The organism is Bacillus sp. AFS029637, assembly GCF_002584985.1.
Lineage (GTDB): Bacteria > Bacillota > Bacilli > Bacillales > Bacillaceae_G > Bacillus_A.
This window is the reverse complement of sequence record NZ_NUPZ01000041.1, coordinates 57,672-114,439: the sequence shown is the minus strand read 5'-3', so window position 1 is coordinate 114,439 and position 56,768 is coordinate 57,672. Positions and strand designations below refer to the sequence as shown.

General features: G+C 33.0%; 66 protein-coding genes and 5 pseudogenes (2 of these 71 cut by a window edge). 57 read left to right on the top strand and 14 right to left on the bottom strand.

Annotated features, from left to right (window positions below):
• Both COE49_RS23150 and COE49_RS23145 read left to right on the top strand, forming a co-directional pair.
• A protein-coding gene (locus tag COE49_RS23150) for a DUF4181 domain-containing protein (RefSeq protein WP_088229275.1) crosses the window boundary here: on the top strand, positions 1-159 show its 3' end. Its footprint begins 225 nt before the window's first position; the window shows 159 of its 384 coding nt (coding positions 226-384); its start codon lies beyond the left edge, outside the window; its stop codon occupies positions 157-159.
• 33 nt (positions 160-192) lie between these two features.
• Positions 193-330, top strand: a pseudogene (locus tag COE49_RS23145) (uridine kinase); the annotation flags it as partial.
• Positions 331-373: 43 nt separating this feature from the next.
• Here COE49_RS23145 and COE49_RS23140 read toward each other — a convergent pair.
• Positions 374-883: a GrpB family protein gene (locus COE49_RS23140; RefSeq protein WP_088229276.1), complete on the bottom strand. Its 510-nt coding sequence runs from the start codon at positions 881-883 to the stop codon at positions 374-376.
• 38 nt (positions 884-921) lie between these two features.
• On the bottom strand, positions 922-1,767 hold the full coding sequence (locus tag COE49_RS23135) for an oxidoreductase (protein WP_212590126.1): 846 nt from the start codon (positions 1,765-1,767) through the stop codon (positions 922-924).
• Positions 1,768-2,009: 242 nt separating this feature from the next.
• On the opposite strand from COE49_RS23135, the gene COE49_RS23130 reads away from it, so the two are divergent.
• The 6 genes and pseudogenes from COE49_RS23130 (at position 2,010) to COE49_RS23105 (ending at position 8,224) form a co-directional block, all read left to right on the top strand.
• Positions 2,010-2,489: a DinB family protein gene (locus tag COE49_RS23130; protein ID WP_088229278.1), complete on the top strand. Its 480-nt coding sequence runs from the start codon at positions 2,010-2,012 to the stop codon at positions 2,487-2,489.
• Between the two features lie 169 nt (positions 2,490-2,658).
• Positions 2,659-3,657: an acetoin:2,6-dichlorophenolindophenol oxidoreductase subunit alpha gene (acoA, locus tag COE49_RS23125; RefSeq protein ID WP_088229279.1), complete on the top strand. Its 999-nt coding sequence runs from the start codon at positions 2,659-2,661 to the stop codon at positions 3,655-3,657.
• Between the two features lie 17 nt (positions 3,658-3,674).
• Entirely contained in the window at positions 3,675-4,709 is a 1,035-nt protein-coding gene (acoB, locus tag COE49_RS23120; RefSeq protein WP_088229280.1) for an acetoin:2,6-dichlorophenolindophenol oxidoreductase subunit beta, read from the top strand.
• A 26-nt stretch (positions 4,710-4,735) separates the two neighbouring features.
• The gene (locus tag COE49_RS23115; protein ID WP_098946117.1) at positions 4,736-5,941 is read left to right on the top strand and encodes a dihydrolipoamide acetyltransferase family protein; all 1,206 of its coding nucleotides are present in this window, start codon (positions 4,736-4,738) and stop codon (positions 5,939-5,941) included.
• A gap of 15 nt (positions 5,942-5,956) precedes the next feature.
• Complete coding sequence (gene lpdA / locus COE49_RS23110) at positions 5,957-7,336, top strand: dihydrolipoyl dehydrogenase (RefSeq protein ID WP_098946116.1); 1,380 nt, start codon at positions 5,957-5,959, stop codon at positions 7,334-7,336.
• A 231-nt stretch (positions 7,337-7,567) separates the two neighbouring features.
• Positions 7,568-8,224: pseudogene (locus tag COE49_RS23105) on the top strand (DUF4085 family protein).
• 49 nt (positions 8,225-8,273) lie between these two features.
• On the opposite strand, the gene COE49_RS23100 reads toward COE49_RS23105, so the two are convergent.
• Positions 8,274-8,765: a hypothetical protein gene (locus tag COE49_RS23100; protein WP_088229284.1), complete on the bottom strand. Its 492-nt coding sequence runs from the start codon at positions 8,763-8,765 to the stop codon at positions 8,274-8,276.
• Between the two features lie 401 nt (positions 8,766-9,166).
• Between COE49_RS23100 and COE49_RS23090 the strand changes: the two genes are divergently transcribed.
• The 8 genes from COE49_RS23090 (at position 9,167) to COE49_RS23050 (ending at position 14,533) form a co-directional block, all read left to right on the top strand.
• Positions 9,167-9,937 carry a DeoR/GlpR family DNA-binding transcription regulator gene (locus COE49_RS23090; RefSeq protein WP_088229285.1) on the top strand — a complete coding sequence of 257 codons (771 nt, stop codon included), beginning with the start codon at positions 9,167-9,169 and terminating at the stop codon, positions 9,935-9,937.
• A 12-nt stretch (positions 9,938-9,949) separates the two neighbouring features.
• The gene (locus tag COE49_RS23085) at positions 9,950-10,492 is read left to right on the top strand and encodes a GNAT family N-acetyltransferase (RefSeq protein ID WP_098840964.1); all 543 of its coding nucleotides are present in this window, start codon (positions 9,950-9,952) and stop codon (positions 10,490-10,492) included.
• 27 nt (positions 10,493-10,519) lie between these two features.
• Entirely contained in the window at positions 10,520-10,858 is a 339-nt protein-coding gene (locus tag COE49_RS23080) for an NIPSNAP family protein (RefSeq protein WP_098946115.1), read from the top strand.
• 17 nt (positions 10,859-10,875) lie between these two features.
• Complete coding sequence (locus tag COE49_RS27715; RefSeq protein ID WP_088229288.1) at positions 10,876-11,049, top strand: hypothetical protein; 174 nt, start codon at positions 10,876-10,878, stop codon at positions 11,047-11,049.
• A gap of 123 nt (positions 11,050-11,172) precedes the next feature.
• Positions 11,173-13,023: a sigma-54-dependent Fis family transcriptional regulator gene (locus COE49_RS23070; RefSeq protein WP_088229289.1), complete on the top strand. Its 1,851-nt coding sequence runs from the start codon at positions 11,173-11,175 to the stop codon at positions 13,021-13,023.
• Positions 13,024-13,135: 112 nt separating this feature from the next.
• Positions 13,136-13,393, top strand: coding sequence for a DUF3977 family protein (locus COE49_RS23065; RefSeq protein ID WP_088229290.1), 258 nt, complete (start codon positions 13,136-13,138; stop codon positions 13,391-13,393).
• A 288-nt stretch (positions 13,394-13,681) separates the two neighbouring features.
• Complete coding sequence (locus COE49_RS23055; RefSeq protein WP_140417258.1) at positions 13,682-13,921, top strand: DUF3953 domain-containing protein; 240 nt, start codon at positions 13,682-13,684, stop codon at positions 13,919-13,921.
• Positions 13,922-14,074: 153 nt separating this feature from the next.
• Positions 14,075-14,533 carry an SRPBCC domain-containing protein gene (locus COE49_RS23050; RefSeq protein WP_088229291.1) on the top strand — a complete coding sequence of 153 codons (459 nt, stop codon included), beginning with the start codon at positions 14,075-14,077 and terminating at the stop codon, positions 14,531-14,533.
• Between the two features lie 192 nt (positions 14,534-14,725).
• Here COE49_RS23050 and COE49_RS23045 read toward each other — a convergent pair whose 3' ends face one another.
• Complete coding sequence (locus tag COE49_RS23045; protein WP_088229292.1) at positions 14,726-15,337, bottom strand: TetR/AcrR family transcriptional regulator; 612 nt, start codon at positions 15,335-15,337, stop codon at positions 14,726-14,728.
• A 159-nt stretch (positions 15,338-15,496) separates the two neighbouring features.
• On the opposite strand from COE49_RS23045, the gene kynU reads away from it, so the two are divergent.
• The 5 genes from kynU (at position 15,497) to COE49_RS23020 (ending at position 19,961) form a co-directional block, all read left to right on the top strand.
• On the top strand, positions 15,497-16,783 hold the full coding sequence (kynU, locus tag COE49_RS23040) for a kynureninase (RefSeq protein ID WP_098840966.1): 1,287 nt from the start codon (positions 15,497-15,499) through the stop codon (positions 16,781-16,783).
• Positions 16,784-16,785: 2 nt separating this feature from the next.
• Positions 16,786-17,415 carry an arylformamidase gene (kynB, locus tag COE49_RS23035; RefSeq protein WP_088229294.1) on the top strand — a complete coding sequence of 210 codons (630 nt, stop codon included), beginning with the start codon at positions 16,786-16,788 and terminating at the stop codon, positions 17,413-17,415.
• Positions 17,416-17,447: 32 nt separating this feature from the next.
• Positions 17,448-18,287, top strand: coding sequence for a tryptophan 2,3-dioxygenase (gene kynA, locus COE49_RS23030; RefSeq protein ID WP_088229295.1), 840 nt, complete (start codon positions 17,448-17,450; stop codon positions 18,285-18,287).
• 116 nt (positions 18,288-18,403) lie between these two features.
• Positions 18,404-19,321, top strand: coding sequence for a serine hydrolase domain-containing protein (locus COE49_RS23025; RefSeq protein ID WP_088229296.1), 918 nt, complete (start codon positions 18,404-18,406; stop codon positions 19,319-19,321).
• A gap of 16 nt (positions 19,322-19,337) precedes the next feature.
• Complete coding sequence (locus COE49_RS23020) at positions 19,338-19,961, top strand: Pr6Pr family membrane protein (protein ID WP_088229297.1); 624 nt, start codon at positions 19,338-19,340, stop codon at positions 19,959-19,961.
• Between the two features lie 41 nt (positions 19,962-20,002).
• On the opposite strand, the gene COE49_RS23015 is transcribed toward COE49_RS23020, so the two are convergent.
• Positions 20,003-20,335 carry a DUF3889 domain-containing protein gene (locus COE49_RS23015; RefSeq protein WP_098252076.1) on the bottom strand — a complete coding sequence of 111 codons (333 nt, stop codon included), beginning with the start codon at positions 20,333-20,335 and terminating at the stop codon, positions 20,003-20,005.
• 145 nt (positions 20,336-20,480) lie between these two features.
• Here COE49_RS23015 and sleB point away from each other — a divergent pair, with 145 nt between their 5' ends.
• The 8 genes and pseudogenes from sleB (at position 20,481) to COE49_RS22975 (ending at position 26,156) form a co-directional block, all read left to right on the top strand.
• On the top strand, positions 20,481-21,260 hold the full coding sequence (gene sleB, locus COE49_RS23010) for a spore cortex-lytic enzyme (RefSeq protein ID WP_098252075.1): 780 nt from the start codon (positions 20,481-20,483) through the stop codon (positions 21,258-21,260).
• 15 nt (positions 21,261-21,275) lie between these two features.
• A complete protein-coding gene (gene ypeB, locus COE49_RS23005; protein ID WP_088229300.1) occupies positions 21,276-22,616 on the top strand; it encodes a germination protein YpeB in 1,341 nt (446 codons plus the stop codon).
• Positions 22,617-22,642: 26 nt separating this feature from the next.
• The gene (locus tag COE49_RS23000; RefSeq protein ID WP_088229301.1) at positions 22,643-23,239 is read left to right on the top strand and encodes a YhcN/YlaJ family sporulation lipoprotein; all 597 of its coding nucleotides are present in this window, start codon (positions 22,643-22,645) and stop codon (positions 23,237-23,239) included.
• Positions 23,240-23,348: 109 nt separating this feature from the next.
• Positions 23,349-23,705, top strand: coding sequence for a hypothetical protein (locus COE49_RS22995; RefSeq protein ID WP_088229302.1), 357 nt, complete (start codon positions 23,349-23,351; stop codon positions 23,703-23,705).
• 26 nt (positions 23,706-23,731) lie between these two features.
• Positions 23,732-23,845: pseudogene (locus tag COE49_RS22990) on the top strand (GNAT family N-acetyltransferase); the annotation flags it as partial.
• A gap of 74 nt (positions 23,846-23,919) precedes the next feature.
• Positions 23,920-24,456 carry a DUF1697 domain-containing protein gene (locus COE49_RS22985; RefSeq protein WP_088229303.1) on the top strand — a complete coding sequence of 179 codons (537 nt, stop codon included), beginning with the start codon at positions 23,920-23,922 and terminating at the stop codon, positions 24,454-24,456.
• A 183-nt stretch (positions 24,457-24,639) separates the two neighbouring features.
• Entirely contained in the window at positions 24,640-25,809 is a 1,170-nt protein-coding gene (locus COE49_RS22980; protein WP_088229304.1) for a ParM/StbA family protein, read from the top strand.
• A gap of 11 nt (positions 25,810-25,820) precedes the next feature.
• Positions 25,821-26,156 carry a hypothetical protein gene (locus COE49_RS22975; RefSeq protein WP_088229305.1) on the top strand — a complete coding sequence of 112 codons (336 nt, stop codon included), beginning with the start codon at positions 25,821-25,823 and terminating at the stop codon, positions 26,154-26,156.
• A 124-nt stretch (positions 26,157-26,280) separates the two neighbouring features.
• On the opposite strand, the gene mleBCA is transcribed toward COE49_RS22975, so the two are convergent.
• Positions 26,281-27,135, bottom strand: a complete 855-nt coding sequence (mleBCA, locus tag COE49_RS22970; protein WP_098840994.1) for a BCA family alpha/beta fold macrolide esterase — start codon at positions 27,133-27,135, stop codon at positions 26,281-26,283.
• A gap of 181 nt (positions 27,136-27,316) precedes the next feature.
• Between mleBCA and COE49_RS22965 the strand changes: the two are divergent.
• Together COE49_RS22965 and COE49_RS22960 are read left to right on the top strand one after the other, a co-directional pair.
• Positions 27,317-27,427: pseudogene (locus COE49_RS22965) on the top strand (DMT family transporter); the annotation flags it as partial.
• A 144-nt stretch (positions 27,428-27,571) separates the two neighbouring features.
• Complete coding sequence (locus COE49_RS22960; protein WP_098840967.1) at positions 27,572-28,609, top strand: DnaA N-terminal domain-containing protein; 1,038 nt, start codon at positions 27,572-27,574, stop codon at positions 28,607-28,609.
• A gap of 18 nt (positions 28,610-28,627) precedes the next feature.
• Here the strand turns inward: COE49_RS22960 and secY are convergent, their stop codons facing one another.
• Positions 28,628-29,932: a preprotein translocase subunit SecY gene (gene secY, locus COE49_RS22955; RefSeq protein WP_088229307.1), complete on the bottom strand. Its 1,305-nt coding sequence runs from the start codon at positions 29,930-29,932 to the stop codon at positions 28,628-28,630.
• Between the two features lie 896 nt (positions 29,933-30,828).
• On the opposite strand from secY, the gene pulA reads away from it, so the two are divergent.
• Positions 30,829-33,399 (top strand): type I pullulanase, encoded by a 2,571-nt coding sequence (gene pulA / locus COE49_RS22950; RefSeq protein ID WP_098252072.1) that lies wholly within the window; start codon positions 30,829-30,831, stop codon positions 33,397-33,399.
• A gap of 423 nt (positions 33,400-33,822) precedes the next feature.
• Entirely contained in the window at positions 33,823-34,422 is a 600-nt protein-coding gene (locus tag COE49_RS22945) for an undecaprenyl-diphosphatase (protein ID WP_088229309.1), read from the top strand.
• Positions 34,423-34,601: 179 nt separating this feature from the next.
• Here COE49_RS22945 and COE49_RS22940 read toward each other — a convergent pair whose 3' ends face one another.
• Both COE49_RS22940 and COE49_RS22935 read right to left on the bottom strand, forming a co-directional pair.
• The gene (locus COE49_RS22940) at positions 34,602-34,784 is read right to left on the bottom strand and encodes a hypothetical protein (RefSeq protein WP_088059000.1); all 183 of its coding nucleotides are present in this window, start codon (positions 34,782-34,784) and stop codon (positions 34,602-34,604) included.
• A gap of 201 nt (positions 34,785-34,985) precedes the next feature.
• Positions 34,986-35,522: a DinB family protein gene (locus COE49_RS22935; protein WP_088229310.1), complete on the bottom strand. Its 537-nt coding sequence runs from the start codon at positions 35,520-35,522 to the stop codon at positions 34,986-34,988.
• Positions 35,523-35,783: 261 nt separating this feature from the next.
• On the opposite strand from COE49_RS22935, the gene COE49_RS22930 reads away from it, so the two are divergent.
• The 4 genes from COE49_RS22930 (at position 35,784) to COE49_RS22915 (ending at position 38,604) form a co-directional block, all read left to right on the top strand.
• On the top strand, positions 35,784-36,476 hold the full coding sequence (locus tag COE49_RS22930; protein WP_140417295.1) for an HAD family hydrolase: 693 nt from the start codon (positions 35,784-35,786) through the stop codon (positions 36,474-36,476).
• A gap of 174 nt (positions 36,477-36,650) precedes the next feature.
• On the top strand, positions 36,651-37,019 hold the full coding sequence (locus COE49_RS22925; protein ID WP_098356783.1) for a DUF4180 domain-containing protein: 369 nt from the start codon (positions 36,651-36,653) through the stop codon (positions 37,017-37,019).
• 87 nt (positions 37,020-37,106) lie between these two features.
• On the top strand, positions 37,107-37,631 hold the full coding sequence (locus tag COE49_RS22920; RefSeq protein ID WP_098840968.1) for a MepB family protein: 525 nt from the start codon (positions 37,107-37,109) through the stop codon (positions 37,629-37,631).
• Positions 37,632-37,836: 205 nt separating this feature from the next.
• Positions 37,837-38,604: an arylamine N-acetyltransferase family protein gene (locus tag COE49_RS22915; RefSeq protein WP_098840969.1), complete on the top strand. Its 768-nt coding sequence runs from the start codon at positions 37,837-37,839 to the stop codon at positions 38,602-38,604.
• Positions 38,605-38,623: 19 nt separating this feature from the next.
• Here the strand turns inward: COE49_RS22915 and COE49_RS22910 are convergent, their stop codons facing one another.
• On the bottom strand, positions 38,624-38,806 hold the full coding sequence (locus COE49_RS22910; RefSeq protein WP_088229314.1) for a hypothetical protein: 183 nt from the start codon (positions 38,804-38,806) through the stop codon (positions 38,624-38,626).
• Between the two features lie 144 nt (positions 38,807-38,950).
• Here COE49_RS22910 and COE49_RS22905 point away from each other — a divergent pair, with 144 nt between their 5' ends.
• From COE49_RS22905 to COE49_RS22865, 8 genes are all read left to right on the top strand, one after another.
• Positions 38,951-39,604, top strand: coding sequence for a YdeI/OmpD-associated family protein (locus COE49_RS22905; RefSeq protein WP_098946114.1), 654 nt, complete (start codon positions 38,951-38,953; stop codon positions 39,602-39,604).
• A gap of 126 nt (positions 39,605-39,730) precedes the next feature.
• Entirely contained in the window at positions 39,731-40,846 is a 1,116-nt protein-coding gene (locus COE49_RS22900) for an NAD(P)/FAD-dependent oxidoreductase (RefSeq protein WP_088229316.1), read from the top strand.
• A gap of 191 nt (positions 40,847-41,037) precedes the next feature.
• A complete protein-coding gene (locus tag COE49_RS22895) occupies positions 41,038-41,487 on the top strand; it encodes an NUDIX hydrolase (RefSeq protein ID WP_098356779.1) in 450 nt (149 codons plus the stop codon).
• 180 nt (positions 41,488-41,667) lie between these two features.
• Positions 41,668-42,630 carry a helix-turn-helix transcriptional regulator gene (locus COE49_RS22890; protein ID WP_098252067.1) on the top strand — a complete coding sequence of 321 codons (963 nt, stop codon included), beginning with the start codon at positions 41,668-41,670 and terminating at the stop codon, positions 42,628-42,630.
• 74 nt (positions 42,631-42,704) lie between these two features.
• The gene (locus COE49_RS22885) at positions 42,705-43,337 is read left to right on the top strand and encodes a type 1 glutamine amidotransferase family protein (RefSeq protein WP_088229319.1); all 633 of its coding nucleotides are present in this window, start codon (positions 42,705-42,707) and stop codon (positions 43,335-43,337) included.
• Between the two features lie 416 nt (positions 43,338-43,753).
• Positions 43,754-44,326 (top strand): histidine phosphatase family protein, encoded by a 573-nt coding sequence (locus COE49_RS22880; RefSeq protein ID WP_088229924.1) that lies wholly within the window; start codon positions 43,754-43,756, stop codon positions 44,324-44,326.
• A gap of 184 nt (positions 44,327-44,510) precedes the next feature.
• Complete coding sequence (locus COE49_RS22875) at positions 44,511-44,894, top strand: hypothetical protein (RefSeq protein ID WP_140417261.1); 384 nt, start codon at positions 44,511-44,513, stop codon at positions 44,892-44,894.
• A gap of 670 nt (positions 44,895-45,564) precedes the next feature.
• Entirely contained in the window at positions 45,565-46,224 is a 660-nt protein-coding gene (locus COE49_RS22865; RefSeq protein WP_088229321.1) for a protein kinase family protein, read from the top strand.
• Between the two features lie 134 nt (positions 46,225-46,358).
• Here the strand turns inward: COE49_RS22865 and COE49_RS22860 are convergent, their stop codons facing one another.
• Both COE49_RS22860 and COE49_RS22855 read right to left on the bottom strand, forming a co-directional pair.
• The gene (locus COE49_RS22860; RefSeq protein ID WP_141524717.1) at positions 46,359-46,538 is read right to left on the bottom strand and encodes a hypothetical protein; all 180 of its coding nucleotides are present in this window, start codon (positions 46,536-46,538) and stop codon (positions 46,359-46,361) included.
• Positions 46,539-46,629: 91 nt separating this feature from the next.
• Positions 46,630-46,869, bottom strand: coding sequence for a hypothetical protein (locus COE49_RS22855; protein WP_098946113.1), 240 nt, complete (start codon positions 46,867-46,869; stop codon positions 46,630-46,632).
• Positions 46,870-47,006: 137 nt separating this feature from the next.
• Here COE49_RS22855 and COE49_RS22850 point away from each other — a divergent pair, with 137 nt between their 5' ends.
• The 4 genes from COE49_RS22850 (at position 47,007) to COE49_RS22835 (ending at position 50,160) form a co-directional block, all read left to right on the top strand.
• The gene (locus tag COE49_RS22850) at positions 47,007-48,437 is read left to right on the top strand and encodes a PQQ-dependent sugar dehydrogenase (protein WP_088229324.1); all 1,431 of its coding nucleotides are present in this window, start codon (positions 47,007-47,009) and stop codon (positions 48,435-48,437) included.
• 101 nt (positions 48,438-48,538) lie between these two features.
• Positions 48,539-49,111 (top strand): hypothetical protein, encoded by a 573-nt coding sequence (locus COE49_RS22845; RefSeq protein ID WP_088229325.1) that lies wholly within the window; start codon positions 48,539-48,541, stop codon positions 49,109-49,111.
• Between the two features lie 27 nt (positions 49,112-49,138).
• Positions 49,139-49,702 carry a GNAT family N-acetyltransferase gene (locus COE49_RS22840; RefSeq protein WP_088229326.1) on the top strand — a complete coding sequence of 188 codons (564 nt, stop codon included), beginning with the start codon at positions 49,139-49,141 and terminating at the stop codon, positions 49,700-49,702.
• A 77-nt stretch (positions 49,703-49,779) separates the two neighbouring features.
• A complete protein-coding gene (locus COE49_RS22835) occupies positions 49,780-50,160 on the top strand; it encodes a nucleotide excision repair endonuclease (RefSeq protein ID WP_001048941.1) in 381 nt (126 codons plus the stop codon).
• Between the two features lie 51 nt (positions 50,161-50,211).
• Here the strand turns inward: COE49_RS22835 and COE49_RS22830 are convergent.
• Positions 50,212-50,407 (bottom strand): annotated as a pseudogene (locus COE49_RS22830) (hypothetical protein).
• Positions 50,408-50,539: 132 nt separating this feature from the next.
• Here COE49_RS22830 and COE49_RS22825 point away from each other — a divergent pair.
• The 5 genes from COE49_RS22825 (at position 50,540) to COE49_RS22805 (ending at position 54,308) form a co-directional block, all read left to right on the top strand.
• Positions 50,540-51,319, top strand: a complete 780-nt coding sequence (locus tag COE49_RS22825) for an undecaprenyl-diphosphate phosphatase (protein WP_088033764.1) — start codon at positions 50,540-50,542, stop codon at positions 51,317-51,319.
• Positions 51,320-51,381: 62 nt separating this feature from the next.
• Complete coding sequence (locus COE49_RS22820; RefSeq protein WP_088229327.1) at positions 51,382-52,704, top strand: FAD-dependent oxidoreductase; 1,323 nt, start codon at positions 51,382-51,384, stop codon at positions 52,702-52,704.
• Between the two features lie 63 nt (positions 52,705-52,767).
• Positions 52,768-53,295, top strand: a complete 528-nt coding sequence (locus tag COE49_RS22815; RefSeq protein ID WP_088229328.1) for a GNAT family N-acetyltransferase — start codon at positions 52,768-52,770, stop codon at positions 53,293-53,295.
• 16 nt (positions 53,296-53,311) lie between these two features.
• Positions 53,312-53,833, top strand: a complete 522-nt coding sequence (locus tag COE49_RS22810) for a YfiT family bacillithiol transferase (protein ID WP_088229329.1) — start codon at positions 53,312-53,314, stop codon at positions 53,831-53,833.
• A gap of 1 nt (position 53,834) precedes the next feature.
• Positions 53,835-54,308, top strand: a complete 474-nt coding sequence (locus COE49_RS22805) for a GNAT family N-acetyltransferase (protein WP_098946112.1) — start codon at positions 53,835-53,837, stop codon at positions 54,306-54,308.
• Between the two features lie 121 nt (positions 54,309-54,429).
• On the opposite strand, the gene COE49_RS22800 is transcribed toward COE49_RS22805, so the two are convergent.
• Positions 54,430-54,807 (bottom strand): PH domain-containing protein, encoded by a 378-nt coding sequence (locus COE49_RS22800; protein ID WP_088229331.1) that lies wholly within the window; start codon positions 54,805-54,807, stop codon positions 54,430-54,432.
• Positions 54,808-54,986: 179 nt separating this feature from the next.
• On the opposite strand from COE49_RS22800, the gene COE49_RS22795 reads away from it, so the two are divergent.
• From COE49_RS22795 to COE49_RS22785, 3 genes are all read left to right on the top strand, one after another.
• Positions 54,987-55,838, top strand: coding sequence for a patatin-like phospholipase family protein (locus COE49_RS22795; protein ID WP_088229332.1), 852 nt, complete (start codon positions 54,987-54,989; stop codon positions 55,836-55,838).
• Positions 55,839-55,850: 12 nt separating this feature from the next.
• Positions 55,851-56,222, top strand: a complete 372-nt coding sequence (locus COE49_RS22790) for a YxiJ-like family protein (protein WP_088229333.1) — start codon at positions 55,851-55,853, stop codon at positions 56,220-56,222.
• 136 nt (positions 56,223-56,358) lie between these two features.
• A protein-coding gene (locus COE49_RS22785) for an alpha/beta hydrolase (protein WP_088229334.1) crosses the window boundary here: on the top strand, positions 56,359-56,768 show its start. Its footprint extends 787 nt past the window's final position; the window shows 410 of its 1,197 coding nt (coding positions 1-410); the start codon lies at positions 56,359-56,361; its stop codon lies off the right edge, out of view.

Genomic DNA, 56,768 nt, shown 5'->3' with positions numbered 1-56,768 from the left:
GTCATTTTCACTTATTTAGGGGGTACGTTGATCTTAAGAGCATGGATGGAATGGAAGTATGCTAGAGAATCGAAAGATTATATATTTTCACTAATTGGAGTATTTACATTTGTTTTTATGACTTCGATGCTATTTTACTTCGTTCCACCTGCTGCATAAAAAATGAAAGGGATATAAGGGGGATGAATTAAGTTGGATTTAGATGTGATTTTAAAACAGATTCACGAAAAATATAAAGAGCAATCATTTATAATAATAGGCATTGATGGTTGTGGCGGTGCTGGAAAAAGTGCGCTAGCCAATAAAATAAAAAGTAACCATTTATCTGTTAGGTGATAAATGGTTACTTTTCGTGTGAAAAATTACTATGTTATTAATCCTTAACTGTATTTAATATGCATTTAATGAAATTTGTTTTATCCTCTGCGTACTTATGTTTATCATTAGGATTAGCTTGTGAAAGCTGAATTTTTAACTGTTCATACTGTATACGAGAGGTTTTATTGTGTATTAAGTAATCTCTGAATTGTAGTTGTTCTATTAAATATTTGTTCCCTCGTTCATACATATGAATTTGATGAGTTCTTGGCTCACCTTTATTAAAATAATATCTTTCAGGCAATACATCTTTTCTGTACTTATAGTTTAATAGTTCTAACTTTTTAATACATTTCAAACCATCCGTATAATCTTCTAATTCAATTGCAATATCAATAATCGGCTTTGCACTTAAATGTGGAATGGAAGTACTGCCAATATGGTGTATTGCTAAAATATATTCGCCAATTTGTTCCTCAATGAATTGTTTCTCTTTTAAAAACTCAATTCCCCATTCTTCGTTCCATGGAACTAAAAACACTTTGCCATGTGGTAAACCTAACATTTAATTAGCACCCCTTACATAATTTTTCAATAATGTAATTACATCTTCTTCAAACTCCTCAAAACAAGGTACTCCCACAATCTCCAAGTAAGAATCTTCTTCACAAAAACCATAAATTTGACACCTTTTCCGATTGGATATCGTAAATTCGTACGCTTAGATTCAGCAATTTCTACGATTTTTTTAGCAACATCTATCGGATTACCCAATGTACCACTGCCGCTATTAATATGTTTTTGAATTTTATCCATATATTCCTTGTACGGAGAAGAAGTAGCAGATTGGTTTTCAGCTAGTTGTTTACCAACTTCCCAAATGTTCGTGTTATAAGAACCTGGTTCGATTAAAGCAACGTCTATTCCGAAAGGTTTTACTTCTAAACGAAGTGATTCACTCCAGCCTTCTAATGCATATTTGGAAGATACGTAAGGAGATAAACCAGGAAATCCAACTTGGCCGCTAATACTGCTTATATTAATGATTTTCCCGCTTTTTTGTTCTCTCATATATGGTAAGACAAGCTGGGTGATTGATATTGTACCAAAAAAATTCGTTTCAAATTGTTTACGGTATTCCTCCACTGGGATTTCCTCTACAAAGCCCCCAGTTGCATATCCTGCATTATTAATGAGAAGGTCTACTCTATTGATTTCTTTTAAAAATAATTGAAAGTTATATATAGAATTTTGATCTGTTACATCTAATTGTTGAACTTTTATATTTTGTTGTAAATTGAGTTTAGTAGCTTGAGATAGTAAGTTTGCTTGTTTTTCAAGGTTTCGCATTGTAGCAATGACTATATAGTCTTTTTTCGCAAGTTCAAGTGTAGTTAATAGTCCGAATCCACTTGATGCCCCTGTAATAACCGCGATTTTTTTATTCATTTGTCGCTCGCTTTCTTTTTCTTTTATCATAACGAGTTGTAAGCAGAAAATCTATTAATCTTACATATTGTTTCTATATATTCATTTTATTTCTAAACTACAGGCACTGATGTATGGTTCAAGTGCTTATTGATTCTTAATTTGCATATGTATGGAATGGTTTTAAAGCAGGGAATTGTGTGGAATCACCGTATATAGAGTAGAGAGTATGATATAAAAGTTGATGAAATGGAGGAAGAAAAATGACCCATGTGAAAGATGTATTAGCAGATCAGTTATTAGCAAATGCCAATGATCCTAGTTGGTATATTCCATTTTCAGATGCAGTTAAGGATTTATCAGAGAGAGAAGCTTTTTGGAAACCGAATGAAGAGAGTAATAGTATAGCAGAAATTGTACAACATCTACTGTACTGGAATTCAACGTGGCAAACTAGGTACAAAGAATCAAATGTTAATGCCGTACCTGCTATTGGAGATAATAACAAAAGTTTCATGCTTTCCGATAATCAAACCTTTGATGAGTTAAGAGAAAAACTACTAGAGAAACTGTTACAATGGCAAAAGCTTATAAATGAAGAGAAGGTTGAAAGTGATGTAGTAGGATTTCCTGTTTCTGCAAAGTGGTGGGAAGTGCTAGCGAATGTAACGACTCATAATGCGTATCATATAGGTCAAATTATTTACATCCGAAAATTACAGAAGAGTTTTGATAATGAATAAAGTAATGATTCTTTTATTAAGGGAACAAAAGTGGACAAAATGAGACATTAGTCTCGTTTTGTCCACTTTTTTATTTTTAAAAGAAAGAGAAAACCTATTAAATCAAGGATTAGAATTTGGCACAGTATTTGCAATATAAAAGATGAACAAGAAAATAGGAGGGCTGGACATGTTAAAAACAACTGAAAGTAAAGGGAATGAAATTACGAAAGAACAAGCTCGTTGGATGTATGAAAAAATGTTAGAGATTCGTAAGTTTGAAGATAAGGTACATGAATTATTCGCGCAAGGTGTTCTACCAGGTTTCGTTCATTTATACGCAGGTGAGGAAGCGGTAGCAGTTGGTGTATGTGCCCACTTAACAGATAGCGACAGTATTACAAGTACGCATAGAGGACATGGACATTGTATCGCAAAAGGCTGTGATTTAAACGGTATGATGGCTGAACTTTTTGGGAAAGCGACAGGATTATGTAAAGGAAAAGGCGGCTCAATGCATATTGCCGATTTAGATAAAGGAATGCTTGGTGCGAATGGAATTGTAGGCGGTGGTTTCCCGCTTGCTTGTGGTTCAGCATTAACAGCTAAATATAAAGGGACTAAAGATGTGAGTGTGTGTTTCTTCGGTGACGGAGCAAATAATGAAGGAACATTCCATGAAGGGGTTAATTTAGCGGCGATTTGGAAGTTACCAGTTATTTTTATTGCAGAAAATAACGGTTACGGTGAAGCAACGACATTTGAATATGCTTCAAGTTGTGATTCCATTGCGGATCGTGCGAAGGCTTATAACATTCCAGGTGTTCAAGTGGATGGAAAAGATCTTCTAGCTGTATATAAAGCTGCTGAAGAAGCAGTAGAACGTGCGCGTAATGGTGGTGGTCCGACCATAATTGAATGTATGACATATCGTAATTACGGTCATTTCGAAGGTGAAGCACAAACATATAAAACTTCAGAAGAAAAAGAAGAGCATTTAAATGAAAAAGATGCGATTGTGCATTTCCGTAAGCATTTAATTCATGAAGGATTATTAACAGAAACTGAACTTGTAGATATGGAAAAGGCAGTTGATGAAGCAGTACAAAAATCAATTGAATTTAGTGAAAATAGTCCATATCCAGAGGATGCAGAATTATTAAAAGATGTATACGTTTCTTACAAATAAGAGGAGGGTGAAAAATAATGACTAGAACAGTAAGTATGTCAACTGCAATTAATGAAGCGATGAAAATATCAATGCGTCGTGATGAAAATGTAATTTTAATAGGGGAAGACGTTGCAGGCGGTGCGCAAGTTGATCATTTACAAGATGATGAAGCTTGGGGCGGTGTACTTGGCGTAACGAAAGGGCTAGTACAAGAATTTGGCCGAAATCGTATTTTAGATACACCAATTTCAGAAGCTGGTTACATGGGAGCGGCAATGGCTGCTGCTGCAACTGGTTTACGTCCGATAGCTGAATTAATGTTTAATGACTTTATCGGTAGTTGTCTTGATCAAGTATTAAACCAAGGCGCAAAGTTCCGCTATATGTTCGGTGGTAAAGCGAAAGTGCCAGTTACAGTACGTACGATGCATGGTGCTGGTTTTAGCGCAGCAGCTCAGCATTCACAAAGTTTATACGCATTATTTACGAGCATTCCAGGTATAAAAGTTGTCGTTCCTTCTACTCCGTATGACGCAAAAGGCTTATTGTTAGCGGCAATTGAAGATGACGACCCAGTAATATTCTTTGAAGATAAAACACTCTACAACATGAAAGGTAAAGTGCCAGAAGGGTATTATACAATTCCTTTAGGTAAAGCAGATATTAAACGTGAAGGTTCTGATGTAACAATTGTCGCAATTGGAAAACAGGTTCATACCGCTCTTGCAGCTGCTGAACAATTATCAAAAAAGGGACTTGAAGTAGAAGTTATTGATCCGCGTTCTTTATCACCACTAGATGAAGATACAATTTTATCATCTGTTGAGAAAACAAATCGTCTTATCGTTATTGATGAAGCAAACCCAAGATGTAGCATAGCAACTGATATCGCAGCAATCGTAGCGGATAAAGGATTTGATTTATTAGATGCACCTATTAAACGAATAACAGCACCACATACACCAGTTCCGTTCTCACCACCGCTTGAAAAGTTGTATTTACCAACGCCAGAGAAAGTAATTGAAACGGTATCAGAAATGATCGGAGACCAATCTTTATTGCATGTGTAATGAACGATGAGAAGGGAGAGAGAAATATGGCTGTAGAAGTTGTAATGCCGAAGTTAGGGATGGCGATGAAAGAAGGTATTATTACAAACTGGAATATTAAAACAGGCGATAATGTAGCAAAAGGAGAACTAATTGCTAGTATTAACTCAGAAAAAATCGAAACTGAAATAGAAGCACCCGCTGATGGAACTGTACTTGATATAGCTGTAAGTGAAGATGAAGGAGTTCCACCTGGCACTGTAATTTGCTACATCGGTAAACCAAATGAAAAAGTAGAAGTTCATGAAAGTACACATGTTATAGAAGAAAAAACATCTAATATAGAAGTACAAAATGTACAACATCCAGAACCCTATGTGAAAGAAGTGGCGAAGCAAAGAATTAAAATTTCACCTGTAGCGAAGAAAATTGCCAAAACTGAAAATCTTGATATCAAGGCATTAGTTGGTACAGGTCCTGGTGGAAGAATTACCAAGGCGGATGTATTTAAAGCGCTTGAAATAAGAGTGAACGTTCCAGAAGTACTTGAACAAGAAAAAGAAAACAGTAAAGTAATTCCTGTTACCGGTATGCGGAAAGCAATCGCAAACCGTATGCATGCTAGCTTACAAAATAGTGCGCAATTAACATTAACGATGAAAGTAGATGTTACTGACTTAGTAGATTTACATAAAAATATGGCTGATACTGTACAAAAACGATATGGCAATAAATTAACAATTACAGATTTTGTTTCTCGTGCTGTTATATTAGCACTTGGGGAGCATAAAGAAATGAACAGCGCTTATATAAATGATGAAATCCATCAATTTGAACATGTTCATTTAGGCATGGCAGTCGCATTAGAAAAAGGGTTAGTCGTTCCAGCTATTCGCTTTGCTAATAATCTATCTTTAGTAGAGTTGTCTAAAGAAATTAAGAATGCGGCACAAAAGGCACGAACAGGCAGTTTAAATAGTGATGATATGCAAGGGACAACATTTACAATTAGTAATTTAGGTAGCTTCGGTATTGAATATTTTACGCCAGTATTAAATACACCTGAAACTGGTATTTTAGGTGTAGGTGCTATTGAACATGTTCCTGTATATAAAGGGAAAAAATTAAGAAAAGGAAGTATGTTACCTTTAAGTTTAACATTTGATCATCGTGTATTAGATGGTGCACCAGCAGCTGCATTTTTACGTACAATTAAAGATTATTTAGAAGAACCTGTAACAATTCTTTTATAAAGAGAAGGTGAGAGAATGAATAAATTAGTTGTTATTGGAGGCGGACCTGCTGGCTATGTAGCGGCAATTATCGCGGCTCAAAATGGAAAAAATGTCACTCTTATTGATGAAGCTAATCTTGGCGGGACTTGTTTAAATGTTGGTTGCATGCCTACGAAATCATTGTTAGAAAGTGCAGAAGTGCATGATATTGTGAGAAAAGCGAATCATTATGGAGTTACGCTTAGCGAAGGAAGTATTTCAATTGATTGGAATCAAATACAGACGAGAAAATCACAAATTGTTATGCAGCTCGTTCAAGGAATTCAATATTTAATGAAGAAAAACAAAATTAAAGTAATAAAGGGGAAAGCGAAATTCGAAACAGATCACCGTGTACGAGTGACACAAGGTGATAAAGAAGATGTAGTAGATGGAGAACAGTTCATTATAGCGGCAGGTTCAGAACCAACTGCATTACCTTTTGCTCCATTTGATGGGAAGTGGATTTTAAATAGTAGCCATGTGATGTCTCTAGAAGAAATACCAAAATCATTATTAATCGTTGGCGGTGGTGTAATAGGTTGCGAGTTTGCAAGTATTTATAGTCGACTTGGAACAAAAGTTATGATTGTTGAAATGGCACTGCAATTACTACCTGGTGAAGACGAAGATATCGCACATATTTTAAGAGAGAAACTAGAAAAAGATGGTGTAGAAATATTTACAGGAGCAGCTTTAAAAGGATTAAATAATTATAAAAAGCAAGCTTCATTTGAATATGAAGGAAGTATCCAAGAAGTTAATCCGGAATTTGTTCTCGTTTCTGTCGGCCGAAAACCTCGTGTACAACAATTAGATTTAGAAAAAGCAGGAATTCAATTTTCAAATAAAGGAATTTCTGTGAATGAACATATGCAAACAAATGTATCACATATTTACGCAGCAGGTGATGTAATTGGTGGAATACAGCTTGCTCACGTTGCCTTCCATGAAGGAACGACAGCAGCATTGCACGCGAGCGGAGAAGATGTGAAAGTAAACTATCATGCTGTACCTCGCTGTATTTATACGGCTCCAGAAATTGCAAGCGTCGGTTTAACAGAAAAAGGAGCAAGAGAACAATATGGTGATATACTTATTGGAGAATTTCCTTTTACAGCGAACGGAAAAGCACTTATTATTGGAGAACAAACGGGTAAAGTAAAAGTCATTGTGGAACCTAAATATCAAGAAATTGTAGGGATTTCTATTATCGGTCCTCGTGCAACCGAACTAATCGGACAAGGAACTGTAATGATTCATACAGAAGTTACCGCTGATATAATGAGAGATTTTATTGCAGCGCATCCCACTTTAACAGAAGCGATTCATGAAGCGTTATTGCAAGCTGTAGGACATGCTGTACATGCTTAAATGAAAATATAATAAACCACTATTCTCTAAATGAATGAGAGAATAGTGGTTTGCATTTTTATAGAAGAAATTAAATACCCTATTACTTTTTAACGTCAATAGCTGAAGTTTTAGAAATAAAAGGCGGAATATTTACAGTTTTACATTTTTTCTTTAAAAAAATAGTTATTGGAATGATATAATAAATATATCGCTTTTATTGGATGTTAAAATGTTTTAGGAGAAAAGCCTTTGAAGTATTTCAATAAAGATTGGTACAAAGAAATGCAAGTGTTTGGATTTTTAATTTTCCCAGAAACGTTGGAGGAATGGGAAGATATTTTGCGAGAGAGTAAAAAAATAGGCATGGATTATAAGCAAAGTTTAAGAGAAGACCTGGAAGAAAAGAAGGAAGATTTATTAAAGTTTCTACCTAAGTCATTACATCCATACATTCATGACAATACAATTAATTCAGAATACCCATCGGAAAAATTAAAGAAACTTATGCTTGAGTGAACAATAGATTATGAGAAAAGAATGAACGATTTGGAACAAGCGTATATAGATAATTATAATACTATAAAAGATAAGCTTGCGCAGAATGTCGTTCAACTACATGGATACTCACTACATGACAGTGTAATCAAATCAGTAGAGCGAAAATCTGAAGATACGCTAATTATAACTTTAGATTGCAGTGGTACTTTCAGTGAATTTGATAAACTGCAAGTAACTTTTACAGGAGTAACGAAATGTTCTATTCCGGAAAATTTTGAAGGTGCTTGGTGGTTATGTCATGAAATAGATCTTGCTGGAGATGATTTTGAACTGGGGGTTTTATGTGATTGTCCATTTGAAGAAGTGATGATTTGTGCAAATAATGTATTGCTGGAGATAGGTAACTAGTATACTTTATAACTTTGCAAATAAAAAAACAGTCTTATATGACTGTTTTTTATTTAGATGCTAAATTATCAAGTTTCCAATATGTATCTGTTAACGGCGCAGCTTTGCTATCTATATATAAATACATATTATTTAAATCTTTTGGTGAAGTTTTCATATTAAATTCAATGTCGGTAGTTAAAGAGAATTCGGATGGAACCTTTTTAGCATTTTCATTTTGTATAACTTCACCTTCGTATTTTTCACCCGTTTTGTCATCTTTTATGAAATATTTTATTTCTGAAAGATCTATCGTTTGTCCGTCAACACGAGCGTTATTTATAGTAACGCGAGCTGTGAGGCGCCACTCTTTGTCTATTTTTTCGAATTTAGCATTTTCAACAGTTGCTCTATAGTATTCGTTTTTATATATTTCCCCATAGTGCATTGCATTCTTTTCAAGAGCGCTCTTTTCTTGTTTTGGTGCAGTATTCCCATTACATCCTGCCATTAGTCCTGTAAATAATAATGCTGTACAAGTTACTTTAATTATAGATTTCATAGTAATTCCTTTCTATGTTAAAAAGTAAAACATAGGAATAATTTTACATCAATAGGAAGGTAAATGGAAGTATATTTGTGGAATATGCAAATATGCATTTATCCCGCTTTAATGGGCAGTAAGACCCCCACCTCAAAATTCAGCGAAAGCAAAGAAGTTAGGTGGGGGATCAACTGCCCATAAAAGTCCGATTGGTTCAACTAATAATCAGTGGAGGAGGAAGAAAACCCCACTGATTAAAGTTTCACTTTATTTCGTTGTCTAGTTAACGGAATAGAAAGAGGGGAAAAGCAGAATAAAACGGAGTGAATAAGAATTGAAAATATTGTAAAACGGAAGAGACATGCATATAATTAAAATAAGGATAAGATTTCAGAATCTTCAATAACGGCGGTGGGCATATGTTTACTGAAGAGCGTAGAGAGAAAATTTTAGAGTTACTTAAGAAAGATGGAAGGGTAATTGCTAAAGATCTTGCGGAAAATTTCGATATGTCTATCGATTCTATAAGAAGAGATTTGTCTATTATGGAGAAAGATGGCTTGTTAAAAAGAACCCATGGAGGTGCAATTGAACTTGCTAGAGTAAGGAATTTAGCCGCCGATCCATTTGAGCGTTATAGTAATGGTTCTATATATGAAGACGCAATTGCAAAAATCGCAGCTTCTTATATACAAGAAGGGGATTCCATTTTTATTGGTGGGGCTTCTATTCATTATGCCATGTTAAAATATTTACCGGAAACATCATTTACAGTTATTACGAATTCTATAGAAATTGCTAGTACGTTACGGGAATATAAGAACATTGATACGTACTTAATCGGTGGAAAGGTGAAACCATCAGGAAATATGACAGATACACTTGCCTCTGAATTGATAAGTAGATTTTCTATTGATCTTCATTTCTCTACAGGTGGTGGCATTTCATTGAATGGTATAAGTAATGAAACGCCGGAAGTTGCTTATTTTAGTAAAACAGTAAGTAAGATTGCTAAAATGAATATTTGTTTAGCGTCTCATTATAAACTCGGAATAAATTGCTTTATAAATGGAGAGTCACTGAAAGAAATTCACCTTATAATAACAGATGAAGAAGCTAGTAAAGAAACGATACAAGAATTTGAGAAACAAGGTAAAGAAATTGTAATAGCGTCAATAGACTGCATGTAAAGGGAGTTTGAAATGCTTATAAAAGGACAAGAGTTTCATATAAATGGATTAACTTATACAATTCGTTCTGCAGTTGAAACAGATGCTGAGCAGTTATCGGAAATTAGAGTTCAGATCGATGGCGAAACTGAAAATATGGATAGAGAAGCTGGAGAGGGATTTATAGATAAGATAGGGTTTCAAAAAATAATAAAAACAGATAGTGAAGAGACAAAGAATCTATTTTTAGTTGCAGAAGTGCACAATCGAATCGTTGGATTTTCAAGATGTGAAGGGTCAAATTTGAAGAGATTATCTCATAAAGTAGAATTTGACGTTTGTATTTTAAGAGAGTTTTGGGGATCTGGAATGGGCAAGAGTCTTTTGCAACAATGTATTCAGTGGGCTGATGAAAATGAAGTAAAAAAGATATCATTACAAGTGTTAGAGACAAACGAAAAAGCAATTCAGCTGTATCAAAAGTTAGGTTTTGAATTAGAAGGTATTTTGAAAAATGATAAAAGACTGTCGGATGGGAAGTATTATAATACGGTAGTAATGGGAAGGTGTTTTTGAGTCTGTTTATAAAAGAGGTGGAAATATATGTTTTATAGAAGGAAGTACTATATAATAAAGAATGAATTTATAGAAATATTTAATGAGCATTTTACTAACACGAACTTACCTAATCAATTAAAGCATGGTTCCAGGCTAATAGGACGCTGGATGAAAGATAATAATGATGGTACAACTGAAATATTCGCTATATGGGAATATAATAGTTATGAACAGTATAAAGAAATTGAATCGAAAATTAGAAGTGACGAGAAGCATACTAGAAGAATACATAAATGGTATGAAAAACATGACGGGAAAGAATATGTTTTAAAGGAGTACATAGTAGCGATGAAAAATGAAGAGTTAGTATGTACTATAAAGTGATAGAGGGGTGAGGGATAATGGGAATTAAAACAAAATTATATTTTAGTTTAGCATCCACTATTTTATTTGCAATAGCGGTGATAGTTTTCTTTATAAATGATACTCCGCAAAAGTGGGTTTGGTTATGTATTTTCTTTGCGTCCATTATTCAAATCATAGTGCTACTAAAAAAGAATAAAGAAGCGCATTAAGATATTCAAATTATTAACATATTTGTGTCGTCTTTCTAGTTTTATTGAAAACGCTTTTATTCAGTTTTATAATAAAAGTATGTTTTTACAAATCTCCAAAACAATGAAAAGGGAGATGATACAATGTTAGCTTCACCGTTTTACTTACATACATGGAAAAAGTTTGTTGATGAAGGAGTCCTTGATTCAAACCGTATAAACGAAAGAATTTCAGAGTCATGGCATCGATGTAAACAAGCAAATGTGAATCCTCATATGAATAAAGGTCAGAAAATTTTGTCTTCTAATATTTTTCAAGACCAAAAGAAAAAGAGTGAAATCTTCCTAGATATAGCGATACCACAAATACAAAATATGAGAAAAACCATTGATGAACTGCAAATGATGGCATTATTAATTGATCCAGACGGTTACGTTCTATCATTAAGTGGAAATCAGCAAACGCTAAAACGAGCGAAACATATTAATTTTATTGAAGGTGTAAAATGGACGGAAGCAGCTGTTGGCACAAATGCGATTGGAACAGCGTTAGAAATTGAAGAGGCTATTATGATAAGTGGTACAGAGCATTATTCTGTCGCATCTCATAGCTGGAGCTGTGCGGCCGCTCCCATTCATAATGATGATGGGAAATTAATAGGTGTTTTAGATTTTTCTTGTCCGATTGAGTTTTCGCATCCATATATGCTCGGAATGGTAACTTCGATTGCACATGCGATTGAACGTGAATGTAGTATTCGAGTGCATCAAAATGAACTTCATTTAATCCATCGTTTTTTAGATGTAATTGACAGTGATGAACAAGTTGTTATTTGTAATCATCGTGATATTATCGTTTCTGCGAGCAAGAGAATTCGTGAACGAGTATGTAATTGGTCACGAATGAAACTTGAAGATTTAATGCACAATGGATTGAAATCTAAGTTAGAAGTACCAGTATACAGTAATAACAGAATGATTGGGAAATGTATTTATTTAAAGGAAAATAAACAAGAAAATGCACTCTATACTTCCTCATTTATAAACGGAATTACTTTCCCTGGAGTTATTGGAACGAGCAGTGCATTTCAACATACTTTAGAAGAAATTAAGCTTGTATCACCAACTGACGCTAGTGTATATGTTTGTGGTGAAACAGGTGTAGGGAAAGAATATGTTGCGAGAGCGATTCATGAAAATAGTCCAAGAAAAAATGGCCCTTTTATAGCGGTTAACTGCGGTTCATTACCGAAAGAATTAATGGAAAGTGAATTATTCGGTTATGCTGAAGGTGCGTTTACAGGTGCGCGGCGCCAAGGATATAAAGGGAAATTCGAACAAGCAGACGGAGGAACAATATTTTTAGATGAAATTGGTGAAGTGTCGCCAGAGATGCAAGTAGCATTATTACGTGTTTTACAAGAGCGAACAGTAACTCCAATTGGCAGTTCAAAAGAGGTACCAGTAAATATTCGTATTATTACTGCGACACATAAAGATTTACTGCGATTAGTAGAAGAAGGGAAATTCCGTCAAGATTTATATTATCGTTTACATGTTTATCCGTTATATGTTCCATCGTTAATAGAAAGAAAAGAGGATATTCCGTACTTCATAAAACATTTTTGCGAACGAAAGAATTGGAATGTTGTATTTCCAAAGAGTATTTGTAATCAATTTTCTCAGCATACATGGCCAGGAAATATTCGAGAATTATTAAATGTATTAGAACGCATTTACATTTTGTCGCAAGGACGGGAAATATGCGAAAAACAAATCTCTTTTTTATTACAAACAATGATGGGAAATCAACATCAACTTGAATTGCAAGCAGAAAATAAAGCAGAGAACACATTAAATTTTCGTGAAAAAATACAGCGTGATAGCATGATTGAAGCGTTAGAAAAGACGAATGGAAATGTTTCGTTAGCTGCAAAACTTTTAGATGTACCTCGAAGTACATTTTATAAACGAATGCAAAAATATAAGCTATAAAGTAGATTTTTGTAATCTACTTTTTCTTTGTGGGCTCATGTTCTGTCGGAATATGCGCTTACCGGGGAAATAATAGAATAGTTAGAAATTAATTTCCGGAAGGAGGACTTATGTGAAGTATATTGAAATTGGCATCGGAAATAAGTGGTTTGTTCGAACAGAAACCGAAAATAAAGATGGAACTGAATTTGAAGAACGAGGAATTATAAAACCTATTTATTTTGAGTCTTTATATGTACGAATGTGGTTTCGGAAAACGTGTTTAATTTTTGATACGAAAGAAGGGTTTAAGAGGGTTAAGAAGAGGAGGATTGAATATAAATTTATAATTGGAATTGTAAGTAGACTGAATAAAGAAAAAGCGTGCTAACATACATAGTTATATTGGCCAGGAAATTCTTTTGACTTATATCAAATTCATAAAAAGCAATTTTACTAAATATAAATTGTTAATAAAACCACTAAGGAAACTTAGCGGTTTCTTTTTTTATCCCGCTTTAATGAGCAGTAAGACCCCCACCTCAAAATTCAGCGAAGGCAAAGAAGTTAGGTGGGGGATCAACTGCCCATAAAAGCTCGATTGGTTCAACTAATAATCAGTGGGGGATGAAGAAAATCCCCACTGATTAAAGTTTCACTTTATAGGAGGGATTTTCATATGAATAGGATTTTAACGATTGTACTTGCGATAATTATAATGGGATATTCTATTTATAGTTGGAATGACACTTCGGAACAGAGTATGCTAATTTTACAAACGCTTTTAGGGTTTATGTTAGTTAGTTTAGGGGTGCAAAATTTTAAAAATAACGAAAAAGAAAATAGAAGTATAGGGATTGCTTTACTACTTGTGGCTTTGTTTTTAATTGTTGTATCTTTAATAAAATATTTTGTATGAATAAGTATTTAAGTTACTTATTCACGATTTTCTTATTACAATAAACATTCTCGTAATAAAAGTTTAATTTCTACTTGTATTTCACTATATAAAATATGGCATAATGATTTAGTTGAAATAGAAATGGATAGGGTATTTGAGAGGGGCAGTGTAATGAGTTTTGCAATAGAAATAGTAATAAAAGCACCAATGGATGTTGTATGTGACTACATAATAGAAGATGAAAAAATAAAAGAATGGAATACGTTTATAATAGAAAATCGCTATCCTTTAAATATGGATCAAAAGAATCCATGTGTAGGAGATAAATATATTTCTGTTCAAAAAGTCGGTAAGAAAATATTCGAGGCAGAAGTAGAGATCCTTGAATACGATGCACCGCATATTATTTCACTAGGTAGTGAAATGAAGCAAGGTTATTCAGCAATGACTTATATGTTAGAAGAAGATGAGGAAGGTACAGCACTAACATTAATTTCAGAATATGAACCTAGTAATTTTTATTATAAAATGATGTATAAGTTAACAGGCTGGATTTCACGAGGTTTAACTATGGAACAAATGGAGCGTCTAGCAGAATGCGTAGAAACTGCTTATCATAAAGAAGATTAATATTAAAGACATATATTAAGGTAAAAGCGTTATTCAATTTTTTGAGTAACGCTTTTATTATTTGAAGATTTTCAATGGAAAATCTTAATAGCTCTTTCATATATTTCTTTATCAAAAGAATTTTTTTGTTATCCAATAAGTAAGTTCAGAAGGGTTAAGGATATGTTCTATTTGTTTATCTGTGAAAGTGTGCTATTTATACAATCCTGTCGTATACATTTCTGTCAACGTATACACTATTTCTTCTAGTTCTACTTCTTTGTTATGTTGTACAATTGTCCAAAGAAAAGATTCATTCATCGCGAACCAACCACGTGCTACAATCTCTTTATTTAATTCAGGCTGTGCCAATCCACTTTCTTGAGAGTAAGTAATATCCTGCGTAATACTTTTTATAAAGCGTTCGCGAATCTCCTCCCATTTTTGACGTATCACTTTTGATACTCCTATTGCTTCTTCAACAACTTGCAAGATAGCCCGTTCTTCTTCAGCTAATTGTAAGAATGCTCTAACTTGATTTTGAATCATATTATGTGCTTCTGCTTTTGATTGAGGGAAAAAAGAACGCTCGGCAATATCATAAAAGCGATTCATAACATCTTCCATTAAAACGATAAGGAGAGCATCTTTGTTTTTAAAGTATACATATGCTGTTCCATAACCAGTTTCTGCATGTTTAATAATTTGCGTGATTGTCGTTTTCTGAAATCCATTTTTTATAAAAATAGTATAACCGGAATGTAATAGTTTCTTTTTCGTTTCTAAGGAGCGGTGTTTTCTTGTTGAAAGCGTAGAATTTTCCAAAGAATCACCTCTTTATACTGAAATGTCTGAAAATATAACTGTATTGTAAAAGAAATTCATATATAAAGTCAACTGACATAATATCATTGACGTTATATCAACTAAGATGATATATTTCAATTAGTTAGAATAAAAAGAAAATTAAAAGAAGGTGACACCATGTATAAAGAACCATTTCAACCAACTTATGAATATGCGCTTGAATGTGATAAACATGATGAACTGAAAGATTTTCAAACTGAATTTTATAAAAAAGAAGGAACAATATATTTAGATGGAAACTCATTAGGACTACTTTCAAAAAGAGCAGAGAAATCGTTACTTACTTTACTAGATTCATGGAAAGAGTATGGTATTGATGGCTGGACAGAAGGCGAGCATCCGTGGTTTTTCCTTTCAGAAAAATCAGGTGAATTGACGGCACCTCTTATTGGAGCTTTACCAGAAGAAACTATTGTAACTGGTTCCACGACTACGAATATACACCAAGTTATTGCGACGTTTTATGAGCCGAAAGGAATACGCACAAAAATTCTTGCGGATGAATTAACATTTCCATCGGATATATATGCACTTCAGAGTCAAATTCGTTTAAAAGGTTTAGATCCAGATGAGCATTTAGTACGAGTGAAGAGCCGAGATGGTAGAACACTTTCTGAAGATGATATTATTCATGCGATGGAAGATGATATCGCTTTAATTTTATTACCTTCTGTTTTATATAGAAGTGGACAAATTCTCGATATGAAACGTTTAACAGCGGAAGCACATAAACGAGGTATTCATATTGGGTTTGATTTATGTCATTCAATCGGTTCTATTCCGCACCATTTCAAAGAGTGGGATGTTGATTTCGCTGTTTGGTGTAATTATAAATATTTAAATGCAGGACCTGGTGGTGTTGGGGGCCTTTATGTAAATAATAAACATTTTAATAGACTTCCAGGATTGTCTGGATGGTTTAGTTCTAGAAAAGATAAGCAGTTTGATATGGAACATTCATTAACTGCGGCTGACCATGCAGGTGCATATCAAATCGGTACACCTCACGTATTAAGTACTGCACCGTTAATCGGTTCTCTTGAAATTTTTAAAGATGCTGGTATAGAACGTTTACGTGAAAAATCTCTACATATTACGAGATACATGCTTGATTTAATTGATCAGGAATTAAAAGGTTTCGAATTTACAATTGGTAATCCATTAGAGGATGCAAAACGAGGCGGGCACATTTATTTAGAACATGCAGAAGCAGCACGCATTTGTAAAGCATTAAAAGCAAATGGAGTTATCCCTGATTTCCGTGCACCTAATGGAGTAAGACTTGCGCCAGTCGCTTTATATAACACATACGAAGAAGTGTGGAAATCTGTACAAATTTTGAAGAAAATCATGAAAGATGAGGAGTATAAGCAGTTTGAAAATAAACGAGAGGTTGTGGCATAAGTATGAAAACATCAAAGTGGATTGATATTTCACAACCGCTAAATAATGATATTGCTACTTGGCCAGGGGATACACCGTTCTCATATGAAGTTTCATGGTCAAAAGAAGAAAGTGGTTCAGTAAATGTCGGAAAGTTAACGATGAGTATTCATACAGGTACTCATATTGATGCACCGTTTCATTTTGATAATGAAGGAAAGAAAGTAATAGACTTAGATATTCAAGTTTATGTCGGACCTACGAGAATCATTGACGTTTCTAATCTTGAAAGCATTGGGAAAAAGGAATTAGAAAATTTCCATTTAGAAGGCGTAGAACGCTTATTGTTACGCACATCTTCACATAATAAAGTTAATGAATTCCCAGATGTAATCCCGTATTTACGTGCGGATATAGCACCGTTTCTTTCAGAGAAAGGTATACGTTTAATCGGGGTGGACGTACCTTCAGTTGATCCATTAGATGATAAAGAACTAGCAGCGCATCACCAATTGTTTAAATATGGAATACACATTTTAGAAAATGTCGTACTAGATCATGTAGCAGACGGAGATTATGAATTAATTGCATTACCACTCGCATTAACAGATGCAGATGGAAGTCCAGTTCGAGCAGTTATTAGACCAATATAAGTAGAAATATATAAAAGGGGCGTTTGGTTAATATGAAAGAAAACGAAAAGGTAATTATGGAAAAAGGAATTCATACGGACTTTAAAGAGAATATGACGTACGGGGAGTATTTACAATTAGATAGTTTACTATCTTCTCAAAAGAGGTTATCAGACCATCATGATGAAATGTTGTTCATCGTGATTCACCAAGCGAGTGAACTTTGGATGAAACTCATTTTACATGAGCTAAATGCAGCGATTGAATCTATTAAACAAGATAAATTACAGCCAGCATTTAAAATGTTAGCACGTGTATCAAAAATTCAGTCTCAAATTATTCAATCTTGGGATATTCTTGCGACGTTAACACCATCAGAATATATTGAGTTTCGTGATTCACTCGGTCAAGCTTCAGGTTTTCAATCGTATCAATATCGTATGATTGAGTATGCACTTGGTTATAAAACACCACATGCATTAAAAATTTATGAAAAGGATCCTGAATTACACGCTCGTCTTCATAAAGCGCTACATGCACCAAGTTTGTATGATGTGGCAATAGAGGCACTTGTAAAAGAAGGATTCCCAATTCATAAAGATGTGTTAAACCGTGATATTACGCAGCCTTACGAAGAGGATGCAACAGTAGAAGCAGCTTGGATAGAAGTGTATGCGGACGTGAAGAAATATTGGGATCTATATCAGCTTGCTGAAAAATTAATCGATATTGAGGACTGGCTACAACAATGGCGTTTCCGTCATATGAAAACGGTAGAACGAATTATCGGACATAAAATGGGAACAGGTGGCTCTTCTGGTGTATCATATTTAAAACGAGTACTTGATCAACAGTTCTTCCCAGAGCTTTGGAATGTTCGTACGAAATTATAAAAATAAACCTGTCAGTTTGGCTGACAGGTTTATTTTTATATTCGAGCACAATTATGTATTCAGTGAATGAAAAAGATATAATAAATTAAATAACTATTTAATTGGAGGTGAAATTTTTGGATTTCAAGCAACTAGAAAATAAATTCGAAAAGAAAAAAGTGAATACATTTCTCGTTTATCAAAAAGGTGAATTAACAACGGAATATTATAAAACATTAGAATGTGAAAATAACTTATATAAAATAAATTCGATTACAAAAAGTGTTGTATCCATATTAATTGGTATCTCAATTGATAAAGGATATATAAATAGTATACATACACCGATTACAGCGTGGATTGAAAATGTCCCTGAGGAAAAGAGTGATTTGACGCTTTATCACCTATTAACAATGACAACGGGAGAGGACTGGAAAGAGTTCGGAAATGGAGTTGTATTCCCTAGTGATTTTGTTGAATCAGATAACTGGGTAAAGTACATTTTAGAAAAGTCGCTAATTGAAAAACCTGGTACAAAAATGAATTACAATTCAGGCTCTTCACATTTACTGAGCTATATTATTCAAAAGGCTGCTGGTATATCGACAGAGCAGTTTGCGAAAAGATATTTATTTGATCCATTAAAAATTACCGAATATGAATGGCAACAAGACCCGCAAGGAATACATGTCGGCGGCTTCGGTATGAAAATGAAGTCGAAAGATTTATTAAAGTTAGGAATAGTATGTTTACAGAATGGATATTTGCAGGGGAATGAAATCGTATCATCGAAATGGTTAGAAGAATCAAGTACGGCTCTATTTGAAACGTATGAACATGTCGGGGCATATGGATATCACTGGTGGGTATTGAATAACGAAAGATTTCACATACCGTATTGTATGTACTTTGCTATGGGATACGGCGGACAATATATCGTTATCATTCCCCAGTTAGAAATCGTATCTGTAATAAGTAGTCATATGCCTAAACGGGGGCTCGTTCCATTAAAGTTATTTATTGAGCATGTACAAGAGAATTATAAGTTTATATAAGGAGTGGAGAGAATGTATGAGAGGTGTAAAAACGTTATCTTTATTTAGACTATGTTTAAGCCTTTTAGCATTTAGCGCCCTTATTACGCAATTTATAATAAGGGCACAAGTGAAACCGTTTAATCCAGTAAATTTCTTTAGTTTCTTTACAATTGAAAGTAATATTTTAGTTGCATGTATTCTCCTTTTAAGTAGCATTGGAACAGCTACATTTGGTCGTTCAGAACAGTTTGGTATACTTCGTGGTGCGGCGACTGTATACATACTTACGACAGGACTCATTTATTTTTTATTATTAAGAGGGTTAGAAGAATCACTTCAAACCGCAATACCATGGGTAAATACGGTGCTACATTATATCATGCCGATTGCAATGCTTTTAGATTGGATTTTAAATCCACCTAGTAAGAAAATAACTTGGAAACAAGCTGCAAGTTGGCTCTTATTCCCGTGTTTTTACGTTGTGTATAGCATAATACGTGGTCCAATTGTGAATTGGTATCCTTATCCGTTTCTAGATCCGAGAATAGATGGATATGATAGAGTGCTTTTATACAGTATAGGGATAGCAGTTGTAATTGGTGCTATTTGTATATTGGTAAGATTTTTAGGGAATCGAAATTTTAGAAATGAATTTTAGAAATGAAGAACCCCCACTATNNATAGTGGGGGTTCTTCATTTTATCTACTTGTCTTTTGAAACGACATCTTTATAAATTTCTCTGTCTTCGTATCAAATTCTACATCGACAAAAACACCATATTCTTTTCCATTTTCACGTAGCCATAATTTAAACTTTTCAACTGTTACTTGAACTGTTTTTGGTTTTCTACCTATATGAAGATAATCAATAATCTCTGCCTTTGGGTATTGTTCCTTCGTTTTTTCTACAGCAAGTTTACCCCATTTCGCATAAGGTGGCTGTGCGTGAACAATTGATGACTCCGTATATATACTTGAACATGTTGTTATGAACAGAATGACGAGTGCGACACGCTTTAACAATTTCTTCATGATGAACTCCTTTTATTCTTTTTGTATATGGTTTACATATTCTTTCAACGATATAAGCTTGGATTTTTTTGTCTTCTTTACATAAAAGCGATGGTTTTACAAAACATAACCAAGAAATCATTTCCGTAATTAAGGAGGGAAATCTATGCGTAAAAAAGCTATTTTTAAAATAGCAGTTTTACTTGCGTTCATAGGACTATCTTTGATGGTCAGTAGTATACAACTGAAAAATGTAGAAGCCTTTTCGAATCAAGTCATTCAAAGAGGAGCATCTGGTGAAGATGTCATTGAACTGCAATCTCGTTTGAAATATAACGGATTTTATACAGGGAAAGTAGATGGTGTTTTCGGATGGGGTACATACTGGGCACTTCGGAATTTTCAGGAGAAATTTGGACTACCTGTTGATGGTTTAGCGGGTGCTGCAACGAAGCAAAAACTTGTTAAAGCAACGAAGTATGACAAATCGACCGCTAATAAAGGTACTACAACGAATAAAGGAAATAGCAGTGGTACTGCACAAGAAAATAAACCACCACAAAGTAAAGGGACAAATGTTCCAAATGGTTATTCTCAAAATGACATACAGCTTATGGCAAACGCGGTATATGGAGAGTCACGTGGGGAACCGTACTTAGGACAAGTTGCAGTAGCTGCAGTTATTTTAAACCGTGTTACAAGCGCATCGTTCCCAAATACCGTTTCAGGAGTAATCTTTGAGCCAAGAGCGTTCACAGCGGTAGCAGATGGACAAATATATTTAACTCCAAATGAAACAGCGAAAAAAGCTGTACTCGATGCGATAAATGGATGGGATCCAACAGGTAATGCTTTATATTATTTCAACCCAGAAACGGCAACAAGTAAATGGATTTGGAGTCGTCCACAAATTAAAAAAATCGGTAAACATATTTTCTGTAAATAGAGCGGAGGTGGAAACATGTTACGAGGTATTATCATTGTATTATTAACAGTCGGTGTAGTTGGAACAGGATATTGGGGCTATAAAGAGCATCAAGAGAAAAATGCGGTTTTAATTCGAGCGGAAAATAGTTATCAACGTGCATTTCATGATTTAGCATACGAGGTTGATTTGTTACACGATAAAATTGGGACAACGCTTGCAATGAATTCGCGTACATCTTTATCACCAGCATTAGCGGATGTGTGGCGTTTAACATCTGAAGCTCGTTCTGATGTAGGTCAACTGCCATTAACATTAATGCCGTTTAATAAAACAGAAGAATTTTTAGCGAATATCGGTGATTTTAGTTACCGTGCAGCCATTCGTGATTTAGAAAAAGAACCGTTAAATGATCAAGAGTATAAAACTTTACAAACTTTATATTCGAACGCAGGTGATATTCAAGATGAGCTAAGAAAAGTACAGCATCTTGCTTTGAAAAATAATTTACGATGGATGGATGTGGAACTGGCCCTTGCTTCAAATCGTGATCCAGCAGATAACACAATTATTGACGGATTTAAAACAGTTGAAAAGAATGTAACATCCTATTCATCTACAAATTTTGGACCGACATTTACAAGTGCGCAAAAAAATAAAAAAGGGGGATTTGAAGCAGAAGGAAAAGCAATTTCTGAAGATGAAGCAGTAAAAATCGCAAAATCATTTTTGAATTTAAAAGGAAATGAAAAAGTAGATGTTGAGAAAAGTGGAAAAGGTGCAAAAGAGTCTTTCTACAGTGTGAAAATTAAAGACCCAGCAACGAATAATGAGTATTATATGGATATTACAGGAAAAGGTGGATATCCAATTTGGGTAATGAATAATCGAGAAATTAAAGAGCAAAAAATTAGTTTAAATGATGCCGGAAGTAAAGGGTTGACGTTTTTAAAGGATCATAAGTTTAATAATATGGAGCTTTATGATAGTTCTCAATATGATAATATTGGCGTGTTTACGTATGTAGTAAATGAGAATGGTGTACGTATTTATCCGGAAGCAATTCAAATGAAAATTGCTTTAGATGACGGTTCCATCGTAGGATTTTCTGCAAAAGAATATTTGGCATCACATCAAAAACGAACAATTCCATCTGCAAAGCTTACTGCTGCAGAGGCAAGAAAGAAAATAAACCCTGATGTAAAAGTGATGGAGGAGCGAAAAGCTGTAGTCGTAAATGACTTGCATAACGAAGTACTTTGCTATGAATTTGTTGGTACTTTAGGGAAAGATACGTACCAAATTTTTATTAACGCAAATAATGGAGCAGAGGAAAAAGTGAAGAAAATGCAATCCGTTGAAAAAATTTATGATTAAACTTTAATAGTAAAGTGGTGAAAATAATGAAAATCCTAATATATATGTTGATGCTTTGCTTCATTATCACTGGATGCAGCATTGGCAAAAAAGACAATCCAAACGAAAAGCCAGAACAAAAAAATGTTTCAACAAAAAATGTTAATTATACGAACAAATCAAATAAGCCAAATGAAAAAGCAGCGGACCATTTAGCATCTTTAGCTGCAAGTGTACCTGGAGTAAATGATGCAACAGCAGTAGTAGTTGGCAAATATGCTGTTGTCGGTATTGATGTAAAAGCAAAACTAGATAGAACTCGTGTAGAATCAATTAAATACTCTGTTGCAGAAAGTTTAAAAAATGATCCTGATGGTGCAAACGCAGTAGTTGTAGCGGATATTGATACGTACGAACGTCTTAAGGAAATTGGAAAACAAATCAAAAAAGGTAACACGGGAGAAGGTATACTAGAAGAATTAGCAGCAATTGTTGGCCGAGTAATGCCGCAAGTTCCAAATGATATGATTGAAAATCGAGAAACGAATCCAATTAAAGATAATGACAAGCAATTACCAAAAGATGAAGAACAAGAACTAAGAAAAGAACAGGATGACCAATCAAATAATCACTTGAATAAGTAAAATGAGCCTCGTACTACATTGTGCGAGGCTTATTTTATCATATCATTAAATATTCAGTTTATTTATAAGGAAATATATGGTTTAATTATGTATAGGAGGGACAACTGTTATGATGAAAAAAAGCGCATGTATATTATGTAGTTTATGCCTCAGTTTCAGTATGACAGCGTGTGAACAGACGAAAGAAGTGAAACAGCAAACAGCAACTTCTTCTACTGTAACGGAAAGTCAGCAGAAAGAATCTATAAATATAAACCATTTCACGAAAATAAATGAAGGAATGACATATACGGAAGTTAAGGATTTAATTGGTTATGAAGGGGATTTACTCATAGAAGAAGGGGTAGAACATTCTGCACAAATTAAACAAATTTTTGCTTGGAAGGGAAGCAGTCCTAAATCAATTGTTGAAATTACATTTCTAGATGGAAAAGTACATTCTAAATCACAACAAGGTTTGAGTTAAAAAGATAAAATGCGGGAGAGTTTAGCATGAACATACATACAAGGGAAATTGAATTAGTTCCATATAAAGAGCAGTATAAAGAAATGATACAGTCATTTACTTTACCAAGTGAACAAGTTTAATTCACATCAGATCCAGGTTAATTACTGGAGAAAGCCAAAAGTGATTACATGAAAAAAATTGTTAAGTCCATTTAAAGATGAGGGGTAATGATATGACAATTTATATTGCACTGCTAAGGGGAATCAATGTAGGTGGACATAAAGTGATCAAAATGGCTGATCTGAAAAAAATGTTTGAATCAATAGGATTAAAACAAGTAAAAACATATATACAAAGCGGTAATATCGTGTTCGAATCTGAGGAAGATATAAACTTTCTAAAGGGACGAATACAATCTGAAATTAAAAACGTTTTTGATTTTGATGTTCCAGTTATGCTAAGAACATATGATGAATTTGTAAATAGTATAAAAGGGTGTCCTTATGAAGCGAATTCATTGCTAGAAGGAGAAAGTATACACGTTGCTTTCTTAGCGAATGAACTTTCTGAAAAAGAAAAAGATCAGTTGCTTATGCAAAAAAATGAGACTGAAGATTGTTATATACATGAAAAAGTTGTGTATTTATTTTTCAAAAATAGCATTCGGAATTCTAAATTAATGAACCAGTTTCAGAAGTTACATACACCAGCTACAGTAAGGAATTGGCGGACTGTGAATAAATTAAAAGCGATAGCAGAGGGTTTGTAAATATAAAAAGATGAGGCTTTCTACATAGAAAAACCTCATCTTTTTATTTATATTGTTTCGCAACAATGAGTTCAATGATAGGGGAAATACAGAATGAAAAACAAAGTACGATAAAAATTTGAATGTAAAAGAATGGGCTCGCATATATTGGGAAGGGATGTCAGATTAAACTAGGGGGTAGTTATGTCTATTCTTTTAAAAGCGGGTGCAGATGCAGGAAATAACGGTCTGAAATTAATGGTGAAAGGGCAAGATCCTATTTTTATTCCGAGTATTTATTCTTTATATATAGGAGAACCTACAGGATTGTTAGAAGAGGGCGATGTTTCGTTATCAGAATTAGAAAATCACATTGATGTGACCATTAGTTCTCCATCACTAATGTTAAATAATGTACGGTACATCGTTGGAGAAAAAGTAATTCAAGATCAATTAAAAGGTACTGAGGTAGAGAAGAAATCGAATAAGTCGACGGATGAGTTAATGGTTATTACAATTCTATCAGGTTTAGCGGTAAGTGCTATGCGTCAAAGCCCAACTTCCGGTCATATTAATATTCGATATGATTTATCGGTCGCTCTTCCTATGCAGCTTATTACACAAGAAATAGCTGCGGAAAACGCGAAACGTTATATGGGCAATCATAAGGTTGTTTTCCATTATCCGAACGGACGTGATGTGACAGTTAATATTTCTATCGAGTATTGTAAATGCCTACCTGAAGGTGCTTCTGGGACGTGGGGCATTGTATATGATGAAGAAGGAAATGTTGTGAAGCATAAAATAGAATGTGAACAAAACAAAGTTTCTGAAATTGATTTTGTAGATAAAACGTTACTATCTTTTGATATAGGTGCTGGAACGACAGAAGAAGTTGTATCGTTAGGGGTAAACTTTAGACCTCAATTAAGTAAGGGCTTATCTTATGGGGTGAAAGAAACATTACTACAGGTTATTACAAGGTGGAACCGGAAATATCCGACAAAGACCATTGATAGTATTACAGAATTTAATCAAATTTATTTAAATGATAAACACCCGAGAAATGCATCATTAGTTGAGGAATCACAACCAGCACTCTTAGGTTTGGCAGCTCGTGTCGCAACCGATATTATAAATAAAATTGATGATATGAAAGACGATCCATACGTATTTATTTATGGCGGAGGCGCAGTAATTATTAAAAACAGTTTAAAGATGATTTTAAAACAAAAAGGGCGATTAAAAAATGTAATCTTCGTAGATAATCCATTATTTACAAATGCACGAGGATTATTAGTCTACACTTGTTCGCCAAAATATAGAGAGCATAAGCAAAAAGATTTAGGGTTTACAAACTTAACGATAAGTTAGTTGGTGGAAGTATGCGATCTAGGCGATATAAACGTGGTGATCGAGTAAAAATCAACATTCATAAATCAGTATCACCTGAAATGCTTGCATGGCTGAATAAACAATCAAACCCAACTAATTTCTTTTTCTTTGCAGCGCAGCAACTATTTAAACAAGTGGGAGATATTGATGTGTCAAAAATCATACCAAGTAGCCATGTTTATTCATTATATGTAGAGCCATCATCACTATTAAAGGTTGAAGTAAATCCTTTTAAAAAAGTACCACTTGAAGTAAATACATCCACCGAAAATGTAAAAAAAAAATCATGGGATTCTGTTGATCAATTAGATTGTCCTTTTTTTTAAACATAGAAAAACTTATGTAGTGCCCATCACTATACATACGGATGCAGTGATGGGCTTTTGTTTGTGTGAAGCCATTTCAATAAATAGAAGGGGCACNNGTGCCCCTTCTATTTATTGATTTTATTTACATTTTGGATGTATGTTTTGTAACTGCTTGAATTATGTTTTCCCAGTCATCAGGGTGATTTTCATGTCCTGCTCCCTCAAGAGTTAATAATTCTGAATTTGGAATTTCATCAATCAGTGCAAGACCATGTTCAAATGGGAGTGCTGTATCATCTGTTCCGTGAATGACTAATGTTGGTGCTTGTATAGAGTGAAGTATACCTTCATAAGCATCATCTCCTTGAAGTAAAGCGTGATTAAACATGCTCAATAGATTGTTAGCACGTTCTATTTCTTGTTTTACTAGTTTATAAACTCTATTTTCATCAAAGATTCGTTTTGATCCGCAAAGTAGACGAGATCCTGAGACTAAATACTCTGTGACGGCATTTTGATTTGCCCAATCTATATTTTTACCATTTACGTGATGTGTTAAAATTCTTTCATCCATTGGGGGTAAATCACGAGTGTTGTTATTAGATCCTATTACACTTGTAGCTAACAAAGTTAACGTTAAAATTCTTTCAGGATGTTTTACAGCGGCAATTTGAGCAATCATACCACCTAATGACATACCAAATAGATGTGCTTTATCAATATGATACGCATCTAGTACCCCAATTGCATCTTCAGCCATATCTGTCACTGAATAATTGGAAATTCCAGGTTCGTACGTAACAGAGCGTCCTACATCACGGTTATCAAAGCGAATTACAAATCTCCCTGTGTTAGCTAATTGTTCACAAAATTCTTCATCCCAATATATCATTGAACATGTAGCTCCCATAATTAATAAAATAGCAGGATCATTAGAGTTACCAAAGCTTTCTGTACATATATCAATATCGTTTATTTTAAACATCTTTTCACTCATAGAGTTCTCTCCATTTCTTTTGAATTTAATTAATAATACAATTTTGAATGATTCTAAGATGTGTGTAAGATTCGTTTTCGAATTCATCATGTTTTTTGCATAATTACCCCCAAAAATAAGTTTATGGGCATTCAAGGCAAAAAATTTCGAGAAATATTTGTATGTTATTAAAATAAACAACGGAGAACCTTTAAATCTTGCAATGGGAATTGGGGCTTGTTTCATATTGATTGGTGTATTTTGGGCTAATCGCTCTACACTCCGAACTTATTTCAAGCAAGGACAGTTGTGAGAACAGGAAATGTAGTCGGATAAAGAAACAGCTCTGTAATTTACAGGGCTGTTTGAAATTTATTAATGATACGCATTGACTTTATTTACTAGAAAGCCGTAAAATTATTAAGCTAAAGTGAACTGTAAAAAGAGGGGAGTTATTATGAAAATGAACTGGAATGAAGTAAAAGAAAAAATTCGACCACAAATTTCAAAACCATCATATGAAACTTGGCTTACTAATACGACTGTTTATTTAGAAGATGATATATTAACAATTTACTGTCCTCATGAATTTGCACGTGATTGGTTAGAATCACATTATAAAGAATTAATATTTAATACATTAAGAGAAATGTTTCATACAACGTTTGAAATTCAGTTTGATGTATTCATAGACGAACCATCTAAAGCGAAAGATACTCCAATAGATAGAATTAATATTTGGGATGAAGTAAAGAAAGCATTAAGACCTAAACTAGCAGAGAAAACATTTATGAAATGGATTAGAAATACAAATGCTATTATTGAAGATAATAAATTAATAATCTTTTGTGAAGATGTGTTTCATCGTGATTTGCTTGAAGGGGAGTATAAGAATTTAATTTCAAGTACCGTACAGAAAATTACAAACGAAGAATATCAAATTTGGTTCGAAATAGAATCAAACGCTACTTCTATAGCGCAGATTCATCACATGCAAAATAACCAACTCACTTCCGGACAAGAGGAATCAAAAACAATTTGGAATAAAATAAAAGATAAAATCCAAGTAATCATTTCAAGGCCTTCATTTGAAACATGGGTCAAAGAAACGACAGCCAGAATAAATGAAGATTCATTGATCATTTATTTTGAAAACGAATTCCAACAAAAGTGGGTTGAACAGTCTTATAAAGATTTAATTTCGCAAATAGCCAAAGAAGTAACTGGAAATACATATGACCTTCAATTTGAATTAAAATCAAATACAAATGGAACCAATAATAATGAAAAATCAAAATCAACTATTGAAAATATCACTTCCGAATTAGGGGAGCAGTTCAAAGTTTCTAATGATCATTTAAAATATAATGATGTAGATGATAGCAATATACGCATTCAAGCCTTAGAAGAAAAAATAATGAACTTGGAAAAAGTCATTGGTACATTAGTGGGAAAATTAGAGGTAGTAGAAACAAAAACACAGTTGGAAAAATAACCAACTGTGTTTTTATACTTAATTCGCTTTTTTTATAAAACCTTTATAATGACGTTTCACAAGCTGACTTTCTAAAGTCTTCATTGTCTCTAGTGCTACACCGACGATGATAAGTAAGCTTGTACCACCAATTTGTGCAGAAGGTGGTAATGCAGCAACCTTTGTAAACACGAGCGGCAATATAGAAATTGCGCCTAAGAAAATTGCACCGATAAATGTTAGTCTGTATAAAATTTTAGTTACATATTGTTCTGTTGATTTACCAGGACGAATCCCCGGAACATAACCGTTTTGTTTTTTCAAATTCTCAGCCATCTGTTCAGGGTTTACTTGAATAAATGCGTAGAAATATGTAAAAGCAACGATAAGGCCAACATAAAGCGCCATTCCAATTGGATGTGCGAAATCAAAATTCGTAATTATCCATTTTGATACGCCTGAATCAGGGAAGAGTTGTGCAATTGTTCGCGGCGTCATTAAAAATGCGGAAGCAAAGATAACTGGAATTACACCAGCACTATTTACTTTAAGAGGTAAATGAGTGTTTTTTGCTCCTTGATATTGATTGTTTCCTGAAACAGCTTTTGCATATTGAATTGGTATTTTACGAACCGCTTGTTGGATGTAAATAACACCTACAACTATCGCTAAAATTACGAGTCCAATTAAAACCATTTTTACGATATGCATAAATAACTGATCGCCTGCGTTTTGGAATTGTTGCAAATAAATTTGATTAGCGACATTCGGAATCGCCGCAACAAGTCCTGCGAAGATAATCATCGAAATACCATTACCAACACCTTTAGCAGTAATTTGTTCACCTAACCAAAGTAAAAATGCAGTACCTGCAGTTAATACTGTCGCAATAAATAAGTATGTAGTCCAGCTTTGATCTGTAATTAATTGTCCACCTGCTATATTATTAAAACCATAAGACATCCCAATGGATTGTATGAATGCGAGAATGATTGTAAAGTATCGAGTAAATTGAGCTGATTTCTTACGGCCCATTTCTCCTTGCTTTGCCCATTCTGAAAATTTAGGTATAACGTCCATTTGTAGTAATTGTACTATGATGGAAGCTGTAATATATGGTGTAATACCTACAGCAAAGATCGAGAAGTGTTGCAGTGCTCCTCCGCCAAATACGTTCAGCATACCTAAAACATTGGCTTGATCTTGTACTTTTAATACCTCTGCGTTAGTATGAGGTACTGGAATAAACGTGCCAATTCGAAAAACAATTAGCATCGCTAGTGTAAAAAGAATTTTGTTTCTTATCTCAGCTACTCTCATGAAATTTGAAATCGTACGAAACATTATGTCGCCTCCTATATTTTTATCAGTTCAAAACTGATTAGTATACCCTAATGAAGTAACCACAAACCTCCTTCCGCATTAAATTCATTTGACAAATGGATTTTCATACATTTTGTAGTTTTCACGGATATAAAAATATAAGGTGTTTTTTAGCGACCTATAAGCTTTTCGTAATCATTCAATACACATAATATATCGAATAAATTAACAAATGTACATACATACGCATGAAAAATGAATGAATAGGGGCATTTTTTACATTTATTTAATGATAAATTGAAAGAACAATGCTTTTAATTATTACATTTCTAGTAAGTTGCTAGGACGATGAAAGAGATTTTTTATTTAGAGTTAAAATAAAATTTTTACATACCTATAACTTATACAAATTTAGTAATGTAGCAAAGATGAGTTAAACATGACTTCTAATTTCAAAGAGTTGAAATCAGCATATATTCGAGTCGCAACTAATAAATATGGAGCGAATACAGCCATATATTAATACATTGTGAAAATAAACTTACTAAGCAATGATTAGGCTGGGTATTTTTAATAATTTGCGACAAATATATAAGGTTTAAAGTCTATAAAAACAGAAAATTAATAATATATTGACCACTTTATAGAAAGTACTATAGAATGAAAGCGATAACAAACGATTGCTTTAAGATGATTTCCCTGATCTTTTAGTATTTACAAATATATGAAGACATAAACAAATCTATTTTTTTGAAAAATAATGCAAACGTTTTCGTATTGAAAGATCATTGAAATACATATGTGGAAAATAACCAATATGGGGGTGAAGTAAAAGAGATTTCTAAATTAATTTAAGTAGTGTAATTTAGTACGAGCATAATAAATCGTTCGTACTATTTAAAGAAAGGGTGTATGTGATGCAAATGATAAAAAGATTAATTAACAAATCAGTATTATTACTTACTATAATCGTTATGTTATCATCTGTTTTCTCTTTTCAAAGTGTAAAGGCAGTTTCAAATTCGAAAACAACTGAAGTTATCATTCATTACAAAGAGCAGTCTGGAAATAAAAAAGACTGGAACCTTTGGATTTGGGGAGAAAACGAAAATGGTAAATCATATGAATTTACTGGCAAAGATGAATTTGGAAAGTACGCTAAGATGAATATAGATGGTGACTATAATCGTGTAGGATTTATCATTCGTACAAATGAGTGGGAAAAAGATGGTGGCGATCGTTGGATTGAAAATATAAAGGACGGTCGTGCTGAAGTATGGATTCTTTCAGGTGATGAAAAAGTATATAACTCTAAGCCTTCTTCGGATCTATCAATTCAAAAAGCAACTATTGATAGTTTCAATGAGATTACTGTAACGACTAATTTCCCGTTTAATATTAAGGAACGGAAAATTGAAATTGAAGGCATTAAAATTAAGAATATTAGTCCTTTCGATATAAACAGTGGAAATGTTACTAATAAGGTTAAAATAATTACGGAGCAGAAAATTGATTTAAAACAGACATACAAAGTTAAAATTGAAAACTTAGCAACTACGAATACCGAAATCGGTAAAGTCATTCGTAGTGAGGAGTTTGATAATTTATTTTATTATGGTGGTAACGATTTAGGTAATGTATATACACCACAATATACAAAGTTCCGTGTATGGGCTCCTACTGCAAGTGAAGCAAAATTAGTTACATATAAAAAATGGAACGATAAAATAGGTACTGAAATAAACATGCAACAAGGTGAAAAGGGCACTTGGAAAGCAGAACTTAAAGGGAACCAAAAAGGTCTCTTTTATACGTATAAGGTGAAAATTGGGGATAAGTGGACTGAAGCCGTTGATCCGTATGTGCGTGCTGCTTCTGTAAATGGAGATAAAGGTGCGGTTGTTGATTTAGAAGAAACAAATCCGAAAAAATGGAAAGCAAACAAAAAGCCAAAATTTAAAAATCCGGAAGATGCTATTATTTACGAATTGCATGTACGTGATCTTTCTATTCAGCCCGAAAGTGGCATTAAACAGAAAGGGAAATATTTAGGTGTAGCAGAAAAGGGAACAAGAGGGCCTGAAGGTTTGAAAACGGGACTTGATCATATGAAAGATCTTGGTGTTACACACGTTCAGCTTTTACCGATATTTGATTATGCTTCAGTAAATGAAGAGAATTTAAACGAACCACAATATAACTGGGGATATGACCCGAAAAATTTCAATGTTCCAGAGGGATCCTATTCTACAAATCCATATGAGCCAACTGTTCGAATAACTGAATTAAAGCAAATGATTCAAACACTGCATGAAAATAATCTTCGTGTTGTTATGGATGTAGTTTATAACCATATGTATAGTGCTACTGAATCTAATTTTCATAAGTTAGTTCCAGGTTATTATTATCGTTACAATGAAGACGGAACATTTGCAAATGGAACCGGTGTAGGAAATGATACTGCTTCAGAACGAAAAATGATGAGGAAATTTATGGTCGATTCTGTAGCGTACTGGGCAAAAGAATACAATTTAGACGGATTTCGTTTTGATTTAATGGGTATTCATGATTATGAAACGATGAATGAAATACGTAAAGCTGTTAATCAAATTGACCCTTCTATTATATTGCATGGAGAAGGCTGGGATTTAAATACACCTCTTGCAGCTGAGTTGAAAGCAAATCAAAAAAATGCAGAGAAAATGAAAGGAATTGCACATTTTAACGATAATATACGTGATGGATTGAAAGGTAGTGTATTTGAAGAGAAAGAAAATGGATTTGTAAATGGAAAGGAAAACATGGAAGACCGTATTAAAAAAGGGATTACGGCAGGCATTGACTACGATACAAGTTCGTCTACTTATCAAGATCCGGAGCAGGTATTAACTTATGTGGAAGCACATGATAATCATACATTATGGGATAAACTTGAGTTGACTAATCCAGGTGACAGTGAAGAAGTGCGAAAACAAATGCACAAATTGTCTTCTTCGATTTTATTAACATCACAAGGTATTCCATTCTTACATGCAGGACAAGAGTTTATGCGTACGAAATATGGTGATCATAACAGTTACAAATCTCCAGATTCAATTAATCAGATGGACTGGTTGCGCCGTGCATCGTTTAATAATGAAGTAGATTATATGAAGGGCTTAATAGAATTACGTAAAAAGTACGCAGCCTTTAGAATGACATCTGCAGAACAAATTAAAAAACAAGTATCTTTTATTGATGCTCCAAAAAATGTTGTGGCTTATTCAATAGATGGAAAGGGCAATGGAAATAAAAACGAATACTTTATGGTGGCTCATAATGCAAATAGGGAATCCGTTGAAATCGCGCTTCCATCGAAAGGTCCTTGGAAAGTGTTAGTAGACGGTAAACAGTCGGGTAGTAAAACACTTTACGTTGTCCATGACAATAAAATTAAAGTTCCTGCATTAAGTTCATTAGTTTTAAAAACAGAGAAATCGATTAAATAAATGCCAAAAGCGGAGTGAAGGTTGTTTTCACTTCGCTTTTAAAGTTAAAACAGTATAATTTCACATACTGTAATTATATTACAATTTAATAAACAAAAAGAGAAGAACTTACACGGTTCTTCTCTTTTTTATGTGTAATTAGTGTTTCCGTAATTGCATATATAAGAGTTTTTGAAAATAACGAACGACAAGACGATGAACCTATTTACTAAGTGACGAGAAAATGACAAAACTGTAAGAATGCATGAATGTTTGTAAGAAAGTTCGATGTTTTCCTTTTTCTTTTTTTATTAAAGTGAAAAAGAAGAAATCGATGTCATAAGAGAGTAATATTTTTAGTTGAGTACAATAACTCAAACTATTTATGTAATGAAGGTATATGGAAAACAGTAAAACACCTTACTAAAAAGGAGGGATTTGAAAATGTCTTTTTCTCAATTCAATATTGATATTTTCCGAGCAATTAATGATTTAGGTAAACAATATTCATTCCTAAACTCAGCCATGGTATTTTTGGCAGAATATATGGTATATATTTTTGCTTTAATTATTTTAGCTTATTGGTTTACCGGGTCCAGAAAAAGTAGGATGCTGATTATTCAAGCGATGGTTGCTTTTGTAATTGCTGAGGTGATTGGAAAAATAGCAGGGAATTTTCATTTGAATTATCAACCGTTTGCAGTATTGCCTGATGTTAATAAACTTGTCGACCATGCTGTAGATAATTCATTTCCTAGTGACCATACGATTCTCTTTTTTTCAATTTGCTTTTCGTTTTGGCTTGTTCGTAAAAAAACTGGATGGCTATGGCTTATACTTGCACTTTGTGTAGCGATCTCACGTATTTGGGTAGGGGTTCATTATCCTTTTGATGTTGCAATAGGGGCTTTAATAGGATGTGTTTCAGCGGTATTTTCGTATTGGTTAGTACCAAAATTATCTTTTATTAGGCAATTACTTACTCAATATGAAAGAGTAGAGAAACATGTTTTACCATCCAAAAACAAATCAAAGGGATTTTGAGTATAGCCCTATCACATCCTCATTACTATTCTCCACAAGTTGAATGGACCGAAACATTCAATGCACTTATTTACATCCACGAAAACGAAAAGGAATGGGAAGTACATCCAGACAATAAAACAGTTTATTACCTAGATATATGATCTATATACTGTCCCGTTAACATTTTATATGTATCGTTATTGCAGAATTAAACCTACAATCATAATTAAACTAAATAGTATCATCCAACCAAATGCACAATAGCCGAAGATTCTAATCCATTTGGGTAATTGATTCATGTTAACTTTATTTGTGGGAACTCCTTGCATAAAAAACATCATTTTTTGATCTCTATCCCTATTATTTTGTTGTTCATACATAATATCATCACCTTTCTAGAACTATTGCGTTTATAGTTTATCAGCCTGAAGAAAATTATGTGAAGAATAAGGGGAATAGCTTATATATTATATGGTGAATTTTATAAATAAAGGAGTTTAATTAGCTATAGATTTAAGAGCTAATCCTTTATAAATAGTGAAAAAGAGTCCTACATAAATGGGACTCTTTTTCTTCAAGTATTAATTTACTGGATATGCATTAGAACCGAGATAACGTTCTTTTATAATTTTAAGATGATGAAGCTCATGACCAGCGATGATGTATGCTAATGCACGAACTGTAACTTCAGATTTGTTCGCATTTCCTCTTTGTAACCAAGTGTCTTTATCTAAACTTCTAAGTAAATGCACGGTAGATTGGCGAACAACTATTAGATTCTCAAGAAGATCTTGCATAGATTGCTTATCAAAAGCAGCTTTAAGAACATACATATCATCGTTATAGCCTGGAAGTTCTGCTGTCTCGCCTCGAGCAATAGATAACAAGCGATACGCCATAATACGTTCTGTATCTGCTATATGACCGACTACTTCTTTTATACTCCATTTAATAGGAGCATATCGGAAAAGCCCCTTGCTATCAGAAATCTCTTTTAATAAAAGGTTCGTTTCCTTTATTTGTTGTTCTAGAATATGTATGATATTTCCGTCTGATACCAAGTTAATATACGTTGCATAATAGGAGTTATATTCACTTACCTTTGGTCTAATTTGCATACGAATCATCCTTTATATTTAATTAAGTACAGCTTATCACAAAAGAGTTTTGAATTAATCTGAAAGTTCGAAATTACAATTAAAAAATTTACCTACTACCTTAGTCGAAAGAGTGTACTTTCACATCAATTAACAAACAGAAAAAGGACTTTTGATTTAACTCTTAGAATATCGTTCTATTACGAGTACTTTGATATTAATTGCTTTTTTGATTACTTTTGATGATAACGAGGAAATATAGAAAGGTTGTGAATTTATTTGATGGGTTATAAAGCTATGCTGTTTGATTTAGATGATACATTACTTAATAGGGATATGGCAGTAGATAAATTGTTTTTATTTGTTTTAAAAACGTGTTATGAGGATGTTAGTGATACAGTTAAAAACAATATGTTACAGAAATTCAAAGAATACGATAAAAGAGAATACGGCATAAGTAATAAAACGACAGTCCTGGGATCATTGTTTGATGAATTCCCACCGAAGTATAGACTGCCACGCAATTACATCCAAGATTTTTGGAATGATAATTTCCCTAAATGTTTTTCAATAGACAAAAATACTTATCATTTCTTAAATCATATAAAGAGGCACTTTAAAGTTGGAATTATAACAAATGGCTCAACTCAGAGGCAAAAGGCCAAAATAATTAACACGAATTTAAATAATTACTTTGATACGATCATTATTTCTGAAGAAGTGGGATTTAGTAAACCTGATAAACGTATATTCGAACTAGCATTAAATAAGCTTAATGTAAAACCAGAAGATGTATTATTTATAGGAGATGACTTAGAAAAGGATATTGCTGGTCCTCAAAATGCAAATATAAAAGGTGTGTGGTTTAACCCGCAGAAAATCAAGAATACTACTAAAATACAACCGTATGCCGAGATTAATACTTTGGATAGTTTGTTAAGTTATGTTACTCCACAATATTTTTATAACAAGTAAAATCAATTTCATATATATTCAAAAATTTCATTGACCGTATTAGTAAGATAAAAATCTATATTTAAAATAAAAAAGAGGCAATTTAAATAGCTGCGGCCAATTTAATCTATGATTAATACGAAGTTTTGTAAAATAATTTTACTCATACAGTGTACATTATAAAGGGGTGGGACTATGGAAATAAAGAAAGTAGTAATCGATGGAATCAATATTGCGGTCATTAGAAACGATAAGGTATTAATATCCGATGTTCAATCTGCATTAGATACAATGGCAACAGTTCAATATGAGGTAGATGCGAAACATATTATCATCCATAAATCTTTAATAAGTGAAGAGTTCTTTGATTTAAAAACACGTCTTGCGGGTGATATTCTTCAAAAATTTATAGACTACAAGGTAAAGTTTGCAATCATTGGAGATTTCTCTATGTATACTAGTAAAAGCTTAAAGGATTTTATTTATGAATGTAATAAAGGTAGAGATATTTTTTACTTAGCAACTGAAAAACAAGCACTTGAAAAATTAAGTACATTGAAGTAATAATAACATCCCAATAAAATCTCCCTCTTTTTCATATCGCTTATTATTTACAACATATAGGAACTGATGTTTGTGATAAACTGAGAAATGAATAAAGGGGGAGTTTTCTTGAACAATTTTAATGATTCAATCCGAAATTTAAACAATATAGTATACAAACCCAACAATTTAATAATTACGAATCTAAAAGAAGAAAAGCAAAACGCAGAATATGCAGGATGTATATTTCATTTAAATAACAAAACCATTCGTTTTAGAAAATCAAAAATTACTCCTAATAAAATTGGTCAATTTGTTTCTTTTTGGGAGAAAGATGACAATATGCAAAATCAAGCATTTTCTTATAAAGCTGCTCCTGACTTATTAGTTATTACTTGTATAGATGATAATAAACTAGGACAATTCATTTTCCCTAAAGAGATCCTTCTTAAGGAAAAAATCTTGAGAACACAAAATCAAAAAGGCAAGATGGCTATGAGGATTTATCCTATATGGGATAACCCTGTCAGTAATCAAGCTAAAAAGAGCCAAATGTGGCAACTTCAATATTTTGTTGATTTCAGTGATAATAATAATTTGCCAATAGACAAATTATTAAGTTTGTATTCATAGCTTTTGATTGGATCCAAAAAGAAGCAATCCTTTTGTATCACGGATTATAAAAAAGGTATTTGTAATGGTTAATTCTTATATTTTACTATCTTGTGAATCGAAATTTTTGTACCGGTACAATTAAATAAAAGGTACATTGTTACAGCACAACATTAAATATACAATCATCATATACTATACTTATACTTTTTAAGGGGTGCTGTATATGACAAGTTTACAAGATCAGCTTTTCACAAGATTAAACCTTGAAAAACATAATGACGTAACGTTTGAAGCGTTAAATACAATACTCTATGCATTTGCACACACTATTCCATTTGAGAATTTAGATATTATAGCAGGTAATACAGACGTAATTTCAAAAGAAAACTTACAGGAGAAAGTCTTAACTAACTCTCGCGGTGGACTATGTTATGAATTAAATACTCTTTTTTACTATTTTTTAAAAGATAGTGGTTATGATGTACAACTAGCATTAGGTACTGTATATAAAAATGATATAAACGCTTGGGCACTTGAGGATGGACATATAACAATTATTTTAAATTATGATAATGCACAATATTTAATTGATGTAGGTATAGCTTCGTTAGTACCTCTCGCGCCAGTACCGTTTAATGGTGAGTTTCTTTCTTCTAAAAATGGCTCGTACCGAGTGAGACAAAAAGATACGAGTAAAGGAAACTATATTTTAGAAAGAAGAGATGTTAACGAAGAGTGGAAAGTTTGTCATGCTTTTTATACTCATATGATTGATGAAACAGTAGTAAATGACGTCCAAAGAAGAGTAATAGAAGATGAGAAATCTATTTTTAACAAAGGACCAATTGCAGTCAAATTGACGGATTTCGGTCATATTTCTTTAACAAATACAAGTATAACTGAAATTAATTGTGGTCAAAAAACGAAGCGTAGTATTACAGAGGATCAATATAGAGATTTGTTATATACTTTATTTACTATTGAGTTGTGAATATCAAAATAGCCGGTTCTTATTCAGAATCGGCTATTTTAATTATTTTTGGTTTAAAAGGTTTTTGTCTAATATGTTTTGGAAACTGCGGTATAGTTAATGTTTTTAACGTTTCTGCAGCTTCTTCATATGTATGAAAAACTGGTTCTTTTCCATTATCCCCTTGCAGAACGCGTCCTTCATCTCGGATAACATATGGCATGAAACCACTCCTTCTAGTAAAGAATTATGTTCTTTTGCAACAGAATGATGCGATTTAAAGTTTGATTTTCTTAATAGATATAATACACTAGAACAGTATAAAAAAAGTATATAAAATGAATATCGGATGTAAAGGAAGATTATTATGTCAGTAATTGATAAATTGAAACTAAATAAGTATACAAATATGGTTGTTATTAACGAACCAAGTGATTATGACATTTTCACAGATAAAGAAACATCATTTTCAAAAGAACATGATGCTGTTTTTATTTTTGTAGAAACGCTTGATGAGATGGTAGAGCATACAAATTTCATTATTAAAAATGAAAAGTTGTTACTTGAGAAAGGTTATGTATTTTTTGCGTATCCGAAAAAAGGTAATTCTCGTTATAGTACTTTTATTCATCGTGATGAAATGTTTCCAGCTTTAAATGTTGGAGAAGATGGGTATGTAGGAAAGAGCGATATTAAATTTGCGCGAATGGTAAGTATGGATGACGTCTTCACTGTTGTAGGCTTAAAGCGTGAGAAGAAAAAAGCTACGAAAACACCTGCAATGAGCCAATGTGTAGCTGATTATGCAGATCGAATTCAAGATGTTGAAGCTTTATTAGCTAATCATCCAAATGAACTTACGTTTTATCAAAGTTTAACACCTGGATATCAAAAAGATTGGGCACGTAATTTATTTTCTGTAAAACAAGAAAAAACACGTGAAAAACGTCTTGAGAAAATGATTGAAATCCTTTCACAAGGATATAAAACAATTGAATTATTCCGTAAGAAGAAAAAATAATGATTAGGAACGTCACAATGATGCAACAATTAATTGCGATGAGTACATTGAAAAAAGTATTCCTTCCATTATACTAAGGAATGTTCTTATATTTATATAATTAGTAAAAAAGAAAAGGTGTTTAAAATGAAATCGTATATTGTAGTTGGAGCCGGTATTTTAGGAGCGTCTACTGCTTATCATCTTGCTAAGGCTGGCGCGAACGTTATTATCGTAGATCGTCAACAAGTAGGTCAAGCAACTGATGCAGCAGCCGGTATTGTCTGTCCATGGCTTTCACAACGTCGTAATAAGGCATGGTATAAAATCGTTAAAGGCGGTGCGCGTTACTATTCTTCGTTAATTCAGCAATTAGAAGAAGACGGTGAAACGGATACAGGTTACAACCGTGTAGGTGCAATTAGTTTACATACTGATGAGAAAAAATTAGATCAAATGGAAGAGCGAGCGTATAAACGCCGTGAAGATGCACCAGAAATTGGTGAAATCACTCGCTTATCAGCTGAAGAAACGAAAAAATTATTCCCAGCATTATCAGAAGAATATAGTTCTGTTCATATTAGTGGTGCTGCACGAGTAAATGGAAGATTATTACGCAACGCATTAATAAGCGCTGCGAAAAAACATGGTGCAACTTTTATAAAAGGCGATGCAGTATTAATCCGTGAAGGTAATCATATTACGGGAGTCAAAGTAAACGATGCAACAATTTTAGCAGAAAAGGTTATTGTAACTGCAGGTGCATGGGCGAATGAAATCTTAAACCCATTAGGAATTAATTTCTTAGTTACGTTCCAAAAAGGACAAATTGTTCATTTGCAAATGGAAAATACAGCAACAGAAAATATGCCTGTTGTTATGCCGCCAAACGATCAATATATTTTAACGTTTGATAATGGTCATTTCGTAATTGGTGCAACACATGAGAATGATACTGGTTTCGATCACCGTGTAACTGCAGGTGGTTTAAACGAAGTTTTCCATAAAGCAATAACAGTTGCACCTGGATTAGAAAATGCTACCATGCTTGAAACGAGAGTTGGATTCAGACCATTTACGCCAGGATTCTTACCTGTTATTGGCCCGCTTCCTAACTTTGAAGGTATTCTCGTTGCGAACGGATTAGGTGCTTCAGGTTTAACGGCAGGTCCATATTTAGGGTCAGAACTTGCTAAATTAGCGCTGGGACAACCGATTGAATTAGATTTAAATGATTATGACGTTGCTGGCGCAATTGAATAACATGGAGTACTTAAGCAAATTCGACAGGAAATAATCAGTTTTTCTTCGTTAAGAGTAAGCCTGTTTATGAAAAATAAAATACTTTTAAAATAGAGGGCCGACACGATAAACCTGCATTATTAATGTAGAAATGTGATGTTGGCTCTTTATTCATATTTATTTAAAGCTTATTTTCGAGAGGAGGTTAAGCAATGCGAGTACCCTATCAAGTATTGATATTTCCTTATATAAAAACTGACGATTCTATTCAATATGCCATTTTCAACCGAAGTGATTATGGTTATTGGCAAGGAATTGCTGGTGGTGGAGAAGACGGTGAGATTCCTATTGAATCAGCAAAACGGGAAGCGTTTGAAGAAGCTGGTATTATAAGAGAATATCCATATATAAAATTAGATTCTGTGTCTTCACTACCAGTAGAGGATGTAGTTGGAGGATTCCTTTGGGGAGAAGACGTTTATGTAATAAAAGAATTTTCTTTTGGAGTTAAAGTCCCTACAAAAAACATCTCATTATCTAAAGAACATTTCCAGTATAAATGGTTATGCTTTGAGGAAGCAGTAAAGCTTTTGAAATGGGATAGTAACAAAACAGCATTGTGGGAATTAAACAAAAGACTATTAAAACAATTAAAGTGTTAACTAACAAAAATATTAGTGGAACAAGAATTGAACAATTAAGACAAGCCTTGCTACACTTCATATGTAGCAAGTTTTTTCTTAGCGTCGTTTTTTTAAAACCAAATTGTGATCAAATGATGAGTTACACCAAATATCGGAAATATATAATAGAAAATAAATTTCATATAGAGGTGAAATTATATGCCTAAAATTGATAATATGTTAGCGATTCTATGGATGCTTCGTTCAGGTAAAAAAATTACTGCAAATCAAATCTCAGAAAAGTTAGAGATTAATATAAGGACTGTGTATCGTTATATTGATACACTTTCAACAAGTGGCGTACCTATCATTTCAGAACCAGGACATAACGGTGGATACACTTTACTGAATAATTTTATTGAGGCTCCTCTTTTTTTTGATTTTGAGGAGCAAACTTCACTATTTCACGCTGCTGTTTTCGCAGAAGAAGCCGGATATTATGGAGGTGAAGCACTAAATAGGGCCATTTCAAAACTAAGTAAATACTCAAATCAAGAGCAGGAAACAAAGATAAACCAACATTTAACTAATCTTGAAGTAATAAGTCGATTACGTCCACTCTCTATAGAACCTTTTTTGAAGGAATTGGAGCAGGCCGTAGCTGACGGGTATTCAGTAAAAATTCTTTACCATAAAAGTGGCGAAAAGCAATTAAATTATAGATTAGTCGATCCATACAGAATTATCTTTTGGAATAATAAGTGGTATGTGATTGGATTTTGTCATCTTAGGAATGATATCCGTAGTTTTAGAGTAGATCGAATTGAAAGTCTAATGCTAACCGAAAATAAGTTTAACCGGCCAAAAGATTTTTCAGCACGTGACTTTTTTATAAAAAACCTCCTTCCAACTATAGAAGATAAGGAAGGGATTATTTCTTTGGTTATTAATGGAGATAAAAGTGTATTGGCTGATATTTGCCAGCATTGGTTTTTAGGACATTATTTACAAGAACGGACTTCAAATCAAGCAGTTTTTCTTCTTGAAAAAGATATAATTCATACATATGTACCTTATTTACTTTTACCGTACAATAAATCTATTAAAGTTATTGAGCCGATAAGTCTTAAGAAAAGACTTATTGAAATTCTGTCGGAATTAATAAAATTTCATCAAGTATGATAACTTCCCTGACGTTAGCTGTCAGGGAAGTTATCATATAATAGCTATATCAATTGTGATTGGAGTGCTATTGGATGCAAACAAAAAAAGTTTTTCTATATGTATTTAATACAATGTCGGACTGGGAATATGGATATTTAATTGCTGAACTAAACTCAGGAAGATATTTCAAAAAAGATTTAGCACCTTTAAAAGTAATTACAGTAGGGGCTAATAAAGAATTGATTACTACTATGGGAGGACTGAGCATAAAACCAGATATTTCCCTTGATGAATGTATTCTTGAGAGCAAAGATCTTTTAATTTTACCAGGAGGGACTACTTGGAGTGAAGAAATTCATCAACCTATCTTGGAGAGAATTGGCCCAGCTTTAAAGCTGGGCACTATTGTTGCTGCAATTTGTGGTGCAACTGATGCCCTCGCGAATATGGGATACTTGGATACTAGAAAGCATACAAGTAATAACCTAGAATATACTAAAATGGTATGTCCTAACTATAAAGGAGAAAAGTTTTATGAGTTGGGATCTGCGGTATCTGATGCGAATTTAGTTACTGCATCCGGAATAGCGCCTCTGGAATTTGTAATGGAGGTACTGAAAAAAATAGATGTATTTACACCAGATGCATTACATTCATGGTATAACCTAAATAAGACTCATAAACCTGAATACTTCTTCCAGTTAATGAATTCAATAAATAGATGAGCTAAAAAAAGCAACTTAGCAGATTTATATTAGTTTAAATAAAAACCATGCTTGAGACAACGTCAAAGTATGGTTTTTGAATATAATTTAAAAATGCTTATAGGGGTTTGACCCCTTATAGAGGAATGAAAAAGCCCAATTTCTATTAATTAACGGTGAAGTTGGGTTTTTAGTATTGAAAAATCCTTAACGTTGTAAATCCGCATTTTCCTGACGGTACCCCAATAATCAAGCTTGTTTAGAAAGAAAAACGTTTTTTATACCTGAGGATAGTGAAAACTTCACGTCTTTCTTACAAATATCGTGAAGTTATTTCGAATTCGCGCAGTTTTCTGTTAATTAAAAGAGACAATCTTGGATATATATGCTAACATCAGGGAGGAATTGTAAAGGAAGCTGGAAAAATGGAGGTAATGATGAAAACTTTCATATATATGGTGAGACACGGGGATTCACCGAAATTTGGAAAAGAAGAGACAAGAGGATTAACTGAAAAAGGAAAATTAGATGTTCAACGAATAACAAATGCATTACAAGGTGAGGGAATCGACGTTGTTATCTCAAGTCCATACAATCGCTCAATTCTAACTGTTCAGCAGTTAGCAAAGCAATTAGGACAAGAAGTTATAGTATTTGAGGACTTAAAAGAGAGAATTTTTATTGCTGAAGAGGAACGAATGTCGGATAAAGAATTATTCCCTTTGATAGAAAAGTCATTCTTAGACCCCGACTTTGCTTTAATAGGAGGAGAGTCGAATGTCGAATGTCAGAAACGTGCTATAAAAGTTTTAAAAGAATTATTAAACACCTATCGAGGACAGAAAGTAGTATTAGGCACTCATGGAGCTGTAATGACTTTGATGATGGGATATTATGACAGTAAGTATGATTTGAATTTTTTACTACAGACATCAAAACCAGATATATATAGAATGGAATTCAATGGGCAAGAATTGGTGGAAGTTAAAAGATTGTGGGAAATTTCATAGATTGACTTTATTCATCCATAGCTTACCTTAATGGCGTGTATTATAAGAAAAAGGGTTACTGCGGTAACCCTTTTTCTTATGGCACTGACGGGGATTGAGTTCAACAATATAAAAATTCGGTTCTTAGCGTACAAAATTCACGTTTTGTTCTTGCTATCCCGAGGTGAAATGGGAGGGAATGTTTTTGGGCAGGATATTTTTAAAGTTATTTTTTAAATCAATCCTATTTGTTTTCTTATGCGGTATTGTTGTTTTTTCTATATTTCAGATTATTTTTGTCTGGAGTGTTTCGACAGGACTAGGGAGAGATGATATAGTCGGATTTTCTGATAATAAGTATGTAATTGGTCGTCCACCTGTTAGCTATAATTTATATAAAAAAGATAGTGGGGAAACTATATTAGATAATGTTATTGGTTATAAAAAAGGAAAAACTAAAAGCTATATTCGGAATAAAATTGAATTTGTAGTGATAAATGAGACACAGGGTAGCTATGAATTGTATAAAATAGAAAAGGCTTCAGAAAAGGATATAGAACGGCTGAAAGAAATGAAGAGATTAGAATAAAAGAGACTATCTGAAAGGTAAAAATGTACACTTGTTATTGTTAGATCTAAAAAATGATTTAGACTGATAACTGGGTTTTATTTTATAAAAAGAATTATTATTAAAATAAAGCATTAGGAGTTCAGTCCCATGCCCTCAAGTTAATATTTTGAAGTGTGCTCCAAACGAAAATTTTCTTCGCTTTGGGGAACTACCAATTTCTTAAGTTGATGGGCCTGTGACGGTACCCGTAGATGATAAAATAGAGTACTAAGCATCCGATGTGAAAACAGATATCCCTGAATCAAAATTTTTATGAAAATGAAAACTCTTTTGGTCACCCAGGCGCAGGAGGTGCATTCTGTTTTGACTATCCAGATGAAAAGTTAGGTTATACTTATACGATGAACAAATATGGCCAATGAACCAAGAGAACTGACACTAAGAAAAGCCCTGTTCAGTTGCCTATGAAAAAATGAAAATACGTGAAAATAGTTAAAAATATTTTTATGTTGTATGGTTTTTGGCTATGAATAGCGGAATAAACATTAAGTATTCAGCAGTTCAAATAAAACGAGTCATCTTTTTATTTTAAGAAGAAAGATGACTCGTTTTATGCTAAAATTCGCTTAGTGTATATTTTCGTTAAAATGTGGGTAGGCCCCCTTTTAGCAAAACCGGAGTGGAAATGATGAGTATAAATAGTTTTGTGGGATTGATAAAGGAAGAATTATTAAAAGAGGTAATCATAAGAAGTGAGGATGCATTCGAGCCTGTAGTAGTTAAAGATATTCCTAGACCTTGGAAGTGTTTAGGGCAAGGTAATTATGCCGCAGTATTCATGCACAGAAAGTACAAAGATTGGGTAGTGAAAGTTTACGCGCGAGAAGGAGAAGGAATTGAAAAAGAATCAGAAGTATACCGAAGAATCGGAAATCATCCTTCTTATTCGGAGCTTATATATAAAGGAGAAAATTTCATAGTATTGAAACGTTTAAAAGAAATTACCTTATACGATGCTATTCATAAGGGAATTAAAATTCCTAAGCAGGTGATCCTTGATATCAATGAAGCTTTAGAGTATGCAAGGGAACAAGGATTAACTCCTTGTGATGTTCACGGGAAAAATGTAATGATGGAAAAAGGAAGGGGATATGTAGTCGATGTATCTGATTTCTTAAAAACAAAAGAAGATAGTAAGTGGAGAGACCTAGAAAAGGCATATTTTACATTTTACTTGCCTTTCATTTATAAATTGCCTTTCCCTGTTAAAATACCGTATTTTATGTTAAACATAGTTAGACATTCGTATAGAAAATATAAGAACATTAAAAAGAAATTCAAATTATAATAGGATCACATACTTATTTATAGGTTAGCTAAGTGAAACACTAGTAAACAAAAGGACCGTACATTTTAGATATGTCTAATATGTACGGTCCTAATCTTTTTTATTTATACATATTTTTGTTAGTTATATCACTATCAATTCCAAAACGAGATATTTTGAATAAGTGAAACCGTCAAAATAAGTGTTGATGCGGAACCAGCAGTTAATAACATTACTATTTTTCGTCCATTCTGTTCTTTTGAAGGTTTTATCAGTTCTGTAATCAACACAATCCATATTATTATAGAAACTATAGAAATAATATTTATAGACATATATAACATATCCCTTCGTGTTTTTACATAAACATTTCTTTTTTTATAAAATAAAAGCAGTCTAATAAGAAAATATGTACAGCATTAAAAATCAATATTCTCCTGTTAAACCACCTTTTTTAAATAGAACTACGACTGATAAAACGATAACAACAGCCTTCAAACTGCCCCAATATGGATAAATAGCATGTTGAAAAATGTTCTCTAAACCAAAAATCCCAATAATGATTGCTAAAAGAAAAGCGGCTTTTCCTATAGTCGTATTACAATAGAGGGTAAATAAATATAGTGCAAATATAAGTGGTAAGATGATTTGTAGTATAAGTGTCATAAGTAGTCCCCCTAGTTTATTTATAATTATATTATATACAAAATTGTAATAAAAAGGAATATGAGTTAGTTGATACTAATAAAACTACTCTAATCATACTCTTCTATTAAATAGAATAAAAAGGGGTGGAAAGTTAATTGACAAAAGTTAAGGTTCGTTTACGACCCATTGTTCATAAAGTAAATTTACCAACTGTATTGAAAACAACTATTCTTCCAGGTGAATCGACCGAAAGGCTATTTATCGCAACTCAATTAGGAGAGATTTTTTACATAGGAGACGGTGTTATAAAAACATTTTTAAATATTCGTCCGCGAATTATTAAATTAGGTACTTTTGAAGAAGGTGTTGCTAGTAGTGGGTATGATGAGCGAGGATTGCTTGGACTAGCATTTCATCCACGATTTTATCAAAATGGGTTATTTTATCTTCATTTTTCAGTAGCTGGAACTCAAGGACCTGGTGCACTTTCTGAACAATTCAAACCGAATCCTTGTGACCCTAAAACGTTAAACTTAAAGTGGATTAATAGAAATACACAATATGATCATATTGATACAATTGAAGAATGGATTTTACAATCAAATGGTCAACCTCAAAAACACAGAACATTACTTAATATAAAACGCCCATTTTTTAATCATAATGGAGTAAATACTTTAAACTTTTCTCCAGAAACAGGGCAACTTATTTTTACAAATGGAGATGGTGGGTCGGGTTATGATCCGTTTAATTTAAGCCAAGATAATTTAGAAATAGCAGGTAAAATAATTGAAATCGATATAAGTAAAAATACATTCATAAATAATCCTCCAGTAGTTACGCGCTTTAATGAACTTCCTCTATCTATACAAGAAACACTTACAGTGATTGCGAAAGGGGTTCGTAATATAACCGGCATTTCATTCCAAAGGTTTTATAATCAATATATTAAATATACAGGTAATGTCGGACAGGATATTGTAGAATCTATTTTTTCATTTGTTCAATATAAACCAATACCGGTTACCGAACTTGTTCAAATGCATGTAATGAGATTCACTCCCAATCAAGATGGGTTTATTAATTTTGGTTGGAGAGGATGGGAAGGAGAATTACCTACTTCTTTTATAAGGCACTGTTCTGAGAATCCTACTTTGGATGAGAGAACAATGGCTTATTATAATGAAACAATAGAATTATCCGCAAAGCGTATTCAGCCACTCATTAGTTATTTTCATAAAGACCCCAGACCAGATAAGTTTGGAGGAACTTCACTAACAGGAGTTCAGCCGTATATGGGAACTGCAATCCCGAATTTAAATGGTAGTGTTGTATTTAGTGACCTTGCTAAGAAAGAAGATTCACAGTCGCCAGTTAAAGGTGTTTTAGCATATACTAGAGCCGGTACAGAAGGTAAATATACTGACTTTCATGTTATTGAAACCAATTATGATTTTGGTACGCAAGCAGCTTATTATATGAGTTTAGGAACAAATTCGGATCAAACTAGATTATATTTAGGGGTTTACGGTTCTATGAAAGTAACTGATTTTAACAAAGGAACCATTTTTGAAATTATTCCTTGATACGATATACACTGGCAGTTTAAAAATATTAGCAACTCATAAACTACTAGTGTATGAATAATATAGAAAGTGATGAATTAGGTATCTTTAGGGGGATTTCGATGAATCGGTTTATACGTTATTGGTGTCAATTTATGATAGAGACTGATGCGAACTTTGTTCATAAAAGAAAATTGTCCCTTGCAAATAAGTTAGTCATTACAGCTTTAATGAGCGCTTTAGCCACCATGTTTCAAGCAGCGGGGAATTTAATTCCTGGTATAGGATTATTCATTAGCCCTTTTGCGACGTTACCAATTTTTTTCGCTATTTGCTACTCTATTCGTGAGGGAGTACTTTCTTATCTTCTTACTATTCTCCTATTATTTATTATCGAGCCAAGTGAACTAATTGTTTTTCCTTTTACTACAGGCTTATTAGGTATAGCCTTAGGACTATCCTTTATACAATTCAAGAGGAGAATTTGGGTGGTTTCCTTTTCTGCGATTTGTCTACTTATAGGAATAATAATTGTTCTAGATATTTTCCGTTTTCCCGTACTTGGTCCTACTATTCATACAACTATGGATATAAACATTATTTTATCAATATTTATACTGAGCTTTCTATACTGCTGGATCTATGCAGGGCTTTGTAAAATATTGTTGAATAGAATATATAAAGTTTGGTTTTAACAATTGTATAGAATGGAGATTTAAATCATGTATAACGTTGAAATTAGAAGACCGAATTCGGATGATTTAGAGGAACTTCACTTGTTTTTCCGTATAGTTATTACGAATACATATAAAGACGAAGGATTATCACAATTATTAGCTGAAATAGAAAATGAAATTAACTCAAAAAAGCAATATTTGAAAAATGATTTTGATAGTAATGGAGAAAATCGTTACTTTTTATTAGCAATAGATACAAATAACGATAAAATCATTGGAACAATTGAAGTTGGTCCAGCAAGTACATTGATTAATAGTTGTACAGGCGGCGCACTTAAAGATTTGTATGAAATAGGAACTGTATTTATATTTCCAGAGTATCAAAGAAAGGGTATAGGTAGTTTACTACTAAATACAATGTTTCTTACGTTACTTAGCAGAGGAATAACAGAATACTGTTTAGATAGCGGATACAAAAACGCACAAAGTATATGGACGAAAAAGTTTGGAAAACCTAGCTACGTACTGAAGGATTACTGGGGAGAATCAAGTGATCATATGATTTGGAAGAAGAGTTTACATGATACACCTATAATATTTAGATTATAAAATGAAATATACCTCTGGACATAGCTTTTCTTACGTATGTATGCTATTATTTATCTTTATAATAAAAGAGGACGTGAATGAACTTGATTAAAATTAATATTCCTGAAGCTGATGTTTCAATTACTGAGCGTAAACAAGTTATTAAAGGTGACGAGCCAATCATTACTCCAATTAATGGTTTTATCGATTTCCACTTGTTCCCTAGAGATAAAGGCGGCATTTTTATGTTTTACAATATTAATGACGAACTTCTTTTCGTAGGTAAAGCTCGTAAAATTAGACAACGTATTAAAAAACATTTTGAAGACAATGTTTCACCAATTAAAAATCACCGTGATGAAGTATACCGCATCGATGCATGTATCGTAGAAGATCCAACTGAAAGAGAAATTTACGAAACATATATCATCAATGAATATAAAGCAAAATATAACGTTGATAAAGTATTCTATAAATAAGCAACAAAAAACAATCCTAGCACATATACTGGGATTGTTTTTTATTTAAAATTAATCCTCATATTTTTCTCCTTTTTTTAAATGATTAGCAGCATACACCTATACATATAAGTACAATTCCAATTGTTTTATGTTTTCCTTCAAAGAAAGGAATATTAGAAATAACATTTGTCATACACAACCCTACAAACACAAGGATAGGTCCTATCCACAGTAATACATTGCCGAATGTTGTATGTTTCCACATATTAACCCTCCTCGACCATTTTTACATATATATCCATAATAAAAAAGTAAATTCATAGAGAAATATAGTTTTTTTCATATCGAAAATTTAACCTTCATATATTGGTACAAGCAAACAAGAAAGGAGACCATCATGAATTGGTTAGAAGCTTTTATATTAGGGATCATACAAGGTTTAACAGAGTTTTTACCGATAAGTAGTACAGGTCATCTTTATTTAGGAAGGCATTTGTTTCAATTAGATGAAGCAGGATTGTTTTTAGATACGATGCTGCATATCGGAACTTTACTTGCAGTGTTTATTTATTACAAAAAAGAATTTATATATTTAATCAAAAATCCATTTTCAAAACTAATGTTGTTACTTATTGTTGGGACGATACCTGCGGTTGTAATCGGCTTATTATTTAAAGATTTTTTTGAAGATATTTCAAAAACAGGTATCACGATTGGTTGGGAGTTTTTAGTGACAGGATTTTTTCTCTACATGGCAGATAAACAAAAGAATGGTCGTAAAAAAATGGACGACATTACATACAAAGATGCATTCATTATTGGTTCCTTTCAAGCGGCTGCTATTTTTCCAGCAATTTCTCGCTCTGGAATGACAATTGTCGCTGCACTATGGAGAAAGTTAGACCGCGAAACTGCTGCTTACTTTTCTTTTTTATTATCAACTCCAGCCATTGTCGGAGCTATCATCTTACAATTTGCAGATGTTTTTCAAGGGAAGGCAGAATCTATTTCTAGTACATCTTTAATTGTTGGAACGTTATCAGCAGCGTTTTTTGGTTACATAGCCGTTTCATGGATGATTCAATATTTAAAACGACATTCTTTAAAAGTATTCGCGTATTACGTATGGGGATTAGGTATTTTAATTTTAACGTTGCAATTTACTCATGTGTTTTAATTTAGTAACAGATCCTGTTTCATTCATACAAGACAGGGTCTTTTTTCATTAAGGGGGAAAATATGTTTAATAAGGCTATTGTTATTGGTGGAAGTATGGCAGGAAAGCTCGCAGCAAAAGCATTATCAACTACTTTTAAAGAAGTAATCATTCTAGAAGCTGGCGAAAAATGGGATGGAAAAGCTTCGAGAAAAAGAGTTCCACAAAGTAATCATCCTCATGTGTTATTAAAAGGCGGAGAAAACGCAATTGAGAAATTGTTTCCTACTATTACGAACGAATTAATAGAAGCAGGTAGTATCGTAAATAACTTTACTCGAGATTTGAGGTGGCATCAATTTGGTTTATGGAAACAGCCATTCAACGGAGGCGTACATATGATTCAACAGAGTCGTCCTTTGCTAGAATGGCATATTCAAAAACGAATAGATCAAATTTTAAATGTTACCACTAAATTTGAAACTTTAGTTGAAGGTTTATTAGTCGATGGAAAGCTTAATAAAGTGTGTGGGGTAAAAACTAAATGTTTAGACACAGGGCTTCATGAAGAAATTCATGCAGATATTGTAGTTGATGCGAGTGGATTCGGTTCAAAAAGTATAGAGTGGTTACATGAATACAATATTGAGGTGCAAGAAGAGAGAGTGCGTATTGATTTATTTTATGCAACGAGAATGTTTAAACTCAAAGAAGATGAAACGTTAGACTGCTGTAATATGCTAATGTCTCCAAGTTTTCCAGAAAACCCTTACGGTGTACTTATACAAACGATTGAAGATAATCGTTATTTTGTTACTTTTAGTGGCTATGCAAATGAGGAAGCGCCACAAACGGCTGATGAGTTTTATGATTTTGCTGAAAATTTATCCATTGCTAATGTAACAGACTTTCTAAACAAAGCTGAGGGAATTACTGGTATAAAGCTATACAAAATTCCTTATCAAGTACGTCGGCGATTTGATTTAGTTACTAATTTACCAGAAGGGTTGTTAGTAGTTGGAGATGCACAATGTCGTTTTGATCCCGTTTTCGGTCAAGGTGTTTCAGTTGCAGCTATGGAAGCTTATCAGTTGCAATTACTACTACAAGATAGAAAAAATCTCGATAAAACATTTACACAACAGTTTTATAAGAAGGCTACTACAATCATACAAACCCCATGGGAAATGACAACAACGGAAATATCACGACATCCTCAGCTAAAGAGAGAATTAACTATGAAACAAAAATTCCAGCTATGGTATACAAAGCAAATATATCAACTATCTGCAAGTAATTCTGACGTTTATATTCGATTAGTAAGAGTGATGAATTTAATTCGTAGTCCATTTCATTTATTTCATCCGAAAGTGCTATTTGCTGTGTTACTGAAGCGAAAGAAATAGCAGGAAATTAATCGATTAAAAAAGAATATATAACAGTTAGTAGATATAGAAGGAGTAATCGAGATGAAAATATACATAGAACAATTAAAGAAACACGATGCTAAAGATTTATTTACGTTTGAACTTACAAATAAGTCTTTTTTTGAAACAATGGTGCCAAATCGTGGGTCGCAATATTTTGATTTTGAATATTTTCAAAAACTACTAGATGATTTATTAATAGAACAGGCGGATGGAGATTCTTATTTTTATTTAATTCGTAATGAAGAAAAAGAAATTGTAGGACGAATAAATTTAGTAGATATAGATACAGAAACTCGAAGCAGTTCGTTAGGTTATCGTGTCGGAGAAAAGTTTACTAAAAAAGGAGTTGCAACTGCAGCTGTAAAATTAGTTTTAGACGTAGCGCAAAATTATGAAATTAATGAAGTTCATGCTAAAACAACGACTAATAATCTCGCATCACAAATTGTATTAGAAAAAAGCGGGTTTTCTTCTTATCATAACGAAGCAGATACAACTTCTGTAGAATTAAATGGTGAACATATGAATTTTGTACATTATATTTGGAGAAATACTTCGCGCTTATAATAAGGGGGACTTATTCATGAATGATTTACGTTATCCAATTGGGCAATTTACATACAAACATCCTATAACTGAAGAAATGATTGATACATGGATTCAAGAAATTGAAGATTTACCGAATGAATTAACAAAGGCAATTAAAGATTTAGATCAAAAGCAGTTAGATACACCGTATCGCGTTGGGGGATGGACGGTTCGCCAAGTAGTCCATCACGTTGTTGATAGCCATATGAATAGTTACATACGCTTTAAATTAGCACTAACAGAAAAAAATCCAACGATTAAGCCATATAAAGAAGAGAAGTGGGCAGAACTACCTGATTCTAAATTACCAGTAGATGTTTCACTAGTAATGTTAGATTCATTACATAAAAGATGGGTTAACCTTTTATATTCTTTAGAACTTGAAGATCTAGAAAAGACATTTAACCATCCAGAGACTGGTGAAACAAAACTTGCTGCTGCAATAGGACTATATGCATGGCACGGTCGACATCATACAGCTCATGTAACTTCATTAAGAAAGCGACTTAATTGGTAACATGAAGATTACATTAGAGAAGGCAACAGAAGTTGATGTAGCAGTTTTATTTCAAATGCAAATAGACTCATTTGGCCCTCTATTAAATAAATATAAAGACTATGAAACAAACCCAGCAAATGAATCTATTGAAAAAACTATTTTTAGAATAAATAATCCCAGCAGTAATTTTTATAAGATGATAATAGATTCGAAACTTGTTGGAGCGATATGTATATCCCAAAAAGAACTACCATATAAGTTTTGGATCAGTCCAATGTTTATTCATCCAATCTATCAAGGGAAAGGAATCGCTCAAAAGGTACTTATTTTAATTGAAGAGATGTTTCCAAAAGCACGAAGTTTTGAACTTGCTACGATTTTAGAAGAAGAAAGAAATTGTTTTCTATACGAAAAAATGGGGTATAAAAGAACAGAAGTAATAAAGAAATTAAATGATAAAACTACACTTATTTATTACAAAAAAGAAAGGTAAAGCATTTGAAATACGCTTTACCTTTTTATGTTATTTTAGATTAAATATACAGAATTAATGTATATTCTTCCAAAATAATCGGATTAGTAATTTTGAAATTGAATAAACATGCACAAACTAACTATTTTGTCGTATATGTTACCAATGCTTTTTGAATGCTTATAACACTATCGTCACCTTTAAATTCTTTCGTAATTGGTGCACTCAAACTAGAAACCCATATTTTCAGTTCTGCATCTAAATCAAAATGCCCAGCTGTTTCGATACTAAACTGTGTAATACTTTTATAAGGGATAGAATGGTATTCTGTTTTTTTACCTGATATCCCTTGTTTATCTACTAAAATAAGGCGACGATTTGTGAATACGATTAAATCGCGAATTAATTTATATGCATGTTCAACTTTCTCATCGTCTAACATAATCTTCTCTAAATCACGTTCTACACTTTCTGTACTCGCATTTGATGCATTTCCTAAAATACCACTAAATAAACCCATATGAAATTCCTCCTTTAATATCTGTGGAATGAGTAATTTATATTGTACCATGTTACTAACTTAGAGATTATGACATTACTGTAATAGTTTTTCGTTATTGTTGTAATTAGTTTATATAACCTCATCTTAAAATCTTGTGCTAATATGTAAATAAGAAAAACGAAGCAGAGGGATATAGCATGAAGAATATCGGTTTAGTATTAGAAGGCGGAGGAATGAAAGGTTTATATACTGCAGGAGTACTCGAATATTTTATGGAAAAGGACTTATTCTTTCCGTATGTAGTCGGTGTATCGGCTGGAGCCTGTATGGGAGCAACTTATTTATCACGTCAAAAAGGAAGAAATAAGAAAGTAAATACAGAACTAGTAGCAGATCACCGTTATATATCTTATCGAAATTTGATTCGAAAACGTGAATTATTTGGAATGGACTTTTTATTTGATGAAATACCAAACAAAATTGTTCCATTTGATTTTCAAACTTTCTTAAACTCAAATGAACAGTTTGTAATAGGAACGACAGATTGTGAGTCAGGACAGGCTATTTATTATAATAAAACAGAACACGGAAATGATATTTTAAAAATCATTCGTGCCTCAAGCTCTGTACCCTTTATAGCACCTGCTGTAGAATACGGTAATCGAAAGTTGTTAGATGGAGGGATTATTGACCCTATTCCAGTTCTAAAAGCTCAAAATGATGGTTATCAAAAGAATGTTGTAATTATGACAAAGCCAGAAGGATTTGAGAAGCAGCGAAATAAATTTTCAGGTTTAGCTAAAATTTTATATAGAAAATATCCGAATATCGCAGAATCTTTAGTAGAACATTATCGTTTTTATAATGAGACGATATCTTATATGAATCAAATAGAACAAAAAGACAACTTTTATGTCATTCAACCAAGTGTACAACTTCCTATAAGCGGTATAGAGAGAAATAAAGAAAAACTCGTTAATTTATATAATCTTGGGTATAAGGATGCTCAAGATCATTATGAAAAATTATTAAATTGGATAGAGAAATAAAGGGGTGGAACGTTGATATTAGGAAAAAAGGTTATTTTTAATGAATTGCAGAAAATGCATAGTCCACTGTACAAAACGTTTCCGAATTGTGACATTCGAAAAATACGAAAAGATTTTAATAATATGTTTACAGAAGATGATTGTATAAGCGCTGATTTAAATTATTATTGGATGCATACGGCAGGTACTTTAAGTTACGTGCTTAATAACAACGAACAGGAGATTGTGTTTGATCACATAAAGTGGCTAAGGAAATCTTTTTTTGAATGGTTCCCGCAATATCATTTTCTAGCAACTGAACTTGTGAAGTATCCCATTTTATATAGAGATTTCATGAATTATGAGAAGACCCGAAAACTATTAATTTATTACCTTACTGAATAAAAGTGAAAACGTACAAGTTACATTACTTGTGCGTTTTTTGTGTTCATAAAATATACAATATTGACAACTTGTTTATATAGGAATTCTTATTATGAAAAAGAAGTACATATAGAATATTACAAAGGAGGGAAGAGACGTGCACTCAATAATTAGTCCTAAGTTAGAGGAGCTTATTGATCAATTGAAAAACGGAGAAGTGAAAGCTTTAAATACTTTTTTGTATGAAATAAGGTTAAATCATACGCCACTAATAGAACAATGTCCTGTAGATAATCAGTATAAGCTTATAACGTATATATGGTTAGGTGACCGAAAAACCGAAAATGTTTATGTATTCGGTAGTTTTCCTGGTTGGGATCTGTCTGTAAATCAACTGCAACGGTTGCTACATACAGATATTTGGTTTAAAACGTTTAGAACGGATAAGACATTTATTTCAACTTACTATTTTTCAGTTAATGATTTTTTTGAAAATGATTGGGTAAAACGTAGTGAGCAGTACAAAATAGACCAATTTAATGGAAATACATTTGGAGAAGGTGCCCA

Bases quoted from the DNA above. Each gene is read 5' to 3' on its own strand.
- COE49_RS22895 (WP_098356779.1), top strand. From the start codon at position 41,038: ATGCGAGTACCCTATCAAGTATTGATATTTCCTTATATAAAAACTGAC.
- COE49_RS23090 (WP_088229285.1), top strand. From the start codon at position 9,167: ATGTTTACTGAAGAGCGTAGAGAGAAAATTTTAGAGTTACTTAAGAAA.
- COE49_RS22960 (WP_098840967.1), top strand. From the start codon at position 27,572: ATGAAAATGAACTGGAATGAAGTAAAAGAAAAAATTCGACCACAAATT.
- COE49_RS22945 (WP_088229309.1), top strand. From the start codon at position 33,823: ATGTCTTTTTCTCAATTCAATATTGATATTTTCCGAGCAATTAATGAT.
- acoB (WP_088229280.1), top strand. From the start codon at position 3,675: ATGACTAGAACAGTAAGTATGTCAACTGCAATTAATGAAGCGATGAAA.
- COE49_RS22810 (WP_088229329.1), top strand. From the start codon at position 53,312: ATGAATGATTTACGTTATCCAATTGGGCAATTTACATACAAACATCCT.
- COE49_RS22940 (WP_088059000.1), bottom strand. From the start codon at position 34,784: ATGTATGAACAACAAAATAATAGGGATAGAGATCAAAAAATGATGTTT.
- COE49_RS22905 (WP_098946114.1), top strand. From the start codon at position 38,951: ATGTCAGTAATTGATAAATTGAAACTAAATAAGTATACAAATATGGTT.
- COE49_RS22900 (WP_088229316.1), top strand. From the start codon at position 39,731: ATGAAATCGTATATTGTAGTTGGAGCCGGTATTTTAGGAGCGTCTACT.
- lpdA (WP_098946116.1), top strand. From the start codon at position 5,957: ATGAATAAATTAGTTGTTATTGGAGGCGGACCTGCTGGCTATGTAGCG.
- COE49_RS22985 (WP_088229303.1), top strand. From the start codon at position 23,920: ATGACAATTTATATTGCACTGCTAAGGGGAATCAATGTAGGTGGACAT.
- COE49_RS22825 (WP_088033764.1), top strand. From the start codon at position 50,540: ATGAATTGGTTAGAAGCTTTTATATTAGGGATCATACAAGGTTTAACA.
- COE49_RS23100 (WP_088229284.1), bottom strand. From the start codon at position 8,765: ATGAAATCTATAATTAAAGTAACTTGTACAGCATTATTATTTACAGGA.
- COE49_RS22920 (WP_098840968.1), top strand. From the start codon at position 37,107: ATGAATAAAGGGGGAGTTTTCTTGAACAATTTTAATGATTCAATCCGA.
- COE49_RS23115 (WP_098946117.1), top strand. From the start codon at position 4,736: ATGGCTGTAGAAGTTGTAATGCCGAAGTTAGGGATGGCGATGAAAGAA.
- COE49_RS22800 (WP_088229331.1), bottom strand. From the start codon at position 54,807: ATGGGTTTATTTAGTGGTATTTTAGGAAATGCATCAAATGCGAGTACA.
- COE49_RS22975 (WP_088229305.1), top strand. From the start codon at position 25,821: ATGCGATCTAGGCGATATAAACGTGGTGATCGAGTAAAAATCAACATT.
- COE49_RS23000 (WP_088229301.1), top strand. From the start codon at position 22,643: ATGAAAATCCTAATATATATGTTGATGCTTTGCTTCATTATCACTGGA.
- COE49_RS22915 (WP_098840969.1), top strand. From the start codon at position 37,837: ATGACAAGTTTACAAGATCAGCTTTTCACAAGATTAAACCTTGAAAAA.
- COE49_RS22860 (WP_141524717.1), bottom strand. From the start codon at position 46,538: ATGTCTATAAATATTATTTCTATAGTTTCTATAATAATATGGATTGTG.
- COE49_RS22925 (WP_098356783.1), top strand. From the start codon at position 36,651: ATGGAAATAAAGAAAGTAGTAATCGATGGAATCAATATTGCGGTCATT.
- ypeB (WP_088229300.1), top strand. From the start codon at position 21,276: ATGTTACGAGGTATTATCATTGTATTATTAACAGTCGGTGTAGTTGGA.
- COE49_RS22865 (WP_088229321.1), top strand. From the start codon at position 45,565: ATGAGTATAAATAGTTTTGTGGGATTGATAAAGGAAGAATTATTAAAA.
- COE49_RS22910 (WP_088229314.1), bottom strand. From the start codon at position 38,806: ATGCCATATGTTATCCGAGATGAAGGACGCGTTCTGCAAGGGGATAAT.
- COE49_RS23130 (WP_088229278.1), top strand. From the start codon at position 2,010: ATGACCCATGTGAAAGATGTATTAGCAGATCAGTTATTAGCAAATGCC.
- COE49_RS22795 (WP_088229332.1), top strand. From the start codon at position 54,987: ATGAAGAATATCGGTTTAGTATTAGAAGGCGGAGGAATGAAAGGTTTA.
- COE49_RS23050 (WP_088229291.1), top strand. From the start codon at position 14,075: ATGAGTTTTGCAATAGAAATAGTAATAAAAGCACCAATGGATGTTGTA.
- COE49_RS23070 (WP_088229289.1), top strand. From the start codon at position 11,173: ATGTTAGCTTCACCGTTTTACTTACATACATGGAAAAAGTTTGTTGAT.
- secY (WP_088229307.1), bottom strand. From the start codon at position 29,932: ATGTTTCGTACGATTTCAAATTTCATGAGAGTAGCTGAGATAAGAAAC.
- COE49_RS22835 (WP_001048941.1), top strand. From the start codon at position 49,780: ATGAACTTGATTAAAATTAATATTCCTGAAGCTGATGTTTCAATTACT.
- COE49_RS23140 (WP_088229276.1), bottom strand. From the start codon at position 883: ATGTTAGGTTTACCACATGGCAAAGTGTTTTTAGTTCCATGGAACGAA.
- sleB (WP_098252075.1), top strand. From the start codon at position 20,481: ATGCGTAAAAAAGCTATTTTTAAAATAGCAGTTTTACTTGCGTTCATA.
- COE49_RS23015 (WP_098252076.1), bottom strand. From the start codon at position 20,335: ATGAAGAAATTGTTAAAGCGTGTCGCACTCGTCATTCTGTTCATAACA.
- COE49_RS22885 (WP_088229319.1), top strand. From the start codon at position 42,705: ATGCAAACAAAAAAAGTTTTTCTATATGTATTTAATACAATGTCGGAC.
- COE49_RS22880 (WP_088229924.1), top strand. From the start codon at position 43,754: ATGAAAACTTTCATATATATGGTGAGACACGGGGATTCACCGAAATTT.
- mleBCA (WP_098840994.1), bottom strand. From the start codon at position 27,135: ATGAGTGAAAAGATGTTTAAAATAAACGATATTGATATATGTACAGAA.
- COE49_RS22930 (WP_140417295.1), top strand. From the start codon at position 35,784: ATGGGTTATAAAGCTATGCTGTTTGATTTAGATGATACATTACTTAAT.
- COE49_RS22855 (WP_098946113.1), bottom strand. From the start codon at position 46,869: ATGACACTTATACTACAAATCATCTTACCACTTATATTTGCACTATAT.
- COE49_RS23020 (WP_088229297.1), top strand. From the start codon at position 19,338: ATGAGAGGTGTAAAAACGTTATCTTTATTTAGACTATGTTTAAGCCTT.
- COE49_RS23085 (WP_098840964.1), top strand. From the start codon at position 9,950: ATGCTTATAAAAGGACAAGAGTTTCATATAAATGGATTAACTTATACA.
- COE49_RS22820 (WP_088229327.1), top strand. From the start codon at position 51,382: ATGTTTAATAAGGCTATTGTTATTGGTGGAAGTATGGCAGGAAAGCTC.
- kynA (WP_088229295.1), top strand. From the start codon at position 17,448: ATGAAAGAAAACGAAAAGGTAATTATGGAAAAAGGAATTCATACGGAC.
- kynB (WP_088229294.1), top strand. From the start codon at position 16,786: ATGAAAACATCAAAGTGGATTGATATTTCACAACCGCTAAATAATGAT.
- COE49_RS22815 (WP_088229328.1), top strand. From the start codon at position 52,768: ATGAAAATATACATAGAACAATTAAAGAAACACGATGCTAAAGATTTA.
- COE49_RS23055 (WP_140417258.1), top strand. From the start codon at position 13,682: ATGAATAGGATTTTAACGATTGTACTTGCGATAATTATAATGGGATAT.
- COE49_RS22995 (WP_088229302.1), top strand. From the start codon at position 23,349: ATGATGAAAAAAAGCGCATGTATATTATGTAGTTTATGCCTCAGTTTC.
- kynU (WP_098840966.1), top strand. From the start codon at position 15,497: ATGTATAAAGAACCATTTCAACCAACTTATGAATATGCGCTTGAATGT.
- COE49_RS22935 (WP_088229310.1), bottom strand. From the start codon at position 35,522: ATGCAAATTAGACCAAAGGTAAGTGAATATAACTCCTATTATGCAACG.
- pulA (WP_098252072.1), top strand. From the start codon at position 30,829: ATGCAAATGATAAAAAGATTAATTAACAAATCAGTATTATTACTTACT.
- COE49_RS22840 (WP_088229326.1), top strand. From the start codon at position 49,139: ATGTATAACGTTGAAATTAGAAGACCGAATTCGGATGATTTAGAGGAA.
- COE49_RS27715 (WP_088229288.1), top strand. From the start codon at position 10,876: ATGGGAATTAAAACAAAATTATATTTTAGTTTAGCATCCACTATTTTA.
- COE49_RS22890 (WP_098252067.1), top strand. From the start codon at position 41,668: ATGCCTAAAATTGATAATATGTTAGCGATTCTATGGATGCTTCGTTCA.
- COE49_RS22805 (WP_098946112.1), top strand. From the start codon at position 53,835: ATGAAGATTACATTAGAGAAGGCAACAGAAGTTGATGTAGCAGTTTTA.
- COE49_RS22980 (WP_088229304.1), top strand. From the start codon at position 24,640: ATGTCTATTCTTTTAAAAGCGGGTGCAGATGCAGGAAATAACGGTCTG.
- COE49_RS23080 (WP_098946115.1), top strand. From the start codon at position 10,520: ATGTTTTATAGAAGGAAGTACTATATAATAAAGAATGAATTTATAGAA.
- COE49_RS23135 (WP_212590126.1), bottom strand. From the start codon at position 1,767: ATGAATAAAAAAATCGCGGTTATTACAGGGGCATCAAGTGGATTCGGA.
- acoA (WP_088229279.1), top strand. From the start codon at position 2,659: ATGTTAAAAACAACTGAAAGTAAAGGGAATGAAATTACGAAAGAACAA.
- COE49_RS22845 (WP_088229325.1), top strand. From the start codon at position 48,539: ATGAATCGGTTTATACGTTATTGGTGTCAATTTATGATAGAGACTGAT.